The 56,324-nt window shown below is 66.4% G+C and carries 53 protein-coding genes (1 of these 53 only partly in view); 19 read left to right on the forward strand and 34 right to left on the reverse strand.

Annotated elements, in window-relative coordinates:
- A protein-coding gene (locus ACRXBZ_RS03180) for an amidohydrolase family protein (RefSeq protein ID WP_433877699.1) crosses the window boundary here: on the forward strand, positions 1-2,589 show its 3' portion. 501 nt of this gene lie to the left of the window's left edge; 2,589 of the gene's 3,090 nt are visible here — the last part of the coding sequence; the start codon falls outside the window, past its left edge; the stop codon is at positions 2,587-2,589.
- A gap of 37 nt (positions 2,590-2,626) precedes the next feature.
- Here ACRXBZ_RS03180 and ACRXBZ_RS03185 read toward each other — a convergent pair whose 3' ends face one another.
- Positions 2,627-3,778: a helix-turn-helix transcriptional regulator gene (locus tag ACRXBZ_RS03185; protein WP_433877700.1), complete on the reverse strand. Its 1,152-nt coding sequence runs from the start codon at positions 3,776-3,778 to the stop codon at positions 2,627-2,629.
- 1,088 nt (positions 3,779-4,866) lie between these two features.
- Positions 4,867-5,496, reverse strand: coding sequence for an FMN-binding negative transcriptional regulator (locus ACRXBZ_RS03190; protein ID WP_433877701.1), 630 nt, complete (start codon positions 5,494-5,496; stop codon positions 4,867-4,869).
- A gap of 95 nt (positions 5,497-5,591) precedes the next feature.
- Here ACRXBZ_RS03190 and ACRXBZ_RS03195 point away from each other — a divergent pair, with 95 nt between their 5' ends.
- On the forward strand, positions 5,592-6,947 hold the full coding sequence (locus tag ACRXBZ_RS03195; protein ID WP_433877702.1) for an aminotransferase class I/II-fold pyridoxal phosphate-dependent enzyme: 1,356 nt from the start codon (positions 5,592-5,594) through the stop codon (positions 6,945-6,947).
- 337 nt (positions 6,948-7,284) lie between these two features.
- On the opposite strand, the gene ACRXBZ_RS03200 is transcribed toward ACRXBZ_RS03195, so the two are convergent.
- Entirely contained in the window at positions 7,285-8,217 is a 933-nt protein-coding gene (locus ACRXBZ_RS03200; protein WP_168589367.1) for a LysR family transcriptional regulator, read from the reverse strand.
- A 369-nt stretch (positions 8,218-8,586) separates the two neighbouring features.
- On the opposite strand from ACRXBZ_RS03200, the gene ACRXBZ_RS03205 reads away from it, so the two are divergent.
- A complete protein-coding gene (locus ACRXBZ_RS03205) occupies positions 8,587-9,051 on the forward strand; it encodes an Lrp/AsnC family transcriptional regulator (protein WP_433877703.1) in 465 nt (154 codons plus the stop codon).
- On the opposite strand, the gene ACRXBZ_RS03210 is transcribed toward ACRXBZ_RS03205, so the two are convergent.
- Genes ACRXBZ_RS03210 through ACRXBZ_RS03220 form a run of 3 tightly spaced genes read right to left on the reverse strand, consistent with a single transcriptional unit; the run spans position 9,008 to position 12,910 of the window.
- Complete coding sequence (locus ACRXBZ_RS03210) at positions 9,008-10,411, reverse strand: aspartate ammonia-lyase (protein ID WP_433877704.1); 1,404 nt, start codon at positions 10,409-10,411, stop codon at positions 9,008-9,010. The two genes, ACRXBZ_RS03205 and ACRXBZ_RS03210, sit on opposite strands and share 44 nt — an antisense overlap.
- Positions 10,408-11,829, reverse strand: a complete 1,422-nt coding sequence (locus tag ACRXBZ_RS03215; protein ID WP_433877705.1) for an aldehyde dehydrogenase family protein — start codon at positions 11,827-11,829, stop codon at positions 10,408-10,410. Before ACRXBZ_RS03215 ends, ACRXBZ_RS03210 begins: the two co-directional genes overlap by 4 nt.
- Entirely contained in the window at positions 11,822-12,910 is a 1,089-nt protein-coding gene (locus tag ACRXBZ_RS03220; RefSeq protein WP_433877706.1) for a homoserine dehydrogenase, read from the reverse strand. The genes ACRXBZ_RS03215 and ACRXBZ_RS03220 overlap by 8 nt, the downstream gene beginning before the upstream one ends.
- Before the next feature lie 329 nt (positions 12,911-13,239).
- Between ACRXBZ_RS03220 and istA the strand changes: the two genes are divergently transcribed.
- Together istA and istB are read left to right on the forward strand one after the other, a co-directional pair.
- Entirely contained in the window at positions 13,240-14,622 is a 1,383-nt protein-coding gene (gene istA / locus ACRXBZ_RS03225; protein ID WP_433877707.1) for an IS21 family transposase, read from the forward strand.
- A 20-nt stretch (positions 14,623-14,642) separates the two neighbouring features.
- Positions 14,643-15,494 (forward strand): IS21-like element helper ATPase IstB, encoded by an 852-nt coding sequence (istB, locus tag ACRXBZ_RS03230; RefSeq protein ID WP_433877708.1) that lies wholly within the window; start codon positions 14,643-14,645, stop codon positions 15,492-15,494.
- 168 nt (positions 15,495-15,662) lie between these two features.
- Here the strand turns inward: istB and ACRXBZ_RS03235 are convergent, their stop codons facing one another.
- The 5 genes from ACRXBZ_RS03235 to ACRXBZ_RS03255 form a co-directional block, all read right to left on the reverse strand.
- Positions 15,663-16,805 (reverse strand): hypothetical protein, encoded by a 1,143-nt coding sequence (locus ACRXBZ_RS03235; RefSeq protein WP_433877709.1) that lies wholly within the window; start codon positions 16,803-16,805, stop codon positions 15,663-15,665.
- Positions 16,806-17,119: 314 nt separating this feature from the next.
- Positions 17,120-18,352, reverse strand: a complete 1,233-nt coding sequence (locus tag ACRXBZ_RS03240) for a trans-sulfuration enzyme family protein (protein ID WP_433877710.1) — start codon at positions 18,350-18,352, stop codon at positions 17,120-17,122.
- 356 nt (positions 18,353-18,708) lie between these two features.
- Positions 18,709-19,308, reverse strand: coding sequence for a helix-turn-helix domain-containing protein (locus tag ACRXBZ_RS03245; protein ID WP_433877711.1), 600 nt, complete (start codon positions 19,306-19,308; stop codon positions 18,709-18,711).
- Between the two features lie 311 nt (positions 19,309-19,619).
- A complete protein-coding gene (locus ACRXBZ_RS03250) occupies positions 19,620-21,059 on the reverse strand; it encodes an MFS transporter (RefSeq protein WP_433877712.1) in 1,440 nt (479 codons plus the stop codon).
- 45 nt (positions 21,060-21,104) lie between these two features.
- Entirely contained in the window at positions 21,105-21,977 is an 873-nt protein-coding gene (locus tag ACRXBZ_RS03255) for an arginase family protein (protein WP_168589375.1), read from the reverse strand.
- A 146-nt stretch (positions 21,978-22,123) separates the two neighbouring features.
- On the opposite strand from ACRXBZ_RS03255, the gene ACRXBZ_RS03260 reads away from it, so the two are divergent.
- The gene (locus ACRXBZ_RS03260) at positions 22,124-23,662 is read left to right on the forward strand and encodes a PucR family transcriptional regulator (RefSeq protein ID WP_433877713.1); all 1,539 of its coding nucleotides are present in this window, start codon (positions 22,124-22,126) and stop codon (positions 23,660-23,662) included.
- A gap of 391 nt (positions 23,663-24,053) precedes the next feature.
- On the opposite strand, the gene ACRXBZ_RS03265 is transcribed toward ACRXBZ_RS03260, so the two are convergent.
- The 15 genes from ACRXBZ_RS03265 to ACRXBZ_RS03335 all read right to left on the reverse strand — a co-directional run bounded on the left by ACRXBZ_RS03265 (position 24,054) and on the right by ACRXBZ_RS03335 (position 39,971).
- Positions 24,054-25,646 (reverse strand): MFS transporter, encoded by a 1,593-nt coding sequence (locus ACRXBZ_RS03265; protein WP_433877714.1) that lies wholly within the window; start codon positions 25,644-25,646, stop codon positions 24,054-24,056.
- A 168-nt stretch (positions 25,647-25,814) separates the two neighbouring features.
- On the reverse strand, positions 25,815-26,585 hold the full coding sequence (locus ACRXBZ_RS03270; protein WP_433877715.1) for an IclR family transcriptional regulator: 771 nt from the start codon (positions 26,583-26,585) through the stop codon (positions 25,815-25,817).
- A gap of 14 nt (positions 26,586-26,599) precedes the next feature.
- On the reverse strand, positions 26,600-26,737 hold the full coding sequence (locus tag ACRXBZ_RS03275) for a hypothetical protein (protein WP_433877716.1): 138 nt from the start codon (positions 26,735-26,737) through the stop codon (positions 26,600-26,602).
- A gap of 613 nt (positions 26,738-27,350) precedes the next feature.
- A complete protein-coding gene (locus tag ACRXBZ_RS03280) occupies positions 27,351-28,925 on the reverse strand; it encodes an AMP-binding protein (RefSeq protein ID WP_433883791.1) in 1,575 nt (524 codons plus the stop codon).
- Positions 28,926-28,936: 11 nt separating this feature from the next.
- Positions 28,937-30,307, reverse strand: coding sequence for a protoporphyrinogen/coproporphyrinogen oxidase (locus ACRXBZ_RS03285; protein ID WP_433877717.1), 1,371 nt, complete (start codon positions 30,305-30,307; stop codon positions 28,937-28,939).
- Positions 30,304-31,278: a UbiA family prenyltransferase gene (locus ACRXBZ_RS03290; protein ID WP_433877718.1), complete on the reverse strand. Its 975-nt coding sequence runs from the start codon at positions 31,276-31,278 to the stop codon at positions 30,304-30,306. The genes ACRXBZ_RS03285 and ACRXBZ_RS03290 overlap by 4 nt, the downstream gene beginning before the upstream one ends.
- A gap of 14 nt (positions 31,279-31,292) precedes the next feature.
- Positions 31,293-31,943 (reverse strand): class I SAM-dependent methyltransferase, encoded by a 651-nt coding sequence (locus ACRXBZ_RS03295; protein ID WP_433877719.1) that lies wholly within the window; start codon positions 31,941-31,943, stop codon positions 31,293-31,295.
- Positions 31,944-32,022: 79 nt separating this feature from the next.
- The gene (locus tag ACRXBZ_RS03300) at positions 32,023-32,550 is read right to left on the reverse strand and encodes an EF-hand domain-containing protein (RefSeq protein WP_433877720.1); all 528 of its coding nucleotides are present in this window, start codon (positions 32,548-32,550) and stop codon (positions 32,023-32,025) included.
- Positions 32,551-32,728: 178 nt separating this feature from the next.
- On the reverse strand, positions 32,729-33,034 hold the full coding sequence (locus ACRXBZ_RS03305) for a hypothetical protein (RefSeq protein WP_433877721.1): 306 nt from the start codon (positions 33,032-33,034) through the stop codon (positions 32,729-32,731).
- Positions 33,035-33,062: 28 nt separating this feature from the next.
- Positions 33,063-33,503, reverse strand: coding sequence for a carboxymuconolactone decarboxylase family protein (locus ACRXBZ_RS03310; RefSeq protein ID WP_433877722.1), 441 nt, complete (start codon positions 33,501-33,503; stop codon positions 33,063-33,065).
- 4 nt (positions 33,504-33,507) lie between these two features.
- On the reverse strand, positions 33,508-35,151 hold the full coding sequence (locus ACRXBZ_RS03315; RefSeq protein ID WP_433877723.1) for a class I adenylate-forming enzyme family protein: 1,644 nt from the start codon (positions 35,149-35,151) through the stop codon (positions 33,508-33,510).
- A complete protein-coding gene (locus ACRXBZ_RS03320) occupies positions 35,148-36,848 on the reverse strand; it encodes a CoA transferase (protein ID WP_433877724.1) in 1,701 nt (566 codons plus the stop codon). The genes ACRXBZ_RS03315 and ACRXBZ_RS03320 overlap by 4 nt, the downstream gene beginning before the upstream one ends.
- Positions 36,845-37,651, reverse strand: a complete 807-nt coding sequence (locus ACRXBZ_RS03325; RefSeq protein WP_433877725.1) for a class I SAM-dependent methyltransferase — start codon at positions 37,649-37,651, stop codon at positions 36,845-36,847. Before ACRXBZ_RS03325 ends, ACRXBZ_RS03320 begins: the two co-directional genes overlap by 4 nt.
- Complete coding sequence (locus ACRXBZ_RS03330) at positions 37,648-38,784, reverse strand: DegT/DnrJ/EryC1/StrS family aminotransferase (protein WP_433877726.1); 1,137 nt, start codon at positions 38,782-38,784, stop codon at positions 37,648-37,650. Before ACRXBZ_RS03330 ends, ACRXBZ_RS03325 begins: the two co-directional genes overlap by 4 nt.
- The gene (locus ACRXBZ_RS03335) at positions 38,784-39,971 is read right to left on the reverse strand and encodes a DegT/DnrJ/EryC1/StrS family aminotransferase (protein WP_433877727.1); all 1,188 of its coding nucleotides are present in this window, start codon (positions 39,969-39,971) and stop codon (positions 38,784-38,786) included. The genes ACRXBZ_RS03330 and ACRXBZ_RS03335 overlap by 1 nt, the downstream gene beginning before the upstream one ends.
- A 312-nt stretch (positions 39,972-40,283) precedes the next feature.
- On the opposite strand from ACRXBZ_RS03335, the gene ACRXBZ_RS03340 reads away from it, so the two are divergent.
- From ACRXBZ_RS03340 to ACRXBZ_RS03365, 6 genes are read left to right on the forward strand one after another with little or no spacing between them, the layout of a single operon-like run.
- Positions 40,284-41,318 (forward strand): Gfo/Idh/MocA family protein, encoded by a 1,035-nt coding sequence (locus tag ACRXBZ_RS03340; protein ID WP_433877728.1) that lies wholly within the window; start codon positions 40,284-40,286, stop codon positions 41,316-41,318.
- Complete coding sequence (locus ACRXBZ_RS03345; RefSeq protein WP_433877729.1) at positions 41,308-42,219, forward strand: sugar phosphate isomerase/epimerase family protein; 912 nt, start codon at positions 41,308-41,310, stop codon at positions 42,217-42,219. The genes ACRXBZ_RS03340 and ACRXBZ_RS03345 overlap by 11 nt, the downstream gene beginning before the upstream one ends.
- The gene (locus ACRXBZ_RS03350; protein WP_433877730.1) at positions 42,219-43,523 is read left to right on the forward strand and encodes a M20/M25/M40 family metallo-hydrolase; all 1,305 of its coding nucleotides are present in this window, start codon (positions 42,219-42,221) and stop codon (positions 43,521-43,523) included. The genes ACRXBZ_RS03345 and ACRXBZ_RS03350 overlap by 1 nt, the downstream gene beginning before the upstream one ends.
- Positions 43,520-44,647 carry an Ldh family oxidoreductase gene (locus tag ACRXBZ_RS03355; protein ID WP_433877731.1) on the forward strand — a complete coding sequence of 376 codons (1,128 nt, stop codon included), beginning with the start codon at positions 43,520-43,522 and terminating at the stop codon, positions 44,645-44,647. The genes ACRXBZ_RS03350 and ACRXBZ_RS03355 overlap by 4 nt, the downstream gene beginning before the upstream one ends.
- Positions 44,644-45,594 carry a Gfo/Idh/MocA family protein gene (locus ACRXBZ_RS03360; protein WP_433877732.1) on the forward strand — a complete coding sequence of 317 codons (951 nt, stop codon included), beginning with the start codon at positions 44,644-44,646 and terminating at the stop codon, positions 45,592-45,594. Before ACRXBZ_RS03355 ends, ACRXBZ_RS03360 begins: the two co-directional genes overlap by 4 nt.
- Positions 45,591-46,010: a DUF6917 domain-containing protein gene (locus tag ACRXBZ_RS03365; RefSeq protein WP_168589399.1), complete on the forward strand. Its 420-nt coding sequence runs from the start codon at positions 45,591-45,593 to the stop codon at positions 46,008-46,010. Before ACRXBZ_RS03360 ends, ACRXBZ_RS03365 begins: the two co-directional genes overlap by 4 nt.
- Positions 46,011-46,125: 115 nt before the next feature.
- Here the strand turns inward: ACRXBZ_RS03365 and ACRXBZ_RS03370 are convergent, their stop codons facing one another.
- Together ACRXBZ_RS03370 and ACRXBZ_RS03375 are read right to left on the reverse strand one after the other, a co-directional pair.
- On the reverse strand, positions 46,126-47,385 hold the full coding sequence (locus ACRXBZ_RS03370; protein WP_433877733.1) for a nucleotide sugar dehydrogenase: 1,260 nt from the start codon (positions 47,383-47,385) through the stop codon (positions 46,126-46,128).
- A gap of 63 nt (positions 47,386-47,448) precedes the next feature.
- A complete protein-coding gene (locus ACRXBZ_RS03375; protein WP_433877734.1) occupies positions 47,449-48,753 on the reverse strand; it encodes a hypothetical protein in 1,305 nt (434 codons plus the stop codon).
- A 447-nt stretch (positions 48,754-49,200) separates the two neighbouring features.
- Between ACRXBZ_RS03375 and ACRXBZ_RS03380 the strand changes: the two genes are divergently transcribed.
- On the forward strand, positions 49,201-49,950 hold the full coding sequence (locus ACRXBZ_RS03380; protein WP_490885439.1) for a bestrophin-like domain: 750 nt from the start codon (positions 49,201-49,203) through the stop codon (positions 49,948-49,950).
- Positions 49,951-50,322: 372 nt separating this feature from the next.
- On the opposite strand, the gene ACRXBZ_RS03385 is transcribed toward ACRXBZ_RS03380, so the two are convergent.
- From ACRXBZ_RS03385 to ACRXBZ_RS03410, 6 genes are all read right to left on the reverse strand, one after another.
- Positions 50,323-50,532 (reverse strand): aldo/keto reductase, encoded by a 210-nt coding sequence (locus ACRXBZ_RS03385; protein WP_433877736.1) that lies wholly within the window; start codon positions 50,530-50,532, stop codon positions 50,323-50,325.
- Positions 50,533-50,771: 239 nt separating this feature from the next.
- A complete protein-coding gene (locus tag ACRXBZ_RS03390) occupies positions 50,772-51,374 on the reverse strand; it encodes a hypothetical protein (protein ID WP_190815155.1) in 603 nt (200 codons plus the stop codon).
- Positions 51,375-51,391: 17 nt separating this feature from the next.
- Positions 51,392-52,207 carry an EndoU domain-containing protein gene (locus ACRXBZ_RS03395; protein ID WP_433877737.1) on the reverse strand — a complete coding sequence of 272 codons (816 nt, stop codon included), beginning with the start codon at positions 52,205-52,207 and terminating at the stop codon, positions 51,392-51,394.
- A 137-nt stretch (positions 52,208-52,344) separates the two neighbouring features.
- Positions 52,345-52,566, reverse strand: coding sequence for a nucleoside triphosphate pyrophosphohydrolase family protein (locus tag ACRXBZ_RS03400; RefSeq protein ID WP_223838932.1), 222 nt, complete (start codon positions 52,564-52,566; stop codon positions 52,345-52,347).
- Between the two features lie 212 nt (positions 52,567-52,778).
- A complete protein-coding gene (locus ACRXBZ_RS03405; RefSeq protein WP_433877738.1) occupies positions 52,779-52,991 on the reverse strand; it encodes a DUF397 domain-containing protein in 213 nt (70 codons plus the stop codon).
- 28 nt (positions 52,992-53,019) lie between these two features.
- The gene (locus ACRXBZ_RS03410) at positions 53,020-53,928 is read right to left on the reverse strand and encodes a helix-turn-helix domain-containing protein (RefSeq protein ID WP_433877739.1); all 909 of its coding nucleotides are present in this window, start codon (positions 53,926-53,928) and stop codon (positions 53,020-53,022) included.
- Positions 53,929-54,185: 257 nt separating this feature from the next.
- Between ACRXBZ_RS03410 and ACRXBZ_RS03415 the strand changes: the two genes are divergently transcribed.
- The 6 genes from ACRXBZ_RS03415 (at position 54,186) to ACRXBZ_RS03440 (ending at position 56,267) form a co-directional block, all read left to right on the forward strand.
- Entirely contained in the window at positions 54,186-54,416 is a 231-nt protein-coding gene (locus ACRXBZ_RS03415; protein ID WP_433877740.1) for an HC3 family zinc finger protein, read from the forward strand.
- Complete coding sequence (locus tag ACRXBZ_RS03420; RefSeq protein WP_433877741.1) at positions 54,413-54,625, forward strand: hypothetical protein; 213 nt, start codon at positions 54,413-54,415, stop codon at positions 54,623-54,625. The genes ACRXBZ_RS03415 and ACRXBZ_RS03420 overlap by 4 nt, the downstream gene beginning before the upstream one ends.
- Positions 54,622-54,888, forward strand: coding sequence for a hypothetical protein (locus ACRXBZ_RS03425; RefSeq protein ID WP_433877742.1), 267 nt, complete (start codon positions 54,622-54,624; stop codon positions 54,886-54,888). Before ACRXBZ_RS03420 ends, ACRXBZ_RS03425 begins: the two co-directional genes overlap by 4 nt.
- 309 nt (positions 54,889-55,197) lie before the next feature.
- A complete protein-coding gene (locus ACRXBZ_RS03430) occupies positions 55,198-55,722 on the forward strand; it encodes a hypothetical protein (RefSeq protein ID WP_433877743.1) in 525 nt (174 codons plus the stop codon).
- A gap of 6 nt (positions 55,723-55,728) precedes the next feature.
- Complete coding sequence (locus ACRXBZ_RS03435; protein ID WP_433877744.1) at positions 55,729-55,974, forward strand: hypothetical protein; 246 nt, start codon at positions 55,729-55,731, stop codon at positions 55,972-55,974.
- Positions 55,975-56,078: 104 nt separating this feature from the next.
- Entirely contained in the window at positions 56,079-56,267 is a 189-nt protein-coding gene (locus ACRXBZ_RS03440; RefSeq protein ID WP_433877745.1) for a hypothetical protein, read from the forward strand.
- The last annotated feature ends 57 nt before the right edge of the window (positions 56,268-56,324 follow it).

A 56,324-nucleotide genomic window follows, 5' to 3' on the forward strand; every position in this document is an offset into this window, starting at 1 on the left:
ACCGCGGTCACCAGCGCCGACGAGGTGCACACAAGCCCGGCGTGGTCTCCGGACGGCAGCAAACTGGCATACCTGGTGGGCGACGCCGTCATCGAGGTGCTGGACCTTGCTTCCGGCAACCGCGAGCGCCCGGTCACCGGCGACGCGGGGCTGGCCGCGCCCGGCTTCACCCCGGACGGCCGGAACCTGACCTACGTGCGCATCGAGGGTCCCAAGACCGATCTGGTGGTGGGCGACCGAGCCGTGGTCACCGGTGAGGACCTTTCCCCGCTCCCGATGGCGTGGCTGTCCGCCAGCGAGTTCCTCTACACCGCAGGTGGCCGGGTGCGGCGCCGTGGAGTGACCGGCCCGGGCACCGACGTCCCGTTCACCGCGGTCCTGCCGCTGGCCACCCGCCGCTACCACCGCGCGCCACGGGACCTGGGCTCCACCGCCGTCCGGCAGGCCAAGGGCATCGCCAGCCCGGTGCTCTCCCGTGACGGCGAGCAGGTGGCCTTTCGCGCGCTGAACGCCCTGTGGGTGCTGCCGATCGGAGGCACTGCCCGCAAGGTCGTCGATGACGGCTACTTCTCCTCCGACCCCGACTTCGCACCGGACGGCCGCTCGCTGGTCTACGTCAGCGACCGCGCCGGAACGGCGAACCTGTGGCGGCTGGACCTGGGCACCGGGCGGTCCGAACGGCTGACCGACGCGACCGACGCCCAGCTGATGCCCCGGTATTCCCCGGACGGCACGAAGATCGCCTACCAGGACGAGTCGGGCGGCACCTGGGTGCTAGACATTGCCGCCCGGACCGCCCGGCAGGTGCTGCCCACCCTGTACCAGCCAGGGCGGCCGAGCTGGTCACCCGACGGCGGCAAGCTGGCGCTGGCCGCCATGCGACCCTACTCACGGCGCACGGATACCGGGCACAACCAGATTCTCGTTGTGGACCTCGAAAGCGGCGAGCTCCGCTACCAGGCCGTGGCCCCGGAGCGTTCCCTCTCCACCAGGGGCGACGACGGTCCACTGTGGACGAAAGATGGGTTCGTATTCGGCGCCGAGAGCCTCGCCTGGCGCGTGCCGACGGACGCGTCGGGCACCATCACCGCCCCGCCCGTACAGCTGACCAACGAGGTCACCGACTCGCTCTCGGTGAGCGGCGACGGCCGCACGGTGCTCTACCTGTGCAACGGGACGCTGCGGCTGACCGACGGCGGGGCCGCTCGCACCGTGGCCGCCGACCTCCGGTACCGGCCGGCCCGCGCCACCGGCCGGGTGGTGCTGCGGGCCGGGGCGGTGTGGGATGGCACCTCGGACAAACTGCAGCGGGGCGTCGACATCGTGCTCAAGGACGACCGGGTGGCGGCGCTCGTGCCCAGCGCGGGTCACAGCCCCGGCAGCGCCCAGGTGATCGACCTGTCCGGGCTGACGGTGCTCCCCGGCCTGATCGACACCCACAACCACTGGCACATGCGCGGGCGGCAGTGGGGCGACCGGCAGGGGCGGCTATGGCTGTCCTACGGCGTCACCACCAGCCGTTCCCCCGGCGATCCGGCCTACCAGATGGTGGAGAACCGGGAGGCGCTGGAGGCGGGCACCCGGATCGGCCCTCGATATCTCGGCTCCGGCGAGGCGCTCGACGGCTCCCGCGCCTCGTACAACTGCATGCGCACCACGATGTCGGCCCGGCAGCTGGAACGGGAACTGGACCGGGCCACCGGGCTGGACTACGACCTCGTCAAGCTGTACATGCGCCTGCCCGTACCGCTGGAGCGCCGGGCCGTGGAACGGGCACACGCCAAGGGCATTCCGGTCACCTCGCACTACCTGTACCCGGCGGCGCACAGCGGGCTGGACGGCATGGAGCATCCTGGCGGCGGGCACCGTCTCGGCTACTCCCGCACCCTCAGCTACAACCTGTACCGGATGTCGGCCGACGCCGTCGACGTACTGGCGGCCAGCGGGATGTGGGTCTCCTCCACGACGATCTTCGCCAGCGAACTGCTCGCCGAGGACCGCTCGCTGGTGGACGACGAACGAACCCGGACCCTGTTCCCCGGCTGGGAGTATGAGCGGCTCCAGGCCAAGGCCGACGCAGCGAACGGCCCGCACGCCGAGCCGTACCGCCGGATCACCGCCGGAATGGTCGACGCGTTGCTGCGGGTGCACCGGGCGGGCGGACTGGTCGTCTCCGGCACCGACGCCCCGCTCGACGACATCGGCATCAGCGCCCACCAGAACCTCCGTGCGCTGGTCAAGTACGGGTTCACCCCGCAGGAGGCACTGCTGACCGCCACCGGTAACGCGGCGAAGGCAATCGGTTACGGCGACACGCTGGGCGCGGTGGCGCCGGGCCGGTTTGCCGACCTGGTCGCCGTCGAGGGCGATCCGCTGACCGACATCCGCGCCGCGGCCGCCGTGCGAGCGGTGTTCGTCGGTGGGGTGCGGCACACCGTGCCGGATCTGCTGGCGCCGTTCCGGTCCACAGGCAGGGCTTTCGCCGCAACGGGGACGGTGGCCACGGCCCCGCCGCTGCCCTCGGCGACGGCCCGCGCCGAGCACTACTGGCACCGTCCGGAGTGGACGCGGAAGAGCTGCTGCCATTGAGCAGGTCGGCTGAGTGCGCCCCGCAGCGGAGGCGCACTCAGCCGACCTGGAGGTCCCGCTCCCGCGCGGATCCGGCACCGGCCCGGTAACTGGAGGCGGACATGCCGAACCGCTTCTTGAACATCCGCTGGAAGTGGCTCAGCTCCCGGTATCCGACGGCACGCGCGACATCGGTGATCGAGGTCGACGTTTCGCGCAGCAGGAATCGCGCCTCGTTCATGCGCAACATGGTGACGAAGTCGATGAACCGCCACCCGGTTTGCTCCCGGAAGCTGCGGGAGAAGTGGTAACGGCTCATGTACACCGCGCTCGCCACCCGGTTCAGGGTGAGATCCGGATCGGTGAAGCAGGTGCGCAGATAGTCCATCGCGTACCGGACGCTGGGCGAGAGCCCGGCCAGGTCCAGCTCCGCCGCATCAACGTCTGCGGCGGCCGCCTCGGCGGGCGCGGTGCTCAGGTGCACGCGCTGCCCGGCGTGCCGGTAACCCGGCAGAGAGTGCAGGAGCTCGTGGGGCGGCCGGATCTCGATGTCGTCCGGCCCGACAACAACCTGGCAATCACCGAGGAACGGCTGTAAACGCAACCAGACGAACTGCGTGCTCTCCCCGCAGAACAGCCCGGTCAGCAGCTCCCCGGCCCGGGCGGCAACTGGCGTCCAGCCGTCCGCTTCGAGCACCCGCGGGGTCGCCGATTCTCCGATCAGCTCGCGCAGCTGCTCGTAGGCGTGGGGCTGCAACCGCCGGTCCACCCGGACCATGAACAGGCTGCCGATCACCCCGTCACCGATGCGATCGGTGTCGAGCAGCACCACGTCGGCCGGGTCGATCCGCGGGTTCGCGCTGAAGTAGGTGGAAAAGCCGAGCACACCGAGCGCCTGCGCATTGTGGTGGGCCACCAGGTCTCGCAGCTGATTCATGCCTCGGTGCAGGTTCACCGCCGCCGGCTCCGGCAGCGCCGCGATCTGCTTCACAGTCTGGTCCACCAGCTCGTCACTGGTCACATAAACCACGCTGCGCCCGCGGGCGATGGCGTCCGCGCCGATCAGAGACGCGGCCGCCACCGAATTTCGCCGCTCCGGTAGCTCTAGTTCGACGTCCGGTTCATCCCGCAGGGTGCGGTAGCGCTCCAGCGCGCTTGCCTCCGGCAGCCTCCGCAACGACCAGGGAGCCGCCTCCTGTGCCGAACTCACTGACTGTACCTCCCCCAGAATCCGCGCTGGACCGGCTCCCGGCCGCTTCAGCGCGATCGAAAGAATTGTCACCGATGTGACCAAGCAGCAGAGCGAGCACGGGAAACCTCGTCACAACAGAGAACCCGGCCGCACCCGCCGCCCGATATTTCCGTTGCTTCCCACGCAAATGCAGTCATAGGAATAGCGTGAAGAATTCCCTCGCAAACGCTCCCCCGGAAAACGTTCGAGAGAAAAATTGGCACACTTAGTAACTTTGTTCATCCCAGTTCACACATGCCTCGAACACTAGAAGGTTCCCCCGACCTGGTCAAGATCGAACCAGCAGTGGACGCATCTTCACTCAACCGGAGCAACAGCGGCGCACAAGAACCCGCCTCGGCTAGCTCGCGTTTTAATAGTCCATTCGGGGGGACAACAATTGAGGCGATTCCCGTAAGATCGTTTTTGGGTGGTGGTCTCGGGTTTGATGTGTCCGGGGTCGGACCTGCCCGGAAGAAGTGGGACGCGGGGTCCCTGGTACGACGGGAAGTCGTGCGACAGGTACGCACATCAGCTCCACAGCATCGCCAGGAGTGCCCGGGGCTACGTGCTGACCCAGGTCAACGGCACGGTGATCGACGTCGACGGAGGCCTCACAAGGGCCTGACACTCCACGACCGAACCAGGACATCACGGTTCGCCCGCCGGGCCCCGTAGTGCGGGGATAAGGTCCCGGAGGTACTCGCGGTGCTGGGCGGGTAACGCCCTGCCACCTGGCCGTGGTGTTCGTTCGGGATCTACTCTGGCCGGTGGGATGAACACTCTTTTATGGTGGCTTGATCAGGTGAAATACCCGACCCGAAACCCAAAAACCCAAAACCCAAGCCGCCGGAAGCGAAAGCGCCGAAAGCCACTACGCAGCAACGGGAATCAGGACACGCCGAAGGCGACACCCGACCAGCACCAGCACACCGCCAGCACGAGTGTCGTGAGCGGTTTCGGGCGCTGTAGCCCCGAAAAACGCGCACGGGCCACCTCGGAACGCAGCGATCACCCTCGGCCTCGCGTTTGATCGCCACGGTTGCAGCTGTCACGAGGTCGTCCTCTTACGCGTTGTCCAATCCGCTGGCGACCATGTGCGCGGCGGTCTCCCGCTCGGGGAAGTTGCCCTGCTCCAGACCGCGGATGACGCCGGTGCGGTCCTCGGCGGTACGGTTCTGGTTCAGCTTGGCCTTGGCCACTACACGAGTGATCGACAACTCGATGCCGACGATTCCCTTCAGCTGCGTCGTAATGAACTTTTCAGGTGCGTCAGTGACCTTCCACCGCGTCGGGCGGCCGTTCTCGTGGTGGTCGGTCAGCTTGGTGACGTGATCGAGCAGCCAGTCGCGGTCGTCGTGGGCTCGCAACTGCCCGTAGACGTTGAGGATCTGGTAGTTCCAGGTCGGGACGACTTTCTGGGTCTGTTGCTTGCTCGGGTAGTACTCCGGCGTGACGTAGGCGTCAACGCCGGGGATGATCACCACCGATTCCGCCTCGGCGGTGTACTGCCAGTGGGGGTTCGGCCGCGACATGTGCCCGACCAGAGAGTGACGGTCGGCATCGTAGAGCAGCGGCATCGAGGTCACCTCCATGCCGCCGTCTGGAGCCGGGGTGACCAGGTGACCGAACCCCCCCTTGCGCAGCAGGGCCGCGGTGTCGTCCTCGGACACCTCGAAGTGCTTCGGCAGGTACATGACCACTCCTCGATCGTCTGTGGGCAGGGCAACCGCCAACCAGCCCAGTTTGTCACATGACAAAGACTCTACAGGGTGGATACGGCTTCTGTCACGTGCCATACACTGGCGAGGTGACGAAAGACGCCGCCGATCGTGCGCCGGTCAAGATCATCGGCGCCTCAGCAGGTGAGATCTCCGATAGCGTGCGGAACCTCGTCAGCACAGGTCGACTGCAGCCTGGTGATTCGGTCCCGCCGATTCGTGACCTCGCACTCGAGCTCGGCGTGCATCGCAACACCGTGGCCGCCGCCTACCGAATGCTGGTCGCCGCCGGTGTGGCCGAAACCCATGGTCGGCGCGGCACCGTCATCACGTCCCTTCCCCACCTCGAGGGCGAGATGGCCGTGAATACCGAACTGGTCGACCTGTCCAGCGGCAACCCCGATCCGGCACTGCTACCCAACCTCGGATCGGCGCTTTCCCAGATCGACTACCAGATGCAGATGTACGGAAGCCCCGTCATCGATCCCAGGTTGCACCAGTGGGCACGCAACACGCTGGCACCCGAACTCGACTGCCCCTTCGAGATCTCGGTGACGCACGGCGCTGTCGATGCGGTCGAGCGACTGCTCACCGCCCATCTCACGCGTGGCGATTTGGTCGCTATGGAAGACCCGTGCTTCTACGCAAGCGAAGGGACGGTACGACTCAACGGATTCCGCGCGGCTTCGGTCAGCGTCGATGCCGAGGGGATGGAGCCAAGAGCCTTGCGGATCGCCCTGGCCGCGGGAGCTCGGGCCGTCATCGTCACGCCCCGGGCGCACAATCCGACGGGCGTCAGCGTGACGGCCGAGCGGGCCCAAGAGATCAGGTCCGTGTTGCAGCGCTATCCACACGTACTTGTGATCGAGGATGACCACTTCTCCGCGATCTCGCGCAACTGCTACAACCGGGTTACCCCAAGCACCACGCAACGCTGGGCGCTCGTCCGGTCGGTGGCGAAGTTCCTCGGGCCAGACCTGCGCGTCGCGGTCGTCGCCTCCGACGGGGAAACCGCCGATCGGCTCGGGAGCCGTTTGCGGCCGGGCGCCACCTGGGTGAGCCATCTGCTCCAACAGCTCGCGGCGAATCTCCTCGAGTCAGATGCCGTTGCACGACAACTAGATCACGCGCGTCATGCGTACGCCGAGCGCGTGGACGTACTGCGCGAGGCGCTGACCGAAGCGGGAATTGACACCCCATTCCCCACCGACGGCTTCAATGTCTGGGTACCCGAGCCCGCTGGTTGCGCCGCCATGGTCACAGCGCTGCGGGAGGCCGGCTGGTCGGTTCGGGACGGTGCCCCGTTCCGAACCCCGACAAGCAAGACCCCGCACGGGATCCGCATCACCGCCTCGAGGCTGACCCGCCCCCAGGCCCGCGAGTTCGCTCAGTGCCTCGCACGGATACGTCAGTCGATCACCAGCTGACCGTCCGTCCAGGAATTGACCGCGCGGCGAACGGCCCCAGCCACCGCCGGACCGCTCGGCGACCACAGCAGGCGTTGCAGCCGAGAGGTTCTGGTTGACCCGGACGGAATGGCCATCACGTGTGGGCCGCCAGCACCGGCGATCCCGGTCTGGATGGCTCCGGAAGCGCACCGTGCGGAGCCATCCGCCAATCCTGCCGTGCGCTGCATAACCTGTGCCACGAAAGGGAATTCAATGTCGCAGCCCCTTGATGCTCCACCAGAACCCGTTCCCTCGGTGCACCCGGCCACGAAATCCGACCCGTCTCACCTGGCTCCACGCCGTTGACCTGTAGGCATCAATTTGCCGAGCGAGCCTCAGCTGACTCCACGAGCGAGTTAGCGATCTGCCGGAGAGAACCCAGCACAACCGACACCGCTCGCCGGGTTGTCTGTTCAGGACGAGCGAGGACGTCGACGTTGCGCACTGCTCGTACCCCTGCGAGCGGCCGCAGCGTCACGGCGGACCCGGCTGGTGGGCGGGCCGTGTAGCGCGGGAGCAACGCCAGCAGATCGCCGTGAGCAGCGACCATCGCCGCAGCGGTCGTGAAATCGTTGATCCTGTGCACCACCCGCATCGGTTGGCCTGCTGACGCTGCGATCACTTCGAGCATGTCGGCAGGCGAGAACCCGGCATGCGTGGAAACCCATGACTCGTTGACGAGTTCCGTTGGGCTAACAGACTCGTACTGGGCAAGGGGATGATCTGCACGCATCGCCACGTCCATTGGCTCCCGCAGGAGGGGCACCACGGTCAGTCGTTGGGACGGCCATGGATACGTGTGACTCATCCGGTGCGCGATGACGATGTCGTAGGACGCCGTCAGCGCCGGAAACGCATCCTGGGCGACGTCCTCGTCGACACATTCCACAGGAGGATGGTCAGCCCCGTTGGACATCGCGGCCAGTGCGGGAAAGAACGTGACTGTGGCGCTATGGAATCCAGAAACCCGGACGATTGCCGATAAGTCCCCCAGATACTCGTCGACGGCCACCTGGGCCCGGGCCATCGCCGAGGCCACTGACACCGCGGCATTGGCCAATGCCCGACCGGCGTCAGTGAGCTCGACCGACCGGCCACGCTTGTGCGTAAGCGGCGCAACGAACTGGCGCTGCAAGGCGGTCAGCACCTGCGAAACGGCAGACGGGGTGACCGACAGCGCCCGGGCCGTGCCCGCGATGCTGCCATGGTCGGCGAGCTCACGCAGCACCCGAAGCTGATGCAGATCCATTAGGCAAATCTAAACCATTACTGTTGTTATTGTCTGTTTATCTTGCGCGTTGGCCGCTCTAGCATCGGGTGCGTCCCCCCGTTCCGCAGCCCAGGGGCTCCTCGCCCGTCCGCGATTTCACTTGGGTACGACGAGTCGCTCTCGTGCGCGTCCGCACCAGAAACTGTCGATCCCCTCAAACCGTAAAGGGTTGACTTGTAGGGATGTTGTTCGTTGTGGTCAGCGCCGCGCTGCTGGGGCGGCCGGGGCCGTGGGTCCTGCTGGTCCAGGCAACGTGTGGCACGTTGCCTGGCTGTCGGCCAGATTAAACGCATGCCCCCGGGGCCGGAACCTGGCCATCCTGGGGCAGCGCAAAGGAGATCACCTGTTGTGGATGCCATCGACGAGAAGATCATTGCCGAGCTGTCTCGCAACGCGCGTATCTCGCATGCCGAGTTGGCCCATCGAGTCCTGCTGTCCCGTAACGCCGTGCGCCAGCGGATCGACCGGCTGGAGCGTCAGGGACACATTCGTGGCTACACGATCGTGCGCGATGAGGACAGCAACACCGGTGATTTCGTGTCTGCGCTGGTGCTCGTCTACCGGCAGGACCGCATGCGCGGTGGGGAGGTCCTGGCCGCGCTCAAACGAATCCCGGAGGTCGTCATCTGTGAGGTCCTCAGCGGCGATTTCGATCTCATGGTGCGGCTGGAAGCGCGGTCCCTGGAACGCATACGCGGCATCTGGGAAGACATTGCCCAGATGCCTGGCGTAAGCGACACGGTTACCGCATTCGCACTGTCCCGGGTGATCAACCGCGCACGGAAGGCACGCTCTGCGGAATCGGAGCCATGAGCCCAGTCGCCTGCTCCCGGCTGAGCAGGCCGGCCTGCTCGACCAGGTCGGCCACGCTGGATCCGGTTGCCAGGGCCTGCTTGGCGATCGCGGCGGCGGCCGCATAACCGATGTGCGGTATCAGCGCTGTCACCGAGCCGACCGAGCCGGCCACCTGGCGGGCGAGCCGTTCTTCGTTGGCGGTGATGCCCTCCACGCACATAGTGCGCAGCGCAGCACAGCCACGGGTGAGCCACTCGACCATGGTCAGTAGCAGGTGTCCGATCAGCGGCTCAAACGCGTTGAGCTGGAGTTGTCCATTTTCAGCGGCCATCGTGATCGAGACATCGGCCCCCGCCACCGCGTAGGCGATCTGGTTGACCATCTCGGGGATCACCGGGTTGACCTTGCCCGGCATGATCGATGAACCCGCCTGGCGGGGAGGCAGGTTGATCTCCGCGAAGCCGCTCTGCGGACCGCTCGAGAGCAGCCGCAGGTCGTTGCAGACCTTCGACAGCTTGACGGCCGTCCGTTTCAACACGCCCGAGACCTGCAGGAACACGCCGGTGTCGGCGGTGGCCTCGACCAGATCGGTGGCCGGTCGCAGGTCCAGCCCAGTCAGAGCGCGCAGGTGGCGCACTGCCGCCGCGGCATATCCGGGTTCGGCAGTGATACCGGTGCCGATCGCCGTGGCACCGAGGCTTATCTCATGCAGCAGCGGCAGGGTCTCCCCGATACGGGCACGGTCTTCAGCCAGCGTGACACCGATGGCGGTGAATTCCTGGCCAAGCGTCATGGGGACGGCATCCTGGAGTTGGGTGCGACCGACCTTGATGATGGCAGCGAAATCCTGACCTTTGGCGTCGAACGCTTTTGAGAGCGAACCGAGCTCGGCCAGCAACCCATTCAAGGCCATGCTCACCGCGAGTCTCAGCGCCGTAGGGTAAACGTCGTTCGTTGACTGGCAACGATTGACATCGTCGAGCGGGGACAGCATGTCGTAACGTCCCCGCCCGTAGCCCATGTGCTCTAGCGCGAGGTTGGCGATGACCTCGTTGGCGTTCATGTTGGTGCTCGTGCCGGCACCGCCCTGAATGACATCGACGCGGAACTCATCGTGGTGACGGCCCGCCTCGATGTCCCGGCAGGCTGCGACGATCGCATCCGCTTTGTGCGGCTGGATGGCGCCGATCTCCTTGTTGGCCAGAGCTGCCGCGTGCTTGACGGTGGTCAGTGACCGTACCAGCACCGGGTGTGCGGAAAGTGGTATTCCACTGACTTGGAAGTTCTCCACAGCGCGGCCGGTGTGCACACCCCAGTAGGCCTCCGCCGGGACCGCCAGCGCACCCAGCGTGTCGGATTCCGTCCGGTACACGGTCACCGCACGCCCTCCTTGATGCAGACCACCTTCGTCTGGGTCATCTCCTCGTAGGCGAAGCGCACACCCTCGCGGCCCATGCTGCCGTATTTGAAACCACCGAAGGGCATCGCGTCGAAACGGTAGTCGGACGAATCGTTGATCATCACTCCGCTCGCCTCCAACGACTGGGCGGCCGACAGCGCGCGGTCGAGGTTCGCGGTGAAAATCCCGGCGTGCAGGCTGAAGTCGACCTCGTTGGCTCGTTGGAGCGCGTCATCGAAGGAGTCGAACGGCTGGAGGCACACCACCGGCGCGAACGCCTCCTCCTGCCATATCGCGCACTCCGCCGGGACGTCCTCCAGAACCGCCGGAGTGTAGAAGGAGCCGTCCAACTGGTTGCCGCACAGCAGTGTCGCGCCGCTGGCGATGGCCGTGTCCACCTTCGCCCGGGCGGAACGGGCAGCGTCCGCAGTGATCATGGGGCCCACGTCGGTGCTCTCGTCGGCCGGGTCGCCGACGCGCAAGCGCTTCGTGCGGGCGACAAACGCATTGCGGAAGGTCTCATACGTCTCACGGGCGATCAGAATTCGTTGCGTACCAACACAATTCTGACCTGCTGCCCAGAATGCGCCAGAGACGCAAGAGTCGACCGCGAGGTCCAGGTCGGCGTCCTCCATGACGATGACAGCGGCGTTCCCGCCGAGGTCCATGGCGAGCTTCTTCAGTCCTGCCGACCGCGCGATGGCCTCGCCAGTTGCGAAGCCGCCCGTGAACGACACCATCCGCACCTCGCGGGCGGTGACGATCGCAGCCCCCACCTCGGCATCACCGTTGACGACGGTCACGACTTCTTCCGGCAGGCCCGCCTCGACGAGCGTGCCCACCAGCCGCAGCGCCGATAGCGGCGTGAGCTCGGAAGGTTTCAGAATCACCGCGTTGCCGCCCGCAATCGCCGGGCCGAGTTTGTGCGCGACCAGGTTGAGCGGGTCGTTGAACGGCGTGATGGCCGCGATGATGCCAAGCGGCTCCCGGGTGAACCATCCCTTGCGGTTCTCCGAGCCCTCGAAAGCATCGAAGGGAACCATCTCACCAGCGTTACGCCGGGCCTCAGCCGCCGACAGCGCCAGGGTGTTCACCGCACGTGCGGTCTCCTTGCGAGCCTGGGTGATGGTCTTGCCCGCCTCTTTCACAATCAGCGAAGTGAAGACCTCAGCGCGCTGCTCGACCAGCCGAGCAGCCCCCTCCAGCACGGCCGCCCGCGACGCGCGGGACATGGCCTGGGCGGTACGGCTGCCGTTGCGGGCACGCTGGAGGATGCTGTCGATGGCAGCGGCGTCCACCATGCGCACCGAGCCGATGACCTCACCGGAATAGGGGTTGCGGACGGCCGAAATCTGGTCGTCGAAAGTGCGCTCGGCTTTTAGGGCGATGTCAGCCATGAACGGTCTCCTCAAGGGCGTGCCCGCAGGAAGCGGCGGCGTCGTTTGCGTGTCGCTGGTGGATGGCGATGATGTCGGACAACAGGGCGTAGGCAGTCTCGATACGCCCAGCGCCCGGCCCGGAGACGGTGACGGTGCCGAGCAGATCGGTGCGGAAAGCCACGGCGTTGACCGGCCCAGCGATCCCGGACAACGGGTGATCGGCGGACAGCGCGATCGGTGCCACCCGGGCATCCACACTGCCGTCGGCGCGGCGGGTGGCTGAGCCGACCAGCTTCCAACGCAAGCCCTTGTCGGCGGCATCCTTGATGTCCTCCGCGGTGATCCCGGAGATCCCTTCACGGAAGACGTCCTCGCTTCGCAGGTCGGCACCGAGGACCTCGTTGGCGAGGATCATGACCTTGAGCGCAACGTCGTGTCCCTCGACGTCGGCCGTGGGATCGGCCTCCGCATATCCCAGGTCCTGGGCCTCACTGACGGCAGCTTCGAAGTCGGCACCGTCTTCCAGCCGGCCCAGGATGAAGTTGGAGGTGCCATTCATGATGCCTTCTACGCCGGTGATCCGGAGGCCGCTGAGCAGACGCTGCGCGGTACGCAGGACCGGGGTACCGCTGAGAACTGAGCCCTCGAACTCGAAGCTGACACCGTGCTCGGCAGCCAGGTTCCGGAGCTTGCGGCCGTGCAATGCGACCGGTCCCTTGTTCGTGGTGCACACGTGCTTGCCTGCTTCCAGTGCCCAGCGCACGTGGGAAACGGCGGGCTCGCCGTCGGCGGGATTGGTGAAGGTGGCCTCCGCGACGATGTCGGCGGGGACGTCGCGGATCACCCACTCGTTTCGCGGATCGGGGCTGCCGCCCTTCATGTCTGCGAAAGCCAGCTCGCCGGGAGCCGTGGCCAGCAGCGGGGCGAGGTCGAGGCCATCAAGGTCGACCAGTGATCCGGCACGTAGGTCGGTGATCGCAACGACCCGAAGGGCGAACCCGAGCTCCTGGGCGAGCTCATCGCCACGCTCCTCGATCAGCGCGGCTAGCGCCCGATTGACACCGCCGAATCCGATGAGCGCAAGGTCATATCGCCTCATTTGATGTCTCCTTCGCAGTGCGCCGCAACCCTCACAGTGCGACTACGCAAAGTCTCGCCGCCAGGAGCGGCACCGCGACCATGCCGCAACGGCCGAAGCACATGCCTGTCTGCACTGTCTCGATGACAATTCGCCCCTGTGCGCCGTTATCGACGTTCTCGCCACTGACGCCCACAACGCCAAAGCGTCGGCTTGACGGCGCTCAGGTGAATCTCCCCAGACCTGCTCATTGAAATTCCCCACCCGGCGTGGCTCCGCCGAGACGGGCGGGGCTCCTTCGAGTCTGGCGGTCTCTGACCACACACCAGCTCGAAGGAGCCCCACGTCTCATGCTCACACGGGAGGAAGACATCGACGCGCACGCCCTGCGTGCCCGGGGTTGGACGATCTCGGCGATCGCCCGTCACCTGGGGCGGGACCGCAAGACCATCCGCGCTTATCTGTCCGGTGTCCGCGAGGCGGGGGCGCGTGCCCGCGCGAGGCCGGATCCGTTCGAGCGGTTCGTGGCCTACTGTTCGGCGCGGCTGGCCGAGGACCCGCATCTGTGGGCCACCACCCTCTACGACGAGCTGCACGAGCTGGGCTATGCGCACTCGTATCCGACGCTGACCCGCCAGATCCGCGACCGGGGTTTGCGTCCGGCGTGTGAGCCGTGCCGACCGGCGAAGGGCCGGGCGGTGGCGGTGATCGAGCACCCACCGGGGGATGAGACGCAGTGGGACTGGCTTGATCTGCCCGACCCACCCGAGCACTGGGGGTGGGGTGGATGCGCGCATCTGCTGGTGGGGGCACTGTCGCACTCGAGCCGGTGGCGCGGTGTCCTGTGCCCGAGTACTGATCAGCCGCACCTGATCGATGGGCTGGACCGGGTTACCCGCGCGTTGGGCGGGTTGACCCGGGCGTGGCGGTTCGACCGGATGGCCACCGTCATCAACCCCGAGTCCGGTCGGGTGCAGGCCTCGTTCTCGGCCGTGGCCAAGCATTATGGCGTCGCGGTGCGGGCATGCCCACCACGGCGAGGTAACCGCAAGGGAGTCGTGGAGAAAGCTAATCATGTTGCGGCGCAACGGTTCTGGCGCACCCTGCCTGACGATGTCACGCCCGAGCAGGCCCAGCAGCGGCTCGAGGCCTGGTGCTCCACGCGCGGTGACACCCGGCTGCGCGCCACCGCGGATGGCAAAGCCAGCGTGGCCACCGTCGCCGCGGCCGAGCCGCTGCGCACCCCACCCGCGGACCCGTTCCCGGCGACCCTGACGGTCACCAGGATCGTCTCGGCGCAGGCGCTGGTGTCCTTCCGCGGCAACCGCTACAGCGTCGCCCCCGAACTCGCCGGCGCCACCGTCACCGTCTCCCACCGGCTCGGCGCCGGCCACGTGGATGTCGCCACCGAGTCCGGGACGGTGATCGCCCGCCACACCCTGGCACCCGAGGGCGCCGGCGTCATGGTCCGCGACCACGGCCACGTCCTAGCGCTCGAGAAAGCCGCCCTGGCCGCCACCACCACCGCGCGGCCGCACCGCAGCAAGCAGCGCATCCCACCCGGACCGGACGCACGAGCAGCCGCCGACGCCCTGCGCGCCCAGCGCACCGACACAGCGCCGACCAGCGGCGTGGACGCCAGTGGTGAGGTCGTGATCGATCTCGCCCGCTACGCCGCCGCAGCCGCCGCCCGCACCACCCTGCCCCCGGCCGACCCGGCCGACGAGAAGTAACAACGAGAGAGGAAAACACAGTGACAGCAACAAAAACAACCCCGAACACGACCCTCGACGCTGCCCCGTCCACACCGGCGCAGGCCAGCCTCTACCAGCAGCTGCGCGGTCACCTCGCGACGCTCAAGCTGCACGCCGCCGCCGAGGCACTGCCCGGTGTCCTCGAGTCCGCGACCGCCGAGGGTCTCACCCTGACCGCCGCCCTCGAACGACTCTGCTCCATCGAGGTGTCCGCGACCGAGGCCCGCCGCCTGGCCGGCAGGCTGCGCTTCGCCTCGCTGCCCACCCCCGCCACCCTGGAGGACTTCGACTACGACGCCGCCCCCACCGTCGATCCCAAGCTCATCGCCGAGCTGGCCACCTGCCGCTACATCGAGTCGGCCACCAACGTCCTGCTCATCGGCCAGCCCGGCCTCGGCAAAACCCACCTCGCCGTCGGGTTGGCACGCAAAGCCGCCGAAGCCGGCTACCGCACCTACTTCACCACCGCCGCCGACCTGGCCGCCCGCTGCCACCGCGCCGCGATCGAAGGCCGCTGGGCCACCACCATGCGCTTCTTCAACGGCCCGGCCCTCCTCGTGATCGACGAGCTGGGCTACCTCCCGCTGCCCGCCGAGGCCGCCTCCGCGTTGTTTCAGGTTGTCTCCCAACGCTATCTGAAGACCTCGATCATCCTGACCAGCAACCGCGGCGTCGGATCCTGGGGCGAGGTCCTCGGCGATACCACCGTCGCCGCGGCCCTGCTCGACCGGCTCCTGCACCGCTCCGTCGTGCTCACCCTCGAGGGCGACTCCTACCGCCTCCGCGACCACCAAGCCCGCGCCGACACGCTCCGCAAAACCACCACCGGCACCCACCAACCGCTACGCTAACCACCGCCCCCGAGTGGGGAATTTCAGCGAGCAACTCTGGCCAAAATCAATTAGCGGCGTCAGGCTCTCCCAACGCAAACCAGCTGCTGTTTCCCAGCCCTGCGGGGCTATGGCTTGCTGGCGTGTCCGCCGGACGACCGGCCACGGCTCAGCAGTGACTGTGGTGGCTCAGCTTGCGGAGGTGAAGCCCGGTAGCACGCTCAGCAGTGGAATGGTGATGAGGGTGCAGACGGTCATCGACAAGACGTTACCGATGAAGGGGTGAAAATCGGATGGCAGGCGTTTCGAGATTTGGGCGGCCAGCGGTGGTCCCGCGATAGCTCCGAGGGCAGCCCCGACAACGATGGCCTGCACCGTCGGTCCATACGTCAGCACGGTGGCCGGCGCGACGGAAACGACCGGGACGAAAGTGGGATACCAGCCGGCTTCGACCCAGCGGCGGTGGTAAACGAGAACGCCGATCGTCGCAGTGAGTACCTGGGCCATCAGCACCGCAGGCAGTAGGCCGGTGCCGTAGACCGGAGCCAACGGGTTGAGCACATAGGTCAGAATGGTTCCGGCGATCAGACCGACTGCGGCGATCTCGTTGCCGTAGAAGGGTGCTTCGGTGAAATCGGCGAGAACCCGCCGGACCACCCATCCTGGTCCTTGTCGGGAAGGCACGGCTGGTGTGCCTGCCGGAACGTCTTCCTGCCCGGCTGCCTCGGGCGTGTCCGCGGACGAATCGCCGCCAGGTTGCGGCATCCACGGCAGGTGTCGGCAGAACAAAAAAGCGATCAGAGCGCCGATCCACATGCCAGTGACGCTGCCGATCACGCCAGGAAGGCCAAGCGGAACACACACGAAGTTAACCACCAGCAGAGCAACCGGGGTTGTCAGGGCGGCCCCGAGCACGGCACCGGTGACCGCCACCGCCCACCCTGCGCCGTAGACGAGGACGATGGCTGGCGGGACGGAAACGAATGGCACGAAGGTGGGCTGCGACGTGCTGGTGACAGTCCATGCCCAGCCCCAGGCTATCTCCGACAGCAGCAGTCCCAACAGCGCGGAGCCGACTACCCAAGGCCAAAGTCCGGTGCCGTAGCTGACGGGAAATCCTGCCCAGCGGCGGCCTCGTTTCCAGGCCAGATGGGCGACCCAGCCGCCGACGAGCATGCCCAGCCCGCCGAGTTCGGTCTTGAAGAATTGCGCTTCGGTGGTGTCGCTGACCCACCAACGCAGGAACTGCGGGATGCTGGTGTAGGCCTCGTTCTGCCAGCTTTCGTAGTCGGGGAGCAGATGTGGCACTACGCTGGCGGCGCCCGGGAGCACGATGGCCAGCGCCGCCGTAATCGCTACCATCGCCAGCCCGGCCAGCCACCGGGCGACCGCGGTCGGTGGCGGTGACAGCACAAGGTTCGTGGGGAGTTTCGCGGGGCGGGTCATGAGGGCCTTCCGTCAGCGTGGAGCGCGTCGCAGCCGCGGTAGCCAAGGCTGGTGTCATCGAGATCGGCGCGGCGCGGTCGCGGGCGAGGTCGTTGAGACGTTTCAGATCAGCGCCGAGGGGGCGGCGAGCACGTCACAGAGGCCACGAGTAACGTCGTCGTTTCCCGTAAACTGAGGCGAGCTGCCTTTTGCCGCTTGACTTAGTTGGTTCCGAATGTGGCGTCAAGAGCCGCCGAGAGGTCGGCGATGAGGTCGTCCGGATCTTCCAGGCCAACCGAGAGACGCAGGTGACCATACTTCTGGAAAAGCTCGGGATAATTTTCCGAGCCGCCACGCGCTTCCCCTGCGACGTGGACGATGAGTGATTCGTCATGGCCAAGAGACACCGCAGAGGTGATGATCTTGAGGTTGGAAACGAACCGGTTCTGAGTGTCGGGGTCTCCCTCGACAGCGAAGGCCATCATTCCGCCGTAGCCACGACCGCGGAACTGACGTGCAGCGACCTCGTGCTGAGGATGCGACTCAAGCCCCGGATAGTAGACGTACGCGACTCGAGGATCGGTCTGCAAAAACGCAGCGACCTTCTCCGCGGAGCTGAAATGCTGACGCAACCGCAAGGGCAGCGTCACAGACCCGCGCATGATGAGCCAGGCGTTGAACGGGGAGATGGACCCACCGACATCGACCAGGGCCTCCGACTTGATGCGCGAGACAAGCCGACGGGAGCCGATGACAACTCCACCCATCGAGTCGCCGTGGCCATTGATGTACTTCGTCAACGAGTGGATGACGAGATCGACGCCCAGTTCGAGCGGACGGAAGAACGGAGGCGGAGTGAACGTGGAATCAATCGAAACCAGCGCCCCATCCGCGTGTGCGATCTCAGCGATAGCAGCAACATCGGCGACCTTCGTGGTCGGGTTCGCAATCGCTTCCGTATGCACCAGACGCGTATTCGGTCGCATCGCCGCCCGAACCGCTTCAAGATCACTCATGTCGACGAACGTCGTCTCGATCCTGTACTTCTCGGGGAGCAACTCCGCCATCAGGCGCCACACCGCCTCATAGGTAACGTCCCCGACCACCACATGATCGCCGGACTTCAGCAGCGAAAAGAAGACGGCATGCAAAGCAGCCACGCCTGTTGCGAACACGGCCGCATCCTCGCCACGCTCCAGAGCAGCCAGCTTCGTCTGAAGACAGATCTGATTAAACCCCGAGTTCCGCGTGTACGACAGCGTCTCGGTGTCAGACCAGTCCATCTCGGACGGGTCATCCGGAAGCAGATACGAGTTCGCCATCACGATCGGAGTACGAATCGCACCACCGGCCGAATCCGTCGTATTCCCACCATGAACAGCCTGAGTGGCAAACGCGAGACTCGCCAGGTCATGCTTGTCAGGCCGAGACCCGTTGCGAACGTTCTCACTCATCAAGATCAATCTCTTTCGTTAGGTCAACAAGCCGGTATAAGATCAGCCGAGGCAATCGTGCCTTCGAGTTAAAACCTGGTGGAGATCGCTCGGCTCTCCACCAGCAACAGTCAACTCCGACTACGCCCGAGTGCCCCGTGCACGGCAAGCCTCGCGCCGTACCGCAAGCTCACGAGCTCCACCGCGCGGGCACCTGCCGAGGTTTCGAAACCTGCAGCTCAGCGCCCAATGTCGCGTTACCCGCACATCATAGTTGCATCATACTGCACTTGGAGTGCACCGCAATACCTCGTGGTGTTCTGTGGGACACACGACCGCAGTGCACCCCTCACCCCGCCGATAGCTCAGGTGAGGGATCAGTTTCCTCCTACGCCCGGCTGCAAGACCGTCATCGAGAAATGCACGTTGTCGCTTCCCGCACACGCGTACCCGTGCAACTGATCGCCGTAGAGAACAACCGAATCTCCCTCGGCGATGCGTTCCACATTCGAGCCGACGTAGACCTCGAGCTCGCCCGCGTGCACGAACAGCACTTCCCGTGTACCCCGCGAATGGGGCTCGCTGTCGAGCCGCTCACCAGGCGCCATGTCCCAGTCCCAGAGCTCAACGACCTGCGGCGGCTCAGTCGCCCCGACGAGGACACCGCGGCCGCCGCTGGGCCCGCGCCACAGGATGTGTGATTCCCCAGCCCGGTGAACGCGAATAGGACTGACCGCGCCGTCTTCGACAAGATCGGACAGCGAGACGCCGAAGGCGCTCGCGAGTCGAAGAAGGACCGCGATGCTGGGATTCGACTGACCCTGTTCGATGATCACGAGTGTCCGTCGGCTCACGCCGGACCGCTCAGCAAGCGCGTCCAGTGTCCAGTTCCGTTCGGAGCGCCAGCGTCGGACGCGCCCACCGATGGCCTCAGCCACGGCATTCGTATCGACGGCAGGTCTGTCCGGTTCACCCATGGTGGCATCATACTGCACTCTCAGTGCAGCCGAAGGCCCAGGGCGTGTGGCGCCGCCCGCTAGATCGGCTGCCAAGGAGACTGATCAACACCAACCCCAACACGGCGAACGTCCCCACCTCCCCAGGAGGTGTGCGATTTCAATGGAAATCGAAGGTCCGATTTCCATTGAAATTGCGGTTCTCCGGCGTGTCGGGTCACGACACGCCGGAGGGTGTGGATAACTCGCACGATTTCAATGGAAATCGATTTCATCCGCATGCAGACGGGGCATCGCGGGCCTCTGCAGCTCAGCCCGGCGTGGCTGGTCGGTCAGTCGTGCTCAGCGCTCGAGCGGGCCAAGTGCATCGCGTGTGCCTCCTCGATGGAATCGGTCGCCGGCTGCGAGCCTGGCAGGGCCTGTCGCGCGGACTCCCGCAGCGTCGCGACAACGAGGATGCCGACAACCGACATTGCCATGAGGTAGTAGGCCGCAGAAAGGTGGTCACCGCTCCACCGGATAAGCGACTCGATAAACAGGGGCGCAGTGCCGCCGAAGAGTGCGACGCTGATGTTGTACGACATACCGAGTCCCCCGTAGCGGTGGCTGGTCGGGAAAAGCGCTGGAAAGGTCGAGGCGAGCGCTCCCATGTAGAGAGCGACGGGGATGCCGATCATCGTAAGACCCAGTACGACGAGGCCGATCTGGCCCGTGTTGAGCAGAAGGAAGGCCGGCATGCTCAGCACGACGACCCATCCCGACGCGGCCCAGAGCACGGCCTTTCGCCCGATCCGATCCGAGAGCATGCCGACGAAAGGCATGGAGCACGCCATGGCGATGAGCAGGGGCACGCTCACGAGGTTGCTCGAGACGGCATCGAAGCCCGGGACACCGGACAGGTATGTGGGCATGTAAGAGGTGAAGGCGTAGCCGACGGTGTTCGCGGCGGCGACGAGGCCCAGTACCTGGAGCATCTGCCGCCAGTACCGCCGGAGGAGACCGAACGGTCCGAGTGCGCGCGGCGGTTCCGTGGTTCCTGACGCCCTGAGTGCCTTGACCTGCTCGAAGTGGGGAGTCTCCCCGACGCGAAGGCGGAAGTAGATGGCGATGACACCCAGGGGTGCGGCGACCAGGAACGGGATCCGCCAGAAGCCGTCCTCCATTGCCTGCTGTCCGAACGTGACTTGTAGGACGGTCACGAACACGGCTCCTAGTGTGAAGCCGAGGTAGCTGCCCGCGTCGAGGAACGCCGTGTAAAAGCCGCGCTTGCGGTCGGGTGCGCTCTCGCTCACGAAAGTGATCGCCCCCGTCAGCTCGCCGCCTGCGGAGAAGCCCTGCACGATCTTCAGGGTGATGAGCAGGAGCGCCGCCCAGATGCCGACCGCGTCGTAGGACGGCAGCGTGCCAATGAGGAAGGTTGCGGCGACGACGAGCGCAAGGGTCGCGAAGAGCACGCGCTGGCGTCCAATGCGATCACCAAGCCACCCGCAGAACATCCCGCCCAGCGGCCTGAACAGATAGGTGCTCGCGAAGGTGCCGAGCATGAACAGGACCTGTGCCGCAGAACCGGCCTGGGGAAGGAACACCGGCCCCATCGTGACGATGAGATAGCCGAAAACGCCGACGTCGTACCATTCCATGAGGTTGCCGACGAAGGTACCGCGGACAGCGCGGCGCAGGCGTGCCCGGTCGATGACGAGGATCGAGCCGGTATCGAGTGTGCCGGGGCTGCTGGCTCTCGACGCATCCGACGAGCCAGTGGGAGTGGACATGACGACTCCTTTGTCTGTGTCCGGAAGACCGCTCACGCGGGTATGTCAGCCGAAGACGGCCGTGTAATAGGTGAGGTAGGCGGCGAGGTTCGATGTGAGATCACGGTGATCGGTGAGCGGATTGACCTCGGTCACGGCGAAAGCATCGATGTGGGGTGCGAGCGCGCGTACCGTGTCGATGGCCTGCCTGGAGGTTAGACCGCCAGGCTCATGGGCACCGGCCCCGGGTGCGTGCGCCGGATCGATCGCATCGATATCGAAGCTCAGCACGATGTGATCGGCTCCGCGAACGTGATCGAGGACGCGTTCCACCACGGATTCGACCCCGATTCGGTGGAATTCACTGGCGGTGATCTGTGCCGGACCGAGTTCGCACACGGCCGCACGTGAGCTGGGGTAGTTGAAGTGCCGCAGTCCGATCTGGATCGCGTGCTCGCGATCGACGCGCTCAAGCTCAAGCCCGCGCCGCATGCCGCTGGAGTGGCTCCACGAACCCTGCCGCTGGTTGTGGTTCATGATGTCGAGATGGGCGTCGAAGTGGATGATGCCCAGCCGTCCCGTCGTGGCCCTGTGCACTCCCTCGACGATGGCGTAGAGGACGCTATCGTCGCCTCCCAGAACCAGCGGCACGGCGCCCGCACGGACAGAGCCGGCGATCTGCTCGGCTGAACGGTCGAGTGTCTCCGAGACATCATGCGGCACAACAGAAACATCGCCGACATCGTCGATCTTTGGTGCCGGGTGAAGCTCTCCGGTCTCGAGGGAGTAGACCTCGCCGTCCTCCGATCGCATCGTCATCCACGCGAGCTGCTCACGAATCCGCGCAGGCGCGTAGCGCGATCCCGGCCATCCAAGAGTTGCCGCACCATCGAACGGGATCCCGATGAGCTCGTACCGCCGTTGTTCTCGCGCTTGCATGTGCCCGGCTCTCCTCCTCGAATCACGCCGAACCGCTCCGTTCGGCGCTCATCATCTTGAGGAGCACACGCAGACGTGTCATACACTATTTTGGCGATACCGATATTCGCGGATCGACAGATCAGTGATCGAAACGAGGGTCAAGGTTGAGCGTCACCGTTGGCGATCTGCTCGGTGCGGCAGAGCTCAAACTTCGCTGCATCGCAGGCGCCGCGGGGCTGTCGAACGTCGTGCGCTGGGTCCACGTCTCCGAGGTCGCCGACCCGACTCCGTGGCTGTCAGGCGGCGAATTCCTCCTCACGACGTTGTTCGTTCGCCGGCCTGAGGCAAACCCTGAACGGATCTTCGATGCGTTGGTCAGGGTCGGCGTGGCCGGTATCGGATGCGGCGTCAATGAGCAGCACCCTGATGTCCCCGATCGATGGGCAGAGCTGGCTGAATCCCGGGGTATCCCACTGCTGGTCGTGCCTCTGAAAACGCCCTACATTGCCATCTCGGAGTATGTCGCACGCGCCCGGATCGACGCTGCGCGGCGGCGTCTGCGCTCGCTGATGATCGCCGAGACGGCACTCGCTAACCTCTGCCTCACCGAGGACACTTGCGAACCACTCGTCCACGAGCTCGCCCGGCGGCTGCGCTGCCGCGCGGCGGTCGTCGATCGCAGACATGCCACCCTTGCCGCCTCGGGGGCTGGGGCGGAGGATTTTGCCGACGAGTTCGCCGAAACCTTCAAGCGATTCCAAGCCGGCTCGGAGCCCGCCTCGGGCGCCATCCGCGAGTCGGACCGGGACGTCGTTGTCAATCGCGGGCCGGGCACCAACGCCCCGACGCTGCTTGTCGTGCGGGAAGCCCGGTTCGATGACCAGGAACGGCTTCTCCTGGCAAGCACTGCCTCGCTGCTGGCCCTGCAGCTGTCGAGAAGTCACGTCCTCCGTGATCCCGAACGGCGCCTGCGTACTGCCTCGCTGCGGGCGATCCTCGATGCAGACACGTCTCCTGAGACGCGCTCGGATCTGCTTGCCGCGCTCGGCATTGGCCCGTCAGACAACATTCGGGTCATTGTGGCCAAGGTCGGGGCACCGGCCGTCCCGACTGATGTCGAGACGCTTGAGCGCTGTGTTCGCGACGTCGGGTGGTCGGCCAGGGCCTGGTCGACGAATGACACGATCGGCGCGCTCGTAGTACGACGTCCCGAAGCCGACTCGCCGACGCCAGAAGAATCGGGGGTGCTCTCGACTGCGCTCCGTGGCTGGGCACAGTCGTGCGGATCCTCGAAGGCGGCCGTGCGCATCGGCCTATCGCACAGTGAGCGTTCAGCTCAGGTGCTGGTCCTGTACGACGAGGCGGCCGGTTTGGCCACACTCGCCGCGCGAGGGCGCCAAACAGTCATCGCCGCCGGTGACCTCCCGCTCGAAAGTGTTGTTCCTGCGGCTCTCCCACCCGAGACAGTCCGGTACCTCCGCGCCGCGACATGGGATCGTTTGACCGACCTAGCCCTGAAGGAAGCCCTCGAGGCCTACCTCGACGCGAACGGCGTCGTGGACATCGCCGCCCGCTCGCTCGCCGTGCACCGCCAGACCCTTCGACGACGGGTGCACGGCGTGGGCGAACTGCTCGGGCTCGACCTGGATTCAGCGAGCGTGCGCGCACTCCTGGTGATCGCAAGGGAGTTTGACCGGCATTGATCGATGCCGGCCGCAACCGTGCGGCGATCGCATGGCTCAGATCTGTGATCACAGATCACAAATAGGCTTCGGCGATCGCATCCAACACACATCAGATCCGCCGCACCCCCGTGCTCGAAGCCCGGGGAGGCATTCCTTGAAGTACCTGACCGACCCCGAGCGAACACACGAAACCCGTGATGGTCGCTGTTCGCCTCACCGCGATGTTCTCCTGGGGTCCGCTGTGGGCGGTGGGATGAACACCGGTCGCTGGTTGTCGTGAGCGTTTTCGGGCGCTATAGCACCGAAAATCACGCACGGCCCACCTCTCTTCCCGCTCGGTGAACACGGGGTGCCGGTACTTCGTGACGAAAACTTTCAACAGGGCGACCAGCTGCAAATCCCGAATTGCTCACTGCGCCGGCTGCTGGAGGGCGACCTCGGCTGCGGGACGGGTCCTGCGGCGTGTGCCTAGCGCCACGCACAGCAGTGTGAGTGCCGCCGTGGCTGCGACGTAGACGGCGATCCAGCCGTATCCGCCGCTGATCGCGAACAAAGCGGTGGCGATGATCGGCGCCAGCCCGCCGCCGAAGACCCCGGCAACCTGGTAGCCGACCGAGATCCCGCTGTAGCGGACTCGCGGTGCGAACAACTCGGAGAAGAACGCGGCCATTGGGCTGTACACAGTGGCCTGGGCGACCGCGATGCCGACGACGATGGCCATGGTGATCCCGACCGAGGTTCGGGAGTCGAGCAGCCAGAAGAACGGCCACGCCCACAACGCCAGCATTGCCGCCCCGGCCATCATCACCCGCCGACGGCCGTAGCGGTCCGACAGCAGGCCCGCGATCGGGATGGTGACGATCTCGATTCCGGCGGCGATCAGCGTCGCGGTCAGCCCGATGCTTCGTGGCAGGCCGAGATTCGTCGTCAGGTAGCTCAGCGCGTACACCGAGTGCACGTAGAACGACACGTCTGTCCCGATGCGGATGCCGATGCACACCAGCACGCCCGACGGGTTGTTCCGCAGCAGTTCCACCAGCGGCAGCTTCGCCGGGGCCTTGTCCTGCTGCATCCGGACGAACTCGGGAGATTCCACCACCTTCAGCCGGATTGCGAGGCCGACCACGACCAGCACCAGGCTTGCGAGGAACGGCACCCGCCAACCCCAGGCCTCGAACGCCTCGTCGGGAAGCGCTGCCAGCAGCCCGAACGCTCCGGTGGACAGCAGCAGCCCGGCGGGCACACCGACCTGCGGCCAGCTGCCGTTGAAGCCCCGGCGGCCCGGCGGCGAGTGTTCGACGGCCATCAGCACCGCGCCGCCCCACTCGCCGCCAACCGCGATGCCCTGCACGAACCGCAGCACCACGAGCAGGATCGGGGCCGCCACTCCGATGGCGGCGAACGTCGGCAGCACCCCGACCAGGAACGTCGCCCCACCCATGATGAACAGCGTCAGCGGTTGCACGCTCAGCTTCTGGTACCGGTCGATGCCCGCAATGGCGCTGACCACCGCGATCGGCAGCTCCTCCCGTTCCAGCACCGGCCCCTGCTCGATGTTCAGCTCCAGGAAGGCGGCCACTTCCGCGGCATCCCAGGCAGCGTCCGCAACCCGGCCCGGATCACCGCCGACCCTGGTGAGCCCGGCGGCCAGGGTGTCGCCCGCGCCGTCGTCCAGCTCCAGGTGCGCGGGCAACAGGCTGCCCGCGATGGCGCGGCCGCCGACGCAGCTGAGCCCGAACTGGTTGGGCTCCTCGTTGAGGAAGTCCACCACCCGCAGGTCGTGGCGCAGCCGGATGCCCTGCTCGCGCAGGGTGCGGACCGCCACTAGCGCGGCCAGCACGCCGATGATCCCGTCGAACCGGCCGCCGCCCTCGACGGTGTCGGTGTGCGAGCCGGTCGCCAGGGCCGGTCCCGAACCCCGAGTGCCCGCGAGGGAGCCGATCAGGTTGTTCGCGGCATCGCGGCGAACCTGCAGACCCGCGTCGGCCATCCGCTCGGTCATCCAGGTCCGCGATTCGACATACCACTCCGAGATCGCCGGTCAGGTCCAGCCCGGCCGGTCCGGGGCGCGAAATTCGGCGAGGGCGTCGAGATCCGCGCGGATCCGCGCCGCCGAGCAAGCCGGGACCGTCGGGGACGATTCCGTTTTCATGGTTGAGCCTTTCGCAGGTCAGGCCCCCGGCAGCGCACTGGGCTTGCCGGGGTCGTCGAGTGCTGCTTCAAGTTGCGCGGCGGCGGCCTGGAGCGCCCGCAGTTCCGCGCGGGCGCGCGAGCCGTCGAGGCGGTGCTCCGGTCCGGCGACGCTGAACGCGCAGACGAGCTCGCCGCCACGCATCACCGGCACCCCGATCGCCACCGCGTGCTGGTCGACCTCTCCGTGGCTGATCACGTAGCGCTGCTGCCGGATCGTCTCCAGCTGGCGGCACAGCGCGCTCTTGGTCGGCGTGTTCGGGGTGAACCGCTCCATGCCGTGCTTGAGCACCTCGTGGACCACCTCCGCCGGGGCGAACGCCAACAGGGCCTTCGCCGAGGCACCGGCGTGCAGCGGGCGCAGGTGGCCCCGGGTGAACGACACCCGCATCGAGTGCGGGGAGTCGACGCTCTCCACGACCAGCGCGGACCGGCCGACGCGCACGGTCAGCAGCGCGGTTTCCGAGGTCTGCTCGACCAGCCGCCGCAGCAGCGGTAGCGCCAGCTCCCGCAGGCGCTCGTTGCCGCCTTCGCCGCTGCGGGCCAGTCGCGCGCCGACCCGGTACACGCCGTCGTCGGGTTCGAGGAAGCCCGCTGCGACGAGCGTGCGCAGGAACCGGTACACCGAACTCGTCGGCAGGCCGGTGCGCCGCGAGATCTCCTCGACGCGCTGCGGCCCGCCATCCACCACGGCGGCCAGCACGTCCAAGCCCCGCGCAAACGACGAGGGGGAGCCGGATCGGTCGGGCATGGTCGTTTCCCCTGTCAGCAGTCCGCGGCCAGGAACTCGCCGCGGCCTGCTTCGGAGTGCAGGTGGGAGCCGTCCCAGATCACCTCGCCGCGGGAAACGGTCAGCAGCACCTTGCCGCGCACCCGCATCCCGTCGAACGGGCTCCAACCCACGTTGGAGTGCAGCTCTCAGCACCGTCGACGATCCATTCCCGGTGCGGGTCGAGCACGACCAGATCGCCGTCCAGCCCCGGCTTCAGGTCGCCCTTGCGCCCGGCGAGGCCGAACGCCTTCGCCACCTTCGTCGCGGTGGTGCGCACCAGCTCGCACGGGTCGATCTTGCGCGCGTGCAACGCGCCGTGAGCGCCGCGAGTTCCATCGACACCACGATCGCCTCGACGAGTTCTGAGTTCGCCCAGACAGCCGTCCAGGCATCCAGTCGAAGACCGGATCTACAACCAACCTCGTGAGTGATCGTTCCGGTAAGAACCGGCATCACCACTCACGACCCCACCGACACCCGTCGTGAGTGACAATGCTCCGTTCCAAAAACACCCGGGTGGTCCCGAGATACATCTCCGAGTTGAGGAATCGCGACGGGCGTTTCGGTAAGGAGGACGCCGTGAGTGTTTTTGGGTGCTATGGCACCCACAAACGCTCACGGGTGTTCTTCCGCCAACCGGACACGACCAGAGGATCGTGCCGGGAGAGCTGAGTTCGGCGAACTGGAGGCCACCGCCTGCTGGAAGGTTCCGGGCAGGGTCTCGATCCCCGCAGCCGCGTTGTGTCAGGTCCACCGTCCGGTGCCGTGGGTTTCGTCCGTTGCCGTGATCTCCTGAAGTAGGGCGAGGCGACGGACTTTGCCGGTTCCGGTGCGTGGGATCTGATCCCAAGTCAGGGCAATCGGCGCTTGGAGCGGCAGAATGTCGTGGGTCGCTCGCAGCCAGCTCGCCTTGTCGAGCTCGCCGTCGACGGTGACGACGACCGGCAGCGGCGCCTTCCCCGGTTGTCCGAGGACCACGCACTCCAGCGCCTGTGGTAGCCGTTCCTCCAAGATGTCTTCGACACGCAAACAACTCATCCCCGGCACCATGTCGACCTCGCGGTCGAGCAAATCCACGCTGCCATCACGGTTGCGCACCCCGAGATCACCGGTGATCCACCAGTCGCCCCAGTGCTTGGCCTGCCATCGGTCCGTCTCCCCGACGTAGTCCAGGCAGCGGGCGGCGGTCTTGGTCAGCACGAGCCCAGGCCGGCCGCGCGGTACAGGCTCGAAGCTGTCGGGATCGACCACGCGCAACCGGGTCTTGGCCGGGACCGCGTAGCCGACGTTGCGGCTCGTGCGGCCGCTGTGCTTCAGATCGACCGAGGACCGGGTGTGGAAGCGGAAGGTCAGCGGACCGGTCTCGGACTGCCCCCATCCTTGCATCCACAGTGGACGCTTGCGGTGACTTGCGGTCAGATAGGAGCGGATCGTGGGCGGGTGCATGGCGTCGTAGGTACTCACGAACAGCCGCGTCCGCCGGAACGGGTTGTCCAGCCGCTCGGTCAACTGTGCGAACCGCACGTACGTCGCCGGTAGGGCTTCCATGACCGTCGGCGGATGTGCGCGCAACACCGGGTCCGCCCGGTCGGCGTCCTGCTGCGAGATGACGACGATCTCCCGCGGCGCCAGGCAGAACGCGCTCGCGGTCCAGCAGAAGGTGCGGCCATGCGCGTACGCGCTCGCATTGACGAGCGTATCGTCACCACGCATCCCGATCACCGGGTAGCGCACCGTCTCGAATCTCGCCAACTGGCCGATGATCGTGTTCCGCGAGTGGACTACCAGTTTGGGCGTCCCGGTCGTGCCGGAAGTGTGCATCACGGCGAGCGGATCGTCGCCATGGCGCCGGCGCGGGCCGGGTGCGCTGTGCCCGCGCACATCATCCAGGGACAGCGTGCCGGGCACCGCACCATCGAGTACCAGCGTCGTGCCGGCGAACGACGCCAGGTAGACGCCTGCCGCGCGGGCCTGTTCGAGCACCGCTGCTGTAGTGACCAGCACTTTGGGATCGAGGCGCTTGAGAAGGGCCTCGACGGTGCTGCTGGACAAGCGGTCGGAAAGCTTCGCCGGGACGGCGCCGATGCGCACAGCCGCACAGGACAACAAGTCGTAGTCCCAGTGGTTCTCCTTGACGATCGCCACTCGGTCGCGGTGGCCGGCACCAGCCGCCGCGAGCCAGCCGGCCAGTTCATGCACCAGCTCCGCGAGGTCCGCGACGCCGAACTTACGACGGTCGTCGCCGAGGTCGAAAGGGCGGTCCAGGTGAACTGTGGTGGGGGTGCCGTGTTCGGCGACTTCATCGAACAGGACGCCCATATCGTCCGGTTTCACACGGCCTCCAATGCCGAATTGAGCGACGGTCGTCGACGGTCTCTTTTTCCTCCGAGCCGGCTCAGCGTCCGCGAAGCGGCGAGCGCTCCCGCGCGCACGGCGCCTTCACTCGACGGCCGCAGTGTCAACCAGTCACCCGCGTAGTCGACCGGCGTGCAGGCGCGTGCCATGAACCCGGAACGCAACCGCAGAGCCTCCGGGGTCGCTTCGGGCAGCCCATACCGGAACCGGTGTACGAAATTCGCCGCATTGGCCGATTCCAAACCGGGCACGTAGCGGGCCGCCGCAGCGGTCAGCCGCGCGATCACCTCGGGTTCCGGAGCGTCCAGCAACTCCGCAACGGTGCGGGCATTGGCCATCAGGGTCAGGAGTCCCTTGCCCGCCGGCACGCGCCCAGGGTGCTTGGCGTGGTCGATGATGATCCCGGACAGCACCGATTCCTCGGCTTCCGGGGTGAGCAGCACATACAGCGGATGGCGGGACTCCGGTGCCACCGGTCGGTCCAGCAGGCAGCTGACCTTCAGCGTCGGCGTGAACGTGCACGCCGAAAGGAACGGACGCTCGTGGTCGGGCGTGTTGGCGTGCAGCTTCGCGGCGATCGGCGCCGGCACGCACAGCAGGACCGAACGGGCCGTCACGGTATCCCCACCGATCAGCAAGCGTGCCGAATCCCGCTCCGCAGCGACCTCGTCCACTCGCACACCGGTGGCCACGTCGAGGCCATCGGCCAGTCGGCGCGCGAGCGTGTCCATCCCATCGCGATAGGTTCGCCAGCTGCCGACCTGGCCAACGGCCAGCAGCAGACTCAACATCGGCGCCGCAGCGGAGCGCGCCGTATCCCAGCCGAAGAAACAGCCCGCAACCGGTTGGAACAGGTAATCGTGCAGTTCGTCGTGGTAGCGCCTGGTGAACTCGCGGACGGTCGCGGCGCCCAGCGGTGTGGACTCCGGAAAGTCGCAGTCGTATTCCGCCTTCCGGCGCGATGCGCCGCCGAGCACTCGCGCCAGGTCGAGGCGCGCCCGCAACGACAGCCCCGCGCCGGTGAGCATCCCAGCCCGGTCTGCGACACCGTGGTGAACGCGCCCGTCCCGCCACATACCGATGGCGCTGCCGATCTTAGGAATGTCGTCGAGCGACACCCCAAGGCGGGCCAGAAGCTGCCAGGTGGCGCGGTAGCCGTGCGGGGACAACTGCTCCGCCCCCTCATCGAGCACGAAACCTTCGTGCCGGAAGCTGTGCATCCGGCCGCCGACTTCCGGCTGCGCCTCGAACACCCGCACATCCAAGCCTGCCCGCTGCAACTCGTGCGCCGCGGTCAGGCCAGAAACGCCCGCCCCGACGACGGCGACATCGAGATCAGTGCTCACGCCGGGCCTCCCAGAGCGATGAGCAGGTTCGCCACGATCAACAGCCCGACGCTGACCCGGTGAACCTTGAAGCCCAACTTGCGGGCTCGCATGATGTCGCCGACTCGGAAGCCGAGGTAGTACTGCCGTGCGCGCAGCGCCGTCGCCGGAAGCATCAGCAGCACGAACCACCACGGCGCGGCCCCGAGCGCCGAAGCCAACGCACCGATGGCGAACTCGGCAAACGAGAGCGCACCGATGAAAATCGTGTTGCCCCGTTCGGAGACGAGAGCCGCAACGGTCGGCCGGTTCACCAAGCGGTCGCCCTCGACGTCGTTGCTGTTGGAGTAGACGCCGAACATGAGCGGGCCGAAGCCGAACAAAAGGCCCTGCACGAACACGAACCAGGAGAACTGCCCGGACACAAGGCCGTAGGGCGCGATAACCATAGAGAGGCCGAGCCAGACGAGGAAGATCTCCTGGAGCCCGCGGTAGCTCAGCTTGAGTCCGTAGGAGTACTGCAACGCCAGGACATAGAGCACGCCGGTTACCGCGACAGTCCATACCGGACTCGCGGGCGCGATCGCGAGCGTGCCCGCCCAGACCGCGGCCCCAAGCAGCGCGGCGATCCAGCCGAAGCGCTCCGCTTCGCGAGGTTCCAGCGTGCCGGCGACGAGCGGCTTCCGCAGCTTCTTACGGAGCGGATTGTCCGGCCCGTAGTTCTTGATATCGCTGCCGTCGCGGAATCCGGTGAGGTCGTCGAAAGCGACCAGCGCGACGGTCACGAGGACCTCGCCGATGAGGAAGCCAAGCAGGGTAAGGACGGTGCGTGCATCTAGCGCACCCAACGGCAGGACCACCGCGGAGGCGGCCACGAAGATGCTGAGGTAGTAGTCGTAGACGTCGAGCTTGGCTAATCGCGCGTAACTGCGGAGCTTGCTTTCCGGCCGGACTTCTCCGGTCGGGCTCGCCCGCCTCGTTTCAGTGTTCATGATCGATACCCGCTTCAGCCGGGAAACCGGATCAGTGCCGCCGTGGAACGGTCCCCGCCGTAATCCAGCTCTTGCGTCTCAACGAGCTGTGCGCCCGGCATCTGCGCGAGGTAGTCGTCCACCGACCGCAGCCGGGACCACTCGCTGACCGGGATCGCTGCCTGCGCGTACTCCACGAGCACGAAGTAACGGCTGGAGTGCGAGATCGACCGGCAGATCTCGGCCAGTGCCGCCTCGTCGAGTACGTGCATCAGCACCCAAACCGACACGGCGACATCGAACCTCCGCCCATGCCAGGGCAAGTCTTCGGCACGACCCAGCTCGAAATCTACATTGGACAGCTCGGAGCAGGATTCCTTTGCTACGTCCAGCATTCCGGGAGTCATGTCCAGCGCCGTAACACGGTCTGCCTCTGCGGCCAGAGTCGGCGTCAGGCGGCCGATCCCGCATCCGATCTCAAGCGCGGCGGACAGCGGACGGGCGAGTTCTCGTGCCGCGGTCCGCAGTTGCCCCGCCACCACCTGCCGAGTCCGCTCCGTCGTGTCGGCGTTGTACTCCGCCGGCTGGGAAGCACGCATCACGCGGGCCAGGCCCTCCCGCTGGGCCCGCTGCCGCCACTCTTCCGTTACGTCACCTGCCGTGACAATAGAGGTGTTGTTGTACATTATCTCCTCAGTTCGGATGTCCGTGCGGCCGGCGACCAGAACGGCACCGGCCGCACGGAATCAGCATCCGCGGTGAAGGTCAGCCCAACAGCTCGACGTCGGACAGGCCGAAGTGGTAGTCGCGGACGGCCGCCAGCAGCTCGTCCGTGGACAGCTCACCATTGCCGTCCTTGTCGACCCCCTGGAACGCCGCCGCGGCCTGGCTCTCGTCCATCCCCAGGGCGGTGAGCCAAGTGGCGAACTCCGCGCCGTTGATCTTCCCATCGCCGTTCTTGTCGCACAACGCCACGATGCCCTGTACCACCGGCGTCAGCGCACGGTTGAACTCGGCCTCACCCTTCTCGAAGATGAGCTTCTCCGTGACGCCAATGAACTGCGCCTCGGTGACCAGGCCGTTGCTCCCGGCCTCCTGGTCGACGTATTCGAACAGACCGATCAAGGCGTTCTTGATCGGCTGCACGTCCGCCGAGTCCACGCTCTTACCGAAAGCCTGAGCGATCTGGGCTGCCTCCTGCTCGAAGTCCGCCCGCTCCAAACGGCCGCTGCCGTCGTGGTCCCACTTGGCAAAACGCTTCTGCAGCCGCTCGGTGGCGACGGTAGTGGTCATCTCTCAATCACTCCATTTCGTTATTACCTGGAAAAAGCGGCGCGCGAGGCACGCGTCGCCTCACACAGACGTTCGCTGACCGTCCGCGTAAGATTGTTTATTTCTTAGATTTGATCCATCGGAATACCGCGGTCGATTGCGGCAGCACCGAACGCGCAGCGAGCACCGACGCCGCGTTTCAGACGGAGAAGCTCCCACTGCCCGGAGCAACGTGGGCGCCCTGTCCCGGCCCGACGGTCAGGCTCGGCCCCAGGCAGAACGGATCCCCGTAGATGCGCACCGGCTTATCGGTCTGGTTGTTCAAGACGTGTGCCGCGAGCGGCAGTTTGTAGCAGCCGTCCGGGTTCTCGTATGTGGTCAGCGGCTGCACTTCGGATTCGAAAACCGTGACCTGTCCGGTGGCCGCCAAGGCGGGAACTGCGGTAGCTCCCATCGCGGCGAGCGCACCGAGAAAACCTAGCAGCGCTATACCTGTCCTAGACATGCGGGTTCCTTTCTCACATCTCGTTTCGTTACGAGGAGGTCGCTATGGACAGCCGGTTGTAGGCGTTGATCAACGCGATGGTCCATAGCAGACTCGCCAACTGCGGTTCGTCGAAGTGCTTCTCCGCCGGCCGGTAGTCCTCGTCTGGCACCTTTCGGTCGTTGAGCAGCGTCACGGACTCGGTCAACCGCAGCGCCGCCTGCTCACTTTCGGTGAACAGGCTCGAGTCCGGCCAGTTCTCCAGCTCCTGCAAACGATGTTCGGACTCGCCCGCCTCCCGCGCGGACCGCGTGTGCATCGCGATGCAGAACTGGCACCCGTTGAGCTGCGAGGCACGGATGCGGACGAGCTCGAGCAATTTCACGTCCACACCGGATTCCCGCGCGCGTTCCTCCGCGTCCCGGCTGAGCGTGTTCAGGGCACCGAAGTTCTCCGGCGATTCCTGGATGAGATTGACTCGCTGGCTCATGGTTTCAGCTCCCAACCGGGTCACAAATCTGGGCAGTACTGCGTTCGACGGCGATTGCCGTGGTAGTACGGCGGCATACCTTCCCGGTCGGAGCCAACGGAAGTTCCGGCAACCGAACCAGGAACTCCGGTAGTTTCCGCCGTTCAAGGCCGCGCTCCTGCTCTAGGAACCCGGTGATCTCGGCGAGAGACAGCTCGGGAGTCCCCGCGGCTTGACTGATGCACGCGCACATTCGTTCGCCGAGATCGTCATCTGGTACCGGAACGCAAGCCACATCGACGACCGCCGGATGTGCGCTGATCTCACGCTCGACCTCAGCCGGGCTGATCTTGTAGCCACCCCTCGAGACGACCTGTTCGATCCTCCCGAGGACGTGCAACCGCCCGTGCTCGTCGAGCAACCCCAGGTCTCCGCTGCGTACCCAACCGCCCGGCGCGCGATAACGGGCATCGAGCTCAGGGGCCGCCACATAGCATAGCGGAGTCATCGGACCACGAGCCCAGATTTCGCCGGACTCGCCCACCGGAACAGGCTGCCCCTGGCGGTCCACGATGCGGATCGATGCGACCGACTCATCCGGAGTTCCGGTACCTGTTTCCCGGCTGGTGCCCGTTCTCGCGGTGTGGCAGTTCACCCCGTCCGATGATCCGTAGATGGTGATGACCTCGCAGCCAAGCCGCCGGCGGCATTGCGCCACGGTGACATCGGAGAGCGGAGCAGCACTCGACACGACGGCGCGCAGGCTCGACGTGTCTTCGTCCGGTGCGCTGGGATGTTCCGATAGCCGCCGCAGCATCGTCGGTACCCCGAACAGATGGGTCGGACGGTACTTGGTGACCATCCGCAGAACCTGCGCCGAATCGAACCGCTCAGCGAGCACCAGCGTCCAGCCCAAAGCCGCGATGGCAACGAAGGTCGCGCACGAACCGTAGGACGAGGCCATCGACATGAGGATGAGGCCGCGCGCCGGCCCTTTTCCGCCGTGCAGGGCCCGCACATAATTCGCTCGCCCGCCGACCATGGCGTTGTGCGAATAGGCGATCATCTTCGGCTCCGCCAAGGTACCAGAGGTGACGAGAATCCGGACGGGGGCCTCCGGATCGACCGGCCGCGGGGACCAATCGTTCGACGGGACCACGTCGTCCAGCGAGCGTGTCCCGTTCTCGCCCGCACCGAAGGTGAATACCGCGCGAATATGCGGCAGCTCGCGGGCGATGTCCGCGTCCGGCGCGGCGCCGAAGATACCGGCGCTGGCACGCGACCGGCCGAGCAAACTGATCGTATCCTTGCTACCGCGGCCCGCCGGGTACGGCAGCGCCACCGCGCCGATGGCGGCGACCGCGAGTTCCGCTACGGCCATCCGCCACCCGTTGGGCATGCGGATTCCGATGATGTCCCGCGCGCCAAGCCCGGCATCGGTCAGCGCTGCCGCGATCCGGCGCACCTCACGGTCCAGCGCTGCGTAGTCGAGCGACCGTTGCGCGTCGATGACCGCTTCGCGATCCGGGTGTGCCCGAACATGCTCGGTGAAGAGCGTGTAGACGTCCTTACCCGGGCAGTCGCCTTGGCGCACCCACTGGCTCCGCAGTTCCGCAGGCACGCAGTCCCGGATTTCGGTGTCCGCCAGGGAAATCCAGTGGTCGTTCATTCGAACTCCCAAGGTGTCAGAGGAAATACGTGCTCGTCGCGTCCCAGTGCCAAATCGAATCTCGGATCGGCGGCCAGGTCCCGCAGCTCGGTGCACACCTGTGTCGCCACCACGTCTGCCTCGGCCAACAGCGAGATCGATGTCGCCGTCGGTTGCTCCCGCAGCCTGGTAGCGATCTCGGCGGCGGTGCCGGAAGACCTGAGTCCAAGTGGCCCCGCAACGCTGCTGGGAGCTATTCCCCGCGGCAGGACGAGGTATCCGTCACCGGTCGCCAGGGGACGATCGAGCTCCGTCCACACCGGCCGGTGGCGAGGCCGCGGCACCACGCCGGCCGATGAGTACAACGAAGAGTCCACCCTCGACCCGGTACCGGTGCGAACCCGCCTGAGCAACGAAGCCAGCACTCCCTGCGCACACACCAGCCCGCCGAGAATGTCCGTGAGTGTCATCAACGACGGGGCGCTCGGCTCGTCCTCGGGGTAGGCAGCGGCGCCGAGACCGCTATGCGCCTGCACCAGGAAATCGGTGCCCACCGGTTTATCGAGCCAGGGCAGCGGTTCCCAGCCCGATGCCCACGCATAGGTGAGTCCCGGCCTGCAGCGGGCGAGATCCGCCGCATCCAGACCCAGCTGCTCGGCCTTGCCGGGCGCCCAGTTGTGCACGAACACGTCAGCCTCCGCGACGAGCTCGTAAACTGCGCGCCGACCGGAATCGGTCTTGAAGTCCAGCTCGACAACCCGTTTGCCCTCGTTCAGGGCGCGGAAGCGCGCGGAGCAATCGCCCGCCATCGGCGGGATTCCCCGCATCGGATCGCCACCCGGCGGCTCGATGCGGATGACCTCGGCCCCCAGCATCCGCAGAACATGCCCCGCTACCGGGCCCTGGACCCGCCGTGTCGACTCCACCACGACGATCCCCTCGAGTGGTCTCGCAAGGGATGTCGCCGGCCGGACCTCCCCCATACCCGGGAGAATGCGCAGGCTGCACGCGGCAACATCGACCGGATGCGCAGGATACTCCCGCAACGGCAGCGCGTGGATACCGGCGGACACGGCTGCGGCCGAAATGACGTCGTAGTCCAAGCCCGCCATCGTCTTGTGCAGTTCCGACGGCAGATTGGCCGATGCCGTGGCGAAACGCTGCTGGAAGGGCCACCAGCCCTCGCCGATCGCTGCGGGCTCGGCACCGAGCGCACGCCAGAACAGCTGCCAGCCCTCGGCATACAACGTTTCAATTTCGAACCGGATCCCGTCCCGCGACCGGAACGGTGGACGGCCACCAGCTTCCCAACTCTCCACCCAGTCGTCGTCGCTGGTCGCCGCCGCGAGATACTGCTGTACCGCCAGCAACGCGGCCTGCGCGACGGACGTGCGGACCGCGCTCAGCCGGACGCCCCGCTCGCGTGCGATGGATCCCGCCAGGACTCCCTGCGCCGCAAGTACCCCGGCCACCGTCGAGGCGTAGTCCACGCCAAGCCTGGCCGGCCGACCGGCGGCCCGCCCGTGCACGTGCATGATCCCGCACGCCGCCTGCACCGCAGACTCGTCCGGCAGCGGTATACCGACCGGGCCGGACCAATCGATATCGGCATCGACCTGCTTTGCCGCGCAGTCCGCCGGCAAGGCGCTCAGCTGCGCCTCCGCCACCCGGGCGGCGACCTCTGCGGCCGCCTTCCGAACCGGAGCCGACGTCGTCACGACTGCAGTTCCTTTCGCCCCTGCACCGAGTACATGACGCTGGACGATGCCTGGAACGACGGTTCGCGCATCGTCGCGCGCACCTCCGCCAGCTCCTCGTCTGTCATCCCCACCGAGACCAGCCCGTCCCGCAGCTGATACGTGTGGTTCAGCTGCAGCTGCAGAGCCGCCGACTGCGCGTGCCGCAACTGGATGTACGGCTGCGGGTCGATTTCCACCAGGCCCGCCGCGCGCATCGCCGCGGCGACCCGCCTTCCCCACTCGGGATCGCCGCCACGCGAGCGCATCAACCGCGTCTTGGCAGTCAGGAACTTCTGGTAGACCTGCGCGGCGCGTTCATCAGGTGCCAGCAGCAGCGGTTCGTATGCGGTGTCGAACTCTTCGATCTGCAACCAGCCGCCCGGTTTCAGCGCCCGGACGAGTTTCGCCATGATCGCGTCGCGTTCGGGAAGGTGTTGGAGAACCAGCCTGGCCACGATCAGATCGAACCGGTTTTCCGGCAACGGTTCGATCCTGGCGTCGTGCACGGCCGCAGTCAGGTTTGGGTGATCACCGATGCGGCCCTGCTGGACGTCGGTGGCCAGGACGCTTCCGGTGGGCGCGACGCGGTCGGCGAGCCATCTCGCGACCGAGCCGTTGCCGGCCCCCAGCTCCAGGCAGTGCCAGCCGTCCGAAACCCCAGTGGCGGCAAGTCGTTCGGTGGTCATCGGGTCATACGCAGCGGTCAAACAGCGGTACTGCTCACCTCGGCGGCTATTGTCACTGAACACGTAGTCGTGCGTGTCGGATGCGACCGTCGTCAACGCGATACACCTTCCTCGCCGGCAAAACCGCAGACCGCGTCGGCGATGTACGTCACCTCGGAGTCACTGAGGTGCGGGTAGATCGGGAGTGCCAGGATCCGCCGGCTCGCGTATTCGGCGTTCGGCCACCGCCCGCCCGCGGGGGCGTGCGGCGCGAATCCCGCCTGCAGCGGAAGCGGCTGCGGGTAGTAGACGTGCGAGCCGATGCCCCGCTCCGCCAGGTGATCGCGCAACTCATCGCGTTCCTCGGCTTGAACGCAGTAGACGTAGTAGCAACGTCCTTCGCTCCCCGACGGCGGGGGCACGACACCACGACCGTCCAGCCCGGAGAAGCGTTCGGTGTAGTAGTCGGCGATGGCGGCCCGACGTTCCAGGCGCGCCGGGAGTCCCGCGAGCCGGTACGTCTGGAAGGCCGCCTGGATCTCGTCGAACCGGCTGTTCGTCCCGACGATTTCGTAGACGAACCGCCGCCGGTTCTGCCCGTGGTTGCGCAGCATCCGCACCCTGCGCCCCAGCTCTGGGTCGCGAGTGACGACAGCACCCCCCTCGCCGGGCATGCCGAAGGACTTCACCTGCACGAAAGAGAAGACGCCGGCCTCACCCCAAAGCCCGGCGGGCGTGCCGTCCAGCACCGCTCCCTGGGCTACCGCGGAGTCCTCGAGAAGCCGCAGCCCGTACTTCGCCGCCAGCTCCACGAAGCGCGGCATATCCGCCATGATCGAGAACATGTGCGCCGGCATGATCGCCTTGGTCCGGTCGGTGATCCGCCGCTCGACGTCGTCCGGATCGACGACCATGGTGTGCGGGGCGATGTCGGCGAAGACCGGCTTCGCCCCCACCTCGAGCACCGACGACGCCAATGGCGCACAACCGAAGGCCGGCACCACCACCTCGTCCCCGGACCCGATGTCCATCGCGCGCAGCACCAGGCCGAGAGCGCTGGTGCCACTACCGCAGGCGACGACATCGGCTGCGCCGAGCGATTCCCGCAGCAGCTCCTCGAAATCGGCGGTGCGCTCACCGAGGATGAACTTCTGCTCGCGCCCGGTGCCGATCTCCCGGAGCAGCTCGAGCATTACCTTCCGGTCGTCGGCGAACAGGTCCGTTGGAAAGAACGGGAGTTCCGAACGCATCAGGCGCACCTCCGGAAGCAGAACTCGCGAACGGCGGAGCAGACCCGGTCGAGTTGCCCGTCTTCGAGATCGGGGTACAGCGGTAGCGCCACGGCCCGCTCGCTGGCGGCTTCCGAGGTCGGGAAGTCCCCTCGCCGGTGCCCGTGCCCGGCAAAGCAGAGCTGCAGGTGCAGTGGCGTCGGGTAGTACGTCTCGGTGCCGATCCCGCACCGGGCCAGGTGGTCGACCAGCTCGTCGCGATGTTCGACCTCGATCAGGTAAGCGTAGAAGACCGCCACCGCCCCCGGTCCCCGGTCGACCACCTGCGGAAGCCGGAGCACGCCGGGTACCCCGCGAAGCCTTTCCCGGTAGGCTTCGGCCAGTTCCGCTCGGCGGGCGATGTCGGCATCCAGGCTCGTCATCTTGGCCAGCAGCACGGCCGCCTGGATGTCGTCCATCTTGCTGTTGGTGCCCACCAGACCGGTTTCGGTGGAAATACCCGGGAAGTTGTCGAGGGTCCGGCCGAATCGGCCGTGGTGCCGCAGCCCCGAGACCAGCTCAGCGATCTGCGGATCGTTCGTGAGCACCGCACCGGCGTCACCCAGCGCACCCAACGTCTTGCTGGGGAAGAACGAAAGCACACCACCGGCACCGTGCAGGCCCGCGTGGATCCCGGCCTGCCGCATCCCGATGCTCTCGGCGCTGTCCTCCAGCAGGGTCAGCCCGCGGCGGTCGACGACTTCGCGCAACGCGGGCATATCGGCCATCTGGCAGAACAAGTGCGCCGGCATCACGAAGCGGGTGCGCGGCCCCGCGACCCGGTCGACCTCGGCCGCATCCAGCGCGTAGGTGACCGGATCGATGTCGGCGAACACCGGCCGCCCGCCGGCGAGCACGACCGACGTCGCGGTGGAGACGAACGAATACGCCGGCACCACCACTTCGTCCCCGGGACGCAACCCGGCCGCGCGCAGCAACAGAATCAGCGCGTCGGTGCCGCTGTTGACCCCTACCGCGAAACGCGCACCGGTGTAGTCGGCGAGCCGGCGCTCCAATTCGCCGACCTGGCGCCCGTGGGAGAACTTCCCGTTGTCGAAGACCTCCTCGACGCGGGCGCTGATGGACGACCAAAGCCGGTCGAACGTTCGGGCTTGCGAGAAGAACGGAACAGAAACTTCGTCGGCGGCTGTTTCATTCGGCGATGTCATTAATCCTTCATCGCTGACGGGATCCGTCCCGCAGGACAATACGACCACACTCCTGTTAGGACACTCGATCGGGTTCGCGATCATGAACCTAGCCGACTCGCAACCCAGACCGAAAGCCGTCAGCCTCCTCGCTAGAATTTTTCACTCTTTCCGGTGAGAGATGAATCTCCATGTTTCGTTGCCACTTCCACCAGACCTCTGAGGACAGTAGCTTCGCTCCGACCGGACTTCCGCCGATCCGAGTTGTTCCGATCGGCATGGAACCGCTTATCCGGTCCCCCCAAAATCAACCCGCAAGGGCTACGGAGTACGATGCTGCAACCATTCGTGGTCGGCCTTGGCCGGGCAGGCGCCGGCCTGCATTTACCGGTTCTCGCAAAAGCGCGAGCCGCCGCGAGCGAACTCTTCCGGCCCGGTCCCGTCGTCGCCTGCGACCCCGACCCGGACAAGCGCCCGGCCACTCCCGGCGTGACCACTGTCGACTCCGCACGCGCGGCCGCGCAGCGACTGGACCCCGATGGCACCGTGGTACACCTCTGCACGCCGCCGCAGAATCGGGCCGAAGCGCTCGCCGGCCTCGCCGAACTCGGCTTCCAGCGGTTCATCATCGAGAAGCCCCTCGCCACCGGTGTCGATGAGCTCGGTGAGATCAGCGCGCTGCGCGGCCAGCACGGGCTCGACCCGGCGGTGGTGACGCATTGGCTGGACTCCGAGCTCACCCGCCGGCTCGTGTCATTGATCCGGCAGCAACGGCTCGGTGAACTCCGATCAATCACGGTGGCGCAGCACAAACCCCGGTTCACCCGCTCCACCGGGACCGACGGGCACCCGACGGCGTTCGACGTCGAGGTACCGCATTCCCTCGGCGTAGTGCTGCACCTGGCCGGGCCGGCGACGGTCCGGCACGCGAAGTTGACCGACATGCACGGACCGAGCGCCGTGCTCCCCCGGATGGGCAGCGCACGGCTGGTCCTGCAGCACCAGAACGGCGTCGTCACCGAGATCTTCTCCGACCTGACCGCACCGGTGAAGCAACGCCAGATCACCTTGGAATTCGACCGCGGCCAGGCGATCGGCCACTACCCCATCAGCGACAGCGACGACCACGCACAGCTGGTGATCCGCGGCGAATCTCCGGGCCGGGAGGTCTTCCGCGATGACGCACTGACCAGCTTCATGGTGCGCGCCTACCGCCATTTCCAAGGATCCGAGCGCGGCGACCACGGGACGTTCGACCTGCACTGCGACGTCGTCGGGCTGCTTGCGGCAGCGAAGCAGCACTGCCTGGCGGCCGAGCAGACCGTCACGTCCACGCCGAAAGGCAGGATTCTCCACGATGCGTGCTGAACAACCTCCCGTGCCGAACCCGCTCGCCGGTATCGGAGACGAAGCGGCCACCGCGCTGACCGACCAGATCACCGCCGTCAAACGTCTCGGCTGGTCGGCGATCGAACTGCGCACAGCAGACGGGATCGCGCTGGCGGACCTGGACGCGCAGCAGTTCTCCAGCGTGCTGCGCACCGTCCGCGCCGCGGACCTCGACGTGGTGTGCCTCGCCTCCCGAATCGGCAACTGGTCCCGGACCATTACCTCGCCGTTCGCCGACGACATGCACGAACTCGACGTCCTGGCGGAACGTTGCCACCAACTGGGCACCCGGTTGATCCGCATCATGTCCTACCCCAACGACGGCCTTCCCCACACCGAGTGGCGTGATCGCGCGCTGACGCGCGTCACCCGGCTTGCCAAACGCGCCGCAGAGCACGGCGTCACGCTGGTGCACGAGAACTGCGCGGGATGGGCAGGCAGCAACGCCGACCGGATGCTGGAACTGGTCCGCGAGGCCGGCGGTGCCTCGCTGCGGTTGCTCTTCGACACGGGCAACGGCGTCGAGTACGGCTACGACTCCCACGACTTACTCCGGCGAATCCTGCCGCACGTCGCGCACGTGCACATCAAGGACGCGATCGGCGAGCCGGGCGACGCCGCATACGTCCTGCCCGGCGAAGGGCAGTGCCGCGTCGCCGAAAGCCTGCGACTGCTGATCGCGTCCGGCTACCCGGGAGCCTTGTCGATCGAACCGCACCTGCTCAACCGGCCGCATGAAGGCGTCCAGGCGGCCGGTTCCAGCACGGAGCCGTTCGTGCAGGCCGGCCGGCGCCTGGAAACGCTGCTGAACGAAGCGGGAACGCCCGCCGCGCTCGACGAGCCGGATCGTTCCGCCAAGACCGGGCACGTCACGTCGTGATGCAGCGCGAGATCTTCGGCCGCGACGACCGGGACCTACTCCTGCACCTGCTGGCGACCCCCACCGTCGGGCCGTTGGAAGCGTCCGCAGCCGACCCACCACCGCGGCTGTGGCAAGCGCAGCGCAGCTACGCCCGGGCTGCCGCCGCCCTCGGATTCCAGACGGTGCGCCACGAAAGCCCGGCGCCTGACGTCTTGGCGCGTGCCGACGTACCGCGCACCGTGCGCGACGCCGCAGCAGACCCGCAGTTCCTCGCACAACAACCGAGCCTGGTGCTCCGCCTCGGACCCGAGCTCCCGCGCGAGGCCACCGTGCTGTTCAACGTCCACCTGGACACGGTCGCCGGCGTCGAACCGGTGGCCTTCCACGACGGCCGCTTCACCGGACGCGGCGCCATCGACGCGAAAGGGCCGGCGGTGGCCCTGCTCGCGGGCATCCGCGACGCCACCCGCACCAACCCCGCACTCGGGCGCGACGTCGGAGTACTCGTGCAGGCCGTGTCGGGCGAAGAAGGCGGCGCGATGGGCACTTTCGGGACCCGCCCGCTCGTGGAGTCCGGTTTTTTCGGCCGGCTCAACATCTTCTGCGAACCGACGGGCCTGCAGTACCTGCCCCGTGCGACGGCCTCGATGACGGCGTGCGTGCAGGTGGACGGCCACGGCGCCATCGACGACCGGCCCGACACCGGGCACAACGCCACCGTGCTCCTCGGTTTCCTCGCCCAGCACATCGCCCGTGAACTCGATCCGCGGCACCGCCCGGGCCGGCTCTGCGTAGCCGGCATCCACACCGGTGACCTGCACAACCGGGTCTACGGCAGCGGAAAACTGCTGATCAACCTCTCCTACTCGAACGCTTCCGAGGGTGCCGCGGCGGAGGCCGAACTGCTCGCAGCGGTCAACAGCGGAGTCGAGCAGTTCACCGCGACCTTCGCCGGCACCCGAGAATTCGCCCGCACCGCGGCCGACGCCTCGTCCATCACCCGCGTGGACTGGCTCAAGCGCGGCTTGCCGTGCCTGCACAACTCCGCGGCGTGGGCCGAAGAACTCCTTACCAACGCCGGCGCGGCTCGCTGGCCGGACAGCACCCCGGCCTTCACCTGCGACGCGATCTGGATGCACGGCGTTCCCGACACCTACACCGCAGTGCTGGGTCCCGGAACCCTCGACGGGAACAACGCCCACGCCGAAGGGGAATTCGCCGAACTGGACGAACTCCGGAGATACGCGTCCATCGTCTCATCGCTGCTCACCGGCTTCGCCGATCAGCACCGCCGCCAGTTCCAGGAAGGGAAGATTCGATGACGCTGCAACAGCGAACGCGGGCCGCCGCGGGCACCGTCCAGGTACGCTACGAAGACCTGCACGCCTGGGTCAGCGAACTGTTCACCGAACGCGGGATGCCGCCGCACCGCGCACGCACTGCCGCTTCCGCGCTGTGCCACGGCGATCTGACGGGATTCGACTCGCACGGCGTGTTCAACCTGTCCCGCCTCTACCTGCCGCTGTTCGACTCCGGCCGGGTCGACCCGGCCGCGGAGCCGGAGATCGTCACGGACACCGGTGCGTGCGCCGTCGTCGACTCGCGGCGCGCACTCGGCCTTTGGTCGGCCGCCGAAGCGATGGACATCGCCGTCGAACGCGCCGGAAGACACGGGATCGGCCTGGTGTCCGTCCGCGACGCGACGCACTTCGGCTGTGCGGGCTATCACGCGACACGTGCCGCCGAGCGGGGCATGGTCGGTATCGTCGCGAGCAACTGCGGAGGCCAACGCATCGCCCGGCCTCCGCTCGGCGCGCTGACGATGCTCGGGACCAATCCGCTCGCCGTCGCTGCCCCAGCCTTGCCGGACCACCCATTCGTACTGGACATGAGCACCACGGTGGTTCCCACCGGCAAGGTGCGCATCGCCGCGAGCCGCGGCGAGACCATTCCACCGGGTTGGCTCACCGACGACACCGGGAACCCGGTAACCGATCCCGCTGTCTTCGACCGCGGCACGGCGCACCTGGGTTGGCTTGGTGGATCCCCGGAAACCGGCGCCTACAAGGGTTACGGACTGGGTCTCGTCGTCGAGTTGCTGGCCGCGTTGTTACCCGGCGCCGACTTCGGCCCCGCGCCGGCGGCCCTGCAGGGCGACGGCGGCCCGCACGGACGCGACGACGGAATCGGCTTCTTCGTCCTGGCGATCGCGCCGGATCTGCTTCGCCCAGATGGCGCCTTCGGCGCCGACGCGCACACGATGTTCACCACCCTGGCCGACTGCCCGTCGGCAGCCCCGGGCGACCTTGTCCGGTATCCCGGCTGGTGGGAGGCCGAACGAGCCCTCGAACGCCACCGTTGCGGAGTCCCGATCCCCGCACACGTCCACCGCGAACTGCTCGAACTCGGGCTGCCCGGCACGGAACCGGCGGGTGGGCACCAGTGACCCCCACAGCCGGGAACGCGCGACAGGTGGCCGTCGTCGGCCTGGGCACGATCTCGAAGTACTACTTGGACGCGATCCACCAAGATCCCGGTTGGACGTTGGCGGCGGTGTGCGACATCCGTGCCGAAGCGCTGGCACCGCACCGATCCGGCACGCCGTGCTTCGGCGACCACCGCACGATGTTCCAGGAGGTAGCCCTGGACGCCGTGGTGGTCACCGCGCCCAACGACGTCCACGCGGCGGTGTGCCGGGACGCCTTGCGCGCGGGTCTCCCGGTCTGCGTGGAAAAGCCGTTGGCGGTGTCGCTCGACGACGGCCGCGAGCTAGCGGCGCTGGCCGACGCCACCGGAACACCGCTGTTCACCGCCTTCCACCGCCGGTACAACGAGAACGTGTTGCGCCTGGCGGACCAGGTCCGCCGGGGCGGCGCCATCGAGAAGCTGACCGTCCGGTACAACGAACTCATCGAAGACCACATAGGTGCCGACAGCTGGTACCTGGACCCGCTGCGGTGCGGCGGCGGATGCGTGGCCGACAACGGGCCCAACGCCTTCGACCTGGTTCGCATGTTCGTCGGCGATGTCACGGTCGCGGCCGCGAGCGTGCGACGCGACCGGCGCGGAACGGACCGCCGAGCCGTGATCGAACTGCGCTCGGCCACCGGCATCCCGGCCACCGTCGAACTCGACTGGTCGTATTCCGGGGAGATCAAAGACGTCGACGTCCTGCTCTCGGGCGGAACGCGGTTCCATGCGGACATGCTGGCCGGTCACCCTGGCTTCAAATCCTCGCTTTGGCACGAATACGCCGGAATCCTCGGCGACTTCGCCGCGACCGTCTCCGGTGCCCCGCGAGAGGACGGCGGCCTACCGGCACTCGACCTCGTCGCACAGAGCTATCGAATCGAACGAGCCGGCGTCCTGGCGCCGGAAGGGCAGGCAAGGTGAATTTCGAAGAGGACGGCGCGAAACGAGCCGTCAGCGGCACGCTGGTGAAAGTGCTGCTGCACCGCCGGGAACAACGGGGCATGTCCCTCGAACCGCACGCGAGCCGCTGTGTCCGGCGAGGCGAGGTCCACGAGCTGGTGACCACCGACCACGAGGACACCTCGCCCGGCGCCCGCATCGACCGCGTCGGCTTCCTGGGATTCGCCGAGATCGGGTGCGCCGGCGTGATCGACCGCGGCGACGAGTTATGGATCGGGGGAACGCTGCTCGGGACCGTGCTGGGCTTCGACGCTTGCCACTTTCCGAACCACTACAACATTCTGATCCAAGCCGAGACACCGGTGACCGGTGCGGACCTGCGGCTCGAGCCGGAAATGCCGGTCGCATTCGCCCCCGCACTGCTACCCGCGAAGTAAACCACCAGCGGCGAAACGCGGCCGGTGCCACCCCCACGGGATGAGCACCGGCCGCTTCGTCCGGTGATCTCGCCGACGATGTCAGTGGGTGCAAAACGAGTTCACGAACAGGCCGTCACAGCAGGGTCACGTTCGCGCCCGTGCTCCGTCCCCGGGTGTCCAGCAGCGCGCACCTGGATGCGGCGAGCTCTACCGGGTCATAGCAGGAGTGGTCCTGCATCAGGATCGCGATGTCCGCGGTCTGCAGCGCATCGGCCAGCTGGTCCACTTTGACCAGTGCCGCCCCGTCCACCGCGAACGACTGCACGTTGGGATCGTGGAAGCGGACATCCGCGCCTCGAGCCAGCAGGCCGCGCGCAACCGGGAACGCCGGCGACTCGCGCGTATCGGCCACATCCCGTTTGTAGGTCACGCCCAGCAGCACCACCCGCGCACCGGAAACCGGCTGTCCCTGCTCCTCGAGGAGCTTCACCACCCGGGTCACCACGTGCTCCGGGATGCGCTGGTTCACCTCGCGCGCGGCGGCGAGCACGTTGAACGAAAATCCCACGCTGTGCGCCTTGCTTTGGAGGTACAGCGGGTCGACCGGGATGCAATGGCCCCCGACCCCCGGTCCGGGATGGAACGCGGCGAAACCGAACGGTTTCGTCGCAGCGCAATGCAGGACATCCCAGACGTCAATGCCCATCTGGTCGCAGAACAGCGCGACCTCGTTCACCAGCGCGATGTTCACGTAGCGGTAGGTGTTCTCCAGGATCTTGGCCATCTCGGCCTCCCGCGTGCCGCGGGACACCACGAGGGTGTCGACGAATCGGCCGTAGAACGCGACGCCGTACTTGGCGCAAAGCGGAGTAACACCGCTGATGATCTTTGGCGTGTTCTGTACACCGAACGCCGCGTTGCCCGGGTCGATTCGCTCCGGCGAGTAGGCCAGGTGGAAATCGCCACCGGCGCGCAGCCCGCTGCCCCGCTCCAGGATCGGGAGCACCACCTCCTCGGTGGTGCCCGGATATGAGGTGGATTCCAGCACCACGAGGGTGCCGGGGCGCAGGTGCCCGGAAACCGTTTGGGCCGCCGTCCGCACCGCCATCAGGTCCGGCTCACCGGTGTCCGACAGCCCCGTGGGCACGCAGAGCACGATGGTGTCGGCGTCGCCGAGCACCGAAGGATCGGTAGTCGCGGTGAATCCGCTCGCTGCCATGCCGGCGATCGCCTCGTCGGAGACGTCCCGGACGTGCGAGCGACCCGCGTTGATCTCGGCCACCACTCCGCTGTTGATGTCCAGGCCGATGACTGCTAAACCGGCTTCACACGCCCGGGCTGCCAGCGGCAACCCGACGTAACCGAGCCCAACGACGACCAGTTCTGCGGACATGCGCGACTCCTAGCTACTCGTCTTGTTCAACAAGCCGAACCGATGCGAAGCTCCCGCGCGAGGTCACTTGCCGGCACGGGTCGCCGAGGACAGCGCACCGACGCTGACCATCATCACCAGCACACCGAGGATTGCGATGAAACCCGCTACCTTCTCGGGCGATTCCCGCATGACACTGGGTTCGGTTTGCTCGTAGCGCGGCGCCGGAGACTCATCGAGTGGCGAAGCAGGCGCGGCGCCAGGGGGCGTGACGGGCGATGCGGCGGGCACCACCGCATGCGTGGTGGCTCGCACCAGATGTGCGGATTCCGCCACCTCACCCCCGGTCAACGGTCTCCCGACAACCGTGAGGTCGACCGACTCCCCGAGGCTCGCCCGGCAGCGGTAGGAAAAAATCTCCCCCGGCTCCAGGCGTTCGACCTCGCGCCGGCAAGAAGCCGGCCGCCCGGTCACCACGACGTCGACCAGTGGTACCGATGAAGATATGTTCTGCACCGTGACCGGAACCTCGGCCGCATCCGTGCCCGGGATGCGCTCTATCTGCCCGATGTCCAGCGACACCGCCGCTTGCGGCGGGGGAAGCAGCTGAACCGGCCCGATCGCCTCCGCATGAACCGGCCAGCCCCCGAGGCTCCAGCCGCGCGCCTCCGCGGCCACCTGGCCGTGTAAGGGCGTTTTACCCGGGCAGGAAACCGCGCGCTGCTTTCCGGGATCGAGCCGGCCGATCGGGATGGGGCACGGTCCGGAATCGAGATCGGCCACCACACCGACCAATGGCATATCACCAGTGTTGGTGATCACGGCGGTCTGGCTTAGCCGGTCACCAGGGAGGCCTTCCGCTGGAGTCGCCTCTGTGCGGATATCGATGGCAGGCTTCCCGGTGGTCCACATGACGTGCAGCGTCCAACCGACGCCGCAGGAAGCCCCAGGCCCCTGCCAGGAGCCGTCGAAAGCGATCGTGCTCCCATCGGCAGCGAGCATGCCGGGCAGACGTTCGGTCACGTTCGCGTGTGCGATGTCGCCATGCGGACCCCCGGTAATGCGTTCGGCCACCACCCGCTCCGAACCGATCGGAAGCGCCGGCACGACCGGCTCCAGCTCCCCGATGCCGGAAAGCAGACAGTCCTTCGGCTTGCCGGTCGACTGCAGTCCGGTCCACTGGAGTTCCGCATCGACAACCCGCTTTCCACGCGGGATTTCCAGCTTGGCCACCGACGGAGCACCGGGAGGCGAGACGCCGGTGACCGTCGTGGACCCCGCGCCGGGGTCATCCGGCTCGACCCGCGCGGCCCCGGGGAAGTACGCGGAGCAGAGCAGCGGCGCCAGCAACACCAGCGCGAACACGAGCAACCAGGATGGCCTTGACACACGCCGTTTCCGCACAGCATCTCACCGCCCTTCGTGTGTTTGCTCGGGAGAAGTTCCCACACCTGCTGGCCGAATCCAACCCGGCGACGACGTCCGCCTGGGTTTTCACATCAACCCGACTGGACCGTAGCAGGGACGAGACGGGTGCCTGTAGGGCATTTCCAAATGTCCATCATGGACTCCACGGCCACATGTTCAGGCATTACCCGAGACCACACGGCGCCAAGAAGCGGTTGCGGATGCGCAGTAACCGTTCCCGACGACCGTTCAAGATCACCCTATCGTGTGAAGTTGCCGGCACTAGTCACAAGACGGGTTTCACGTCAATCCGCAGCAGGTAATGTTTTTCGAAGGTCGAGTGGTTCCGCTCCACATCCGCTCCCATTCTTGTCCTGTCAGGCAACCAAGAACGGACGTTCCGTGCTTCTCCTCACCCTGCTGGCTTTGGTGCTGTTGCCCCTGTTCGTCGTCGGGTTCACCGTGCTCAACGCCCGCCGCAAGACCGCAGCCTCCGGTGAGGCGGACTCGGACTCGCAATCGTTCGCCGGCGGCGTGCTGAACGCCTTGTTCACCGTTGTACTGGCGTTTTACATCGTGTTCGCCTGGCAGAACGGCGACGACATCAGCAAGGCCTCAGACCAAGAGGCGAACGCGCTCATCGACACGCACTGGCAGGTCAGCAGGGCGCCCGAGCCACACGCAACCACCATCCAGGCCCTGACCGCCCAGTACGCAGCGCGGGTCGCCGACCACGAATGGTCCGCACTGGACCGGGGCGAGACCGACCCCGAGACCGACCGGTTGCTGAACTCGCTACGTGCCGAGGTGCTCGCGCTCCCTGCGGACACCGAGACGCTCAAGACGGCGCGGGAACAGTCGATGCAGAACGTCCGGCAGATCGACGAAGGGCATCGCCAGCGGGTCGACGTGGCCACCGATGACCAGAATTTCAACATCATGCTGCTAATGGCCAGCATCCTCGGCGGCGTGCTGATGATCGCATTCCCGCTGATCACCGGGCTTAGCATGCGGCCGGCCAACGTCGTGACGATGGTACTGCTGACATTGACCATCGGCTTCACCATCTTCATTTCGATCGAGCTGCTGCACCCGCTGCACGGACCGTTCGGCGTCTCCCCCGACGCCTTCAAAGCGGCGCTGGACACGTTCGCCACCCACACAAGCACAGGGGCCTGACGCACCCGTCAGGTTCGCGGACCGTTCATCCGCCACACGCAGTTGGCCGTGAACCCGGCGGCGATCGAATCCGGCAGCGCACTCGGCAACGGCGTGGCGATGTAGCTACCCCACGGCGTTCACACAGCGGCCGGTGCGTGCCGTCGCGGTCCGGATCAGGAACCGCGCCCGGCGGCCGGTGCCCTCAAGATCCACGACGAGATACTTTGCTGCTTGTGCACCCATGCCGAACCCGACACCCACGGAAGCAGCAAAAAGCCCATCTATCGCCATTTCGGCGATCTTCCCACGAGAATGCCGGTGCCCGTCGGGTCGTGAGTGCTGATACCGGTTCTTACCGGTCTTGATTCCGATGAGTTGTGTTCTCGTCGATCAGGGTGTCATCAGGGCCAGTTCTTCCTCCGTCAGCGGCGGGAATTCGAGCGCCTTGAAGTTGTGGTCCAGCTGCCGCACCGAGCTGGCCCCGATGAGCGCCGAGGTCACCTGCGGCTGCCGCAGCACCCACTGCAGCGCCAGCTGCGCCAGGGACTCGGAATGCCCTCGAGGTACTTGTCCGTCAGCACCAAGGCGACGAGCCCGCACGAGAGCCACGCCGGTACGGCACTACAACCTGCGCCGAACCCACCGGCCGCTTACCGTTCGGCGGTATCTATTTGTGCTGCTAAGGGCTTTGGCCCTGCGTTCCTGCTACCCGGCCGCTACGCACAAGATCACAAACATGGACGCCCCGATCAGCGAGAACCCCAGCGCAGGGGTCGCGCCGGGGGTTCTGCTGCGGAGGATAACGACGTGGGCGGACGCCGAACGGGCTCAAGGCCCGCTCAAGGCCGGTTGGTGAGGTTCAGCGACGCAAGCGTGTTCTCGCGGTCGCGGATGTATGCGAGATCGGCAACCGCTGCCGGGCGGAACCAGTTCAGCAACTCGGCCAGAGCCCGCTGTTCATGCGGCGTCACCGAGATCTCATCCTTGACCAGGCTGGCGCAGAGATTGTTGAGCATGATCGCTTGCTCTCCAACGAAGCTCAGGGTGCGGTTGCTTTCGAGATCGTGTGGTGACAGCCGGCCTGCGAAGCGCTCAAGCAGCTGCTGAGATTTAGTGTTGAGCCAGTTCTGGTCGGCGTTGGTGACCACTCGTGGTTGATCGGCAACCTGGAGCGAAGCCAATGTCTGATCGCGGTTGTTGATGTAGTCGTAGTCGCTGGCGTCGGCTGGCACCATGCCGAGGAGCTGGGTCAACGTGTCTTTCTCCGCCGGTGTCACTTCGGTGTGGCGGTTGACCAGCATCTTGCAGATCTCGTTGAGCAACAAGATCGACTCGCCCGCTTCGCCCAGCGCCCGGTACGAGGGCAGCCGACGCTTCGGGAGCCGGTCGGCGAGTTGTTCCAGCAGCTCGCGTGCACCCTCGTTCAGCTTGGCAGCATCCATCGTCGTCCTGTCTCCGCTCACTTGCTTGAGGATACCGGGTGCGGATTGCCAAACTCGTCGTTTTGCATAACGCCCTTTCCACGAACCGGGTAGCCGGTTTGGACTTGTCCGCCGGGAGTCACGTAACCCTCAATCTCCACACCGTCCCTGGTTCCGTTGAACTTGTAGTTCCCGCTTTTTTCCAGGGTGGGCGGGCTGTCCGGGTTCTTTGCGACATCTTCAACCGTGTCGATGATCTTGTCGTCATCCCAGGCTTCGGGAAACTCGGTTTTCCCGGGGTTTCCTGTTCCTGCGACGTGACCACCTTTCCCGTCGCCTTCGCCGTCGAGGATGTGGATTTGTTTGAGGTCCGGGGTATGGATGTCTGCCGGGTTCGGCTTCTCGCCTTCGACGTTATCCCAGGCAGTGGGTTCGGCGGTCTGCTCGACGCTCCGCTGGCGTGCGGCGTCGCCGTTGGGGGTGAACCAGCGGCCGTGTGTCGTCTCTCGCTGCGGTGGCCGTGGAAGCGATGATCGCGTTCTGCCGTCAGGTCGGGCGGCCGACTCTCGCGACGGGGTACTTGGTGCTCGGCTCGTCGCAACGCGCGGCTGGTATTGCTTGATCTGTTCGGTACAGCGACGCAGGACCTCCTGGGCGTGGGTGAGTTGGTCACCACTTTCCTGTTGGTACACAAGGGCTTGTTGCGCCTCGCCGTCGTTGGTGCCGTCGAGCACCGAGAGACCGGTGCCGCCCTCCTCCAGGGCGGCCTGCGCAGTGCTGAGCTGTTCTGTTGCTTCGGAGAGCTTGCCCAGCACGAAGCTCAGTGCCTTGTCTACGTCCTCTACGGCAGACATGAACGTGATCGTGCCCGAGACCCCCGACGCCGACGCGCTCCTTTATACCCAGACCCGCGTTTCGTTGCGGAGTCCCTTGTTCCGTAGCGCTTCGTCGAGGTCGATGTTCTGTTGGTTGGCGATTGCGCACACGTAGATCAGGATGTCCCCAGTTCTTCGTCGACGGTCCCGGTGATCGACGTGTGGTCGATCGGGAGGTTTTCCGTTTTGCGGATGGCCTTGAACAGCTCGCCGAACTCTTCTCCGAGCTTGAGGGACTGCTCCAGCACAGTGCTGTCGGAGAACCCACGCTCATCCTCCATCTTCGCTACGTAGCACTGGAGGTCAGCGAGAGTCGCGCCCACTGGCAACGGATCCATCCTGATGGTCCTCCCGTGCTCGACGGGATGAGGCACTGTAGCGGGACGGCTACCGGCCACTACAGCAGGGCCAGCTGGTCATCTACGGCCCGATGTGGGTTTCTAGACCAGCCCAGCCGGAGCGCTTCACATGATCGACAAGTAGGTCCGGTCACCGCACAGAAGCGCCCCCAGCCTCCAAGCAGAGACAGGGGGCGCGCTGCGTGGCCGAGTCAGTCGAGCTCGCCGGACTTCACCCGGTCTAGGAACGCGGTGAAGACGTTCCCGCTGAACTCCAGCACCGGCCTATTCGGGTCGGCCACCTGCTTGGTGTCTCGGACGGCCCGGCCCGTGTCGGCGAAGCCAACTTCGACGCAGTTGCCGCCGTTCTCATTGGAACGCGTCGACTTCCGCCACGCGCTGTAGCTGTTCCTCATGTCGGGCATCTCATGTGCCCCTTCCGTGTTTCGCTCTTCACAGGGGTTTGAGCGCATCGCCCAGCATCCCGCACGAGTCGTCGAGACTCAACGAGAGCCGTTCGAGAACCTCGACGGTGACCATATAGCGGTCGATGTCGCCCGGATCTTCCTGGTAGACCGCGCCCCGTTGGTTCTCCAGGTAGACGAAGGCTGGCGTGTCCTCCTCGGGGAACTGCATCATCACGAAGCTGCCTGACATGGCAGGGTGTGGGCCAGCCGAAAAGGGCACAATCCGCAGCGTGACGTGATCGAGCTTGGATGACTCGATTAGGTGCTCTACCTGGCGTCGCCACGTTGCAGAGTCGCCAGCGGGGCGTCGGATCACCGACTCGTTGATGTAGAAGTGGAGACGCGGCGGTTGGCCACCGTCGAGCCGCTCTTGACGTTCGCGGCGTAGACGCACCTGTCGTTCGATCTCGTCCTCGTTCATGTCAGGCCGGTTGGCCTTCATGAGCTCCCGGACATAGTCCGACGTTTGCAGGAGTCCCGGAACGTATTCGGCCTCGTAGTTCCACAAGTCGAGCGAGTCCGCTTCGAGCCCGACGAACTGCCGGAACCATTCGGGCACCGTATCTCGGTAGGCAGTCCACCACCCGCGTTCGTTGGATTCCTTGACCAGCTTCAAAAGGTAGTCGAGCTTCGCGGCATCGATGTCATAGAGCTGGCCAAGTGCTCGAACATGAGTCGCTTTGATAGCGATCTTGGCCTTCTCGATCTTGCTGACGGCCGACTCTCCCATGACGAGCCACTCGGCGGCGTCCTTAATCGTGAGGCCAGCGCCACGCCGTAGCTCGCGCAGCATGGCGCCAAGTTGGCGTCGGCGGACGCTCGGACCTGGACGTTTCGACACGTAGACCTCCCAACGTTGATCACAGGCGTGGACAGTCTCCCACGACCAGGACATGTCCTGAAGGAATCCTCCGAATGGGTGCTTGGTACGCCTGTCCCCCAGCTCTTCTTGCCGTTAGGACATGTCCTATGGGACTCTCCTGGATAGCAGGTGATCAACAGAGAGTGCTGATCCGACTACGCCAAGGACTGTGTGTCGATGGAACGAAGCCTGATGCTGGACTCAAATGCGGGCGCATTCGCGCTCGCCGGATTCGTTTTTAGTGGTGCGTTCGTGGCTGTCGGGCTGGTGTCCACACGGGTGGTGGCGTGATGCCTCATCCGTTCCGGTGGGCGCCAGCCGATGGTCAACGGCACGCGAGTCTTGATCCGGCGCCGCATACCGGTTATCCGGCTGGTCTGGTCGTCAAGACTCTCTGCAAGCGTCAATTGCAGGTCGAGACCGGCGATATCCCGTGGTTGTGGAATACCTGCCCGGCCTGCAATGCCAAGGCGCACGAGCTCGCGCAGTGCCCAATACCGCCCGTGGCGGGTGCGCGATGAACGCTCCCGACACCCGCAGGCTTGGACAGATGATGCGCGGCGTGATCATCGCGCTGGGCGTCGCCGACGACGACCTTGAGGCCGGCCGCTACGACGCCGCCGAACGCGACCGCTTGGCGGTCTATTGCGACAACCTCTCGGCCGCACTCCGCGCCGACAGTAAGCCCGGTCGTGTGCTGATCGTCGATGCGAAGAGGGCCGACGCATGATCGCAGCCTGGTTCGCCCTCGCCTTGGTTCTCGCCGTGCTCGCCGTCCTGATGTCGGTGGCGGCCGGCGGTTACTTCGATCCCGGGAAGCACGCCGGAGCCAATGAGGGAGCCCTCACGGTGGAGTTCCTGCTTGAGCGAGCGGCGGCGGAATCGCTTTCCGGCGGCCGCCATCGCCGACACCAGGGCCCACCGGTCTACGACGCCGTGACCGGCCCGTTGTACCAGCGCCGGGGTGCGTCGCGAGGTATGGGCCGTGACTAACGCACTCCTGTGGTTCGTGACCGTGCTGACGTTCACGCTCGTCTGGGCGTTCGTGGCCGTCGATCTGGTCGACGAGTTCCGAGTTCTTCACCCCGTGTCGCGGCGCCGTGTGCGACAAGCGCGCCGCGCTGCCGAGGCGATCCGGTCCAGAGCCGTGGACCGGACTCCCGACGCCTCGCACGGGGCCTCGTCCCGCTGTCGCTGCGCCCCCGTTTGGGCAGTGGGGCGAGTCATGCCACCGGCCGGGGATTCTGTTCCTCCCGCCCCGGCCGGTGGCACCCCCACTCGCACCAGTCAGGGGTGGCGGCGATGCGGGTAGTACTCGCACGCCGCCGAACCGGCTCCCCGCTTAGCGGTCCACCGGAGGTTCACGTCTACCAGGTCGCCGATACGTCGACGACGGAACAGGCGCTCGCCGGCGAGACCGGACGTGTTCAGACCGGCACTGAAAATGGCCGGTCCATCTGGATCGCGGTGTGCGGCGATCGTCTCGCGCCGGGTGATGCCGAGCTCGTCGAAACCTACGGCGGCGCACCCTGCGCAGCGTGCTACCTCGCGCTCGCCGCCGTCAGCACCGTCGCTTCGGTTGACCGGTCCGGGGAATTCTCATCGCTGGTGACCGAGGTGCCGAGCGAGTCGGGGTTTTCGATCTCGTGGCGGGAGCGGCTCGTCCACCGCGTCACCGTCGAGTCACCCCGCCGCGAGTTCGACGGTCGGCAGGTCGTGGCCGGGTTGTGCGGCCGTCTCGGATGGGGGCCGGTCGAGAACGCTCCGGCGGGATGGCCGGTGTGCGTGGAGTGCGACGACATCGCACAGCAGCAAGAGGGGACCTAATTAGCCATGGCGGGAAAACACCGCCGGACCGGCATCATCGCGTCCGGAGTCATGTGGACCGGTGACATCAACGAGGAACCCGGCGGCAATGGTCGGGTCACGGTCGTGACCGAGCCCGAACCGGCATTACCGGTTCCCGAAGAGCACGCGGCCGGCGGCGAACGTGCCGCCGCGTTACAGACGGCCTACTCGCATGCCTCGCGCTCGCCTGACGTTCTCGCAAAGATGCTCGCCGCCCTGCACAGGATCTGACCCAGACGCGAACCTAGAGCGCCTTGCGGCCCGCTACGGTGACGTCGTGGCCGTCGTTGACTTCCGAGCGGCTGCTCGTTCGCCGTCCGTGGAGAGGTGCAGGCGTGGCTACCCGGCTCCACGATCTTCTCTTGGAAAACCGGACCGAAGAACGAGCAACCCTCACGGTGCAGCCTGCAGCCGGTCCCGCTCAGCACGCCTACGCCAACTGGGGTTGGCAGAAGGTCGCGCAAAAGCGGAACCCGCTACCTGGTTCGCCGATCTTCGACGTCCTGATCAAGGAACTCAGGTAGGGATCAGCTCGATGCCCAGAACCAGCTACCGCCGAGCGCAGCGCCCTGAAACAGTAG

The sequence above is a fragment of the Saccharopolyspora hattusasensis genome, from assembly GCF_050972075.1.
GTDB lineage: Bacteria > Actinomycetota > Actinomycetes > Mycobacteriales > Pseudonocardiaceae > Saccharopolyspora > Saccharopolyspora hattusasensis.

What these genes read in the sequence shown, in the direction of transcription:
- ACRXBZ_RS03390 (WP_190815155.1), bottom strand. Translation starts at nt 51,374, where the DNA reads ATGGATGCTGCCAAGCTGAACGAGGGTGCACGCGAGCTGCTGGAACAA.
- ACRXBZ_RS03350 (WP_433877730.1), top strand. Translation starts at nt 42,219, where the DNA reads ATGCAGCGCGAGATCTTCGGCCGCGACGACCGGGACCTACTCCTGCAC.
- ACRXBZ_RS03190 (WP_433877701.1), bottom strand. Translation starts at nt 5,496, where the DNA reads ATGTACCTGCCGAAGCACTTCGAGGTGTCCGAGGACGACACCGCGGCC.
- ACRXBZ_RS03435 (WP_433877744.1), top strand. Translation starts at nt 55,729, where the DNA reads ATGGCGGGAAAACACCGCCGGACCGGCATCATCGCGTCCGGAGTCATG.
- ACRXBZ_RS03355 (WP_433877731.1), top strand. Translation starts at nt 43,520, where the DNA reads ATGACGCTGCAACAGCGAACGCGGGCCGCCGCGGGCACCGTCCAGGTA.
- ACRXBZ_RS03265 (WP_433877714.1), bottom strand. Translation starts at nt 25,646, where the DNA reads ATGACCGAGCGGATGGCCGACGCGGGTCTGCAGGTTCGCCGCGATGCC.
- ACRXBZ_RS03220 (WP_433877706.1), bottom strand. Translation starts at nt 12,910, where the DNA reads ATGAGGCGATATGACCTTGCGCTCATCGGATTCGGCGGTGTCAATCGG.
- ACRXBZ_RS03240 (WP_433877710.1), bottom strand. Translation starts at nt 18,352, where the DNA reads ATGAGTGAGAACGTTCGCAACGGGTCTCGGCCTGACAAGCATGACCTG.
- ACRXBZ_RS03330 (WP_433877726.1), bottom strand. Translation starts at nt 38,784, where the DNA reads ATGCGTTCGGAACTCCCGTTCTTTCCAACGGACCTGTTCGCCGACGAC.
- ACRXBZ_RS03245 (WP_433877711.1), bottom strand. Translation starts at nt 19,308, where the DNA reads ATGGGTGAACCGGACAGACCTGCCGTCGATACGAATGCCGTGGCTGAG.
- ACRXBZ_RS03215 (WP_433877705.1), bottom strand. Translation starts at nt 11,829, where the DNA reads ATGGCTGACATCGCCCTAAAAGCCGAGCGCACTTTCGACGACCAGATT.
- istA (WP_433877707.1), top strand. Translation starts at nt 13,240, where the DNA reads ATGCTCACACGGGAGGAAGACATCGACGCGCACGCCCTGCGTGCCCGG.
- ACRXBZ_RS03340 (WP_433877728.1), top strand. Translation starts at nt 40,284, where the DNA reads ATGCTGCAACCATTCGTGGTCGGCCTTGGCCGGGCAGGCGCCGGCCTG.
- ACRXBZ_RS03425 (WP_433877742.1), top strand. Translation starts at nt 54,622, where the DNA reads ATGATCGCAGCCTGGTTCGCCCTCGCCTTGGTTCTCGCCGTGCTCGCC.
- ACRXBZ_RS03300 (WP_433877720.1), bottom strand. Translation starts at nt 32,550, where the DNA reads ATGACCACTACCGTCGCCACCGAGCGGCTGCAGAAGCGTTTTGCCAAG.
- ACRXBZ_RS03315 (WP_433877723.1), bottom strand. Translation starts at nt 35,151, where the DNA reads ATGAACGACCACTGGATTTCCCTGGCGGACACCGAAATCCGGGACTGC.
- ACRXBZ_RS03345 (WP_433877729.1), top strand. Translation starts at nt 41,308, where the DNA reads ATGCGTGCTGAACAACCTCCCGTGCCGAACCCGCTCGCCGGTATCGGA.
- ACRXBZ_RS03270 (WP_433877715.1), bottom strand. Translation starts at nt 26,585, where the DNA reads ATGCCCGACCGATCCGGCTCCCCCTCGTCGTTTGCGCGGGGCTTGGAC.
- ACRXBZ_RS03395 (WP_433877737.1), bottom strand. Translation starts at nt 52,207, where the DNA reads ATGTCTGCCGTAGAGGACGTAGACAAGGCACTGAGCTTCGTGCTGGGC.
- ACRXBZ_RS03250 (WP_433877712.1), bottom strand. Translation starts at nt 21,059, where the DNA reads ATGTCCACTCCCACTGGCTCGTCGGATGCGTCGAGAGCCAGCAGCCCC.
- ACRXBZ_RS03430 (WP_433877743.1), top strand. Translation starts at nt 55,198, where the DNA reads ATGCGGGTAGTACTCGCACGCCGCCGAACCGGCTCCCCGCTTAGCGGT.
- ACRXBZ_RS03410 (WP_433877739.1), bottom strand. Translation starts at nt 53,928, where the DNA reads ATGTCCTGGTCGTGGGAGACTGTCCACGCCTGTGATCAACGTTGGGAG.
- ACRXBZ_RS03335 (WP_433877727.1), bottom strand. Translation starts at nt 39,971, where the DNA reads ATGACATCGCCGAATGAAACAGCCGCCGACGAAGTTTCTGTTCCGTTC.
- ACRXBZ_RS03255 (WP_168589375.1), bottom strand. Translation starts at nt 21,977, where the DNA reads ATGCAAGCGCGAGAACAACGGCGGTACGAGCTCATCGGGATCCCGTTC.
- ACRXBZ_RS03370 (WP_433877733.1), bottom strand. Translation starts at nt 47,385, where the DNA reads ATGTCCGCAGAACTGGTCGTCGTTGGGCTCGGTTACGTCGGGTTGCCG.
- ACRXBZ_RS03405 (WP_433877738.1), bottom strand. Translation starts at nt 52,991, where the DNA reads ATGCCCGACATGAGGAACAGCTACAGCGCGTGGCGGAAGTCGACGCGT.
- ACRXBZ_RS03415 (WP_433877740.1), top strand. Translation starts at nt 54,186, where the DNA reads ATGCCTCATCCGTTCCGGTGGGCGCCAGCCGATGGTCAACGGCACGCG.
- ACRXBZ_RS03420 (WP_433877741.1), top strand. Translation starts at nt 54,413, where the DNA reads ATGAACGCTCCCGACACCCGCAGGCTTGGACAGATGATGCGCGGCGTG.
- ACRXBZ_RS03200 (WP_168589367.1), bottom strand. Translation starts at nt 8,217, where the DNA reads ATGGATCTGCATCAGCTTCGGGTGCTGCGTGAGCTCGCCGACCATGGC.
- ACRXBZ_RS03290 (WP_433877718.1), bottom strand. Translation starts at nt 31,278, where the DNA reads ATGAACACTGAAACGAGGCGGGCGAGCCCGACCGGAGAAGTCCGGCCG.
- ACRXBZ_RS03310 (WP_433877722.1), bottom strand. Translation starts at nt 33,503, where the DNA reads ATGAGCCAGCGAGTCAATCTCATCCAGGAATCGCCGGAGAACTTCGGT.
- ACRXBZ_RS03305 (WP_433877721.1), bottom strand. Translation starts at nt 33,034, where the DNA reads ATGTCTAGGACAGGTATAGCGCTGCTAGGTTTTCTCGGTGCGCTCGCC.
- ACRXBZ_RS03295 (WP_433877719.1), bottom strand. Translation starts at nt 31,943, where the DNA reads ATGTACAACAACACCTCTATTGTCACGGCAGGTGACGTAACGGAAGAG.
- ACRXBZ_RS03400 (WP_223838932.1), bottom strand. Translation starts at nt 52,566, where the DNA reads ATGGATCCGTTGCCAGTGGGCGCGACTCTCGCTGACCTCCAGTGCTAC.
- ACRXBZ_RS03280 (WP_433883791.1), bottom strand. Translation starts at nt 28,925, where the DNA reads ATGGGCGTCCTGTTCGATGAAGTCGCCGAACACGGCACCCCCACCACA.